This window comes from Ferrigenium sp. UT5 (assembly GCF_045866295.1).
In the GTDB taxonomy this organism is placed as follows: Bacteria; Pseudomonadota; Gammaproteobacteria; order Burkholderiales; family Gallionellaceae; genus Sideroxyarcus.
This window is the reverse complement of record NZ_BAAFRY010000017.1, coordinates 1-57671: the sequence shown is the minus strand read 5'-3', so window position 1 is coordinate 57671 and position 57671 is coordinate 1. Positions and strand designations below refer to the sequence as shown.

The following is a 57671-nucleotide window of genomic DNA, read 5'->3' as shown; positions in this document are numbered from 1 at the left end:
TCGAGATAAAACAGGTCGTTGTCGAGTCCGGCATATCCGGTTGCCATCGAGCGCTTGACCACCAGCACCGTGCGCGCCTTGTGCACTTCGAGGATAGGCATGCCGTAAATCGGGCTGGATTTGTCATTCTTCGCCGCCGGATTCACCACGTCGTTGGCGCCGATCACCAGCACTACGTCGGTGTCGGCGAACTCGTTGTTGATCTCGTCCATTTCCACCACCTGGTCATAGGGCACTTCCGCCTCGGCCAGCAGCACGTTCATGTGTCCCGGCATGCGCCCCGCCACCGGGTGGATGGCGTAACGCACCTTCACGCCCTTGGCCGTGAGCGCGTTGGACATCTCCTTGATCGCGTGCTGCGCCCGCGCCACGGCAAGACCATAGCCCGGCACGATGATGACGGAGTCGGCATTGCCCATCAGGAACGCGGCATCGTCGGCGCTGCCGCTGCGATAAGTTTTCTGTACCCCGTCGCTGCCGCTTGCGGCGGCCGCGCTGTCGCCGCCCCCAAAACCGCCGAGAATCACGTTGAGGAAGGCGCGGTTCATCGCCTTGCACATGATGTAGGACAGGATCGCGCCGGAACTGCCGACCAGGCTGCCCGCGATAATCAGCATATTGTTGTTGAGGGTGAAGCCGATGCCGGCGGCCGCCCAGCCGGAATAGGAGTTCAGCATCGAGATGACCACCGGCATATCCGCGCCGCCGATCGGCACGATCAGCAGTACGCCCAGCAGCAAGGCAATCGCGGTCATGATCAGGAACGGCGTCCAGGACGGTGCGAGAAAGAATGCGACGCCGAAGCCGACCATCACGATGCCCAGCCCCAGATTGACCCAATGCTGGCCCGCAAAGCGGATCGGCTTGCCCGACATGCGGCCGGACAATTTCAGGAAGGCGATGATGGAGCCGGTGAAGGTGATCGCGCCGACAAAGGTGCCGATGAACAACTCGATGCGATTACTGGAATGCAGCATCTCGCCCGGCAGCGCAATGCCGTAGGCGACCGGATTGTTGAAGGCCGACATCGCCACCAGCACCGCGGCCAAACCGACCAGCGAGTGCATCGCCGCCACCAGCTCCGGCATCGCCGTCATCTGGATGCGCTGGGCGACGACCGCGCCGATGCTGCCGCCGACCGCGATGGCGATCAGGATATACGCCCAATTATGGGTCAGGGTCAGCGTGGTCAGCACGGCGATGGCCATGCCGATCATGCCGAATTGATTGCCACGCCGCGAAGTGGCGGGGGAACTCAAGCCCTTCAGCGTCAGGATGAACAGGACGGCGGCGGCGAGATAAGCGAGTGCAACAGAATTGGCTGACATTTTGATTCCTTATTTGCTCTTCTTCTTGAACATGTCCAGCATGCGCTTGGTCACCAGAAATCCGCCGAACACGTTGATCGCGGCCAGCGTTACTGCCACGAGGCCCAGCACCGTGCCGACATCCAGCGCTTGCGGGCCCGCCGCCAGCATGGCGCCGACGATGATGATGCCGGACACCGCGTTGGTCACCGCCATCAGCGGCGTGTGCAGCGCCGGGGTAACGTTCCACACCACGTGATAGCCGACAAAAATCGCCAGCACGAACACGGTGAGATTCAGAATGACAGGATCGACTCCGCTCATGATGCAGCTCCTTATTGGGTGACGACCGCGCCGTCGATCGCGATCAGCGAACCGGCGATGATGTCGTCTTCACGGTTGATGTTCAGCGCCCCGCCGTTCTTGGGATCGCACAACAGATTGAGGAAATTGAGCAGATTGCGCGCATACAGCGCCGACGCATCCGCCGCCACCGTGCCGGGCAGATTGGATTCGCCGACGAGGGTGATGCCGTGCTTGACCACGGTCCGGTTCAGCTCGGTCAGCGGACAATTGCCGCCCGCCTCCGCTGCCAGATCGACGATTACAGAACCGGGCTTCATGGACTTGACCATCTCTTCGGTGACCAGCACCGGCGCGGGGCGGCCCGGAATCAGCGCGGTGGTGATCACCACGTCGGCCTGCGCCACGCGCTTGGCGACCTCGATCTTCTGCCGGTCCATCCAGCTCTTCGGCATCGGCTTGGCGTAACCGCCCACCCCTGCCGCCGCTTCTTTTTCTTCATCGGTCTCGTAAGGCACATCGATAAACTTTGCCCCCAACGATTCGACTTGTTCCTTCACCGCCGGGCGCACATCGGACGCTTCGATCACCGCCCCCAGACGCTTGGCCGTGGCAATGGCCTGCAAACCCGCGACCCCCACACCCAGCACCACCACACGCGCGGCCTTCACTGTACCGGCGGCCGTCATCAGCATGGGGAAGAAGCGCTTGTACAGATTGGCCGCCACGATCACCGCCTTGTAGCCGGCGATGTTGGCTTGCGAGGACAGTACATCCATCGCCTGCGCGCGCGAGGTGCGCGGCAATCTTTCCATGGCGAAGGCGGCGATGCCCTGTTGTGCATAAGCGGCGACCTGCTCCGCATTGTGCGGATTCAGCAGACCGATCAGCACTGCGCCCTTGTTAAGTTTCGGGAGTTCATCTGCGTCCGGTGCCTTCACCTTGAGAACAATTTCGGCTTGCGCATACAAATTGGCGGCGGCAACCAATTTTGCCCCCGCCGCCTCGAACTCCGCATCCGGAATGCTGGCACCCGCGCCCGCACCTTGCTGCACCGCCACCTGATGCCCCGCCGCGACCATCTTTTTCACCGTTTCCGGTGTCGCCGCAACGCGGGTTTCACCTGCGAAAGTCTCCGCAGGAATGCCTATACGCATGTAAATTCTCCTCTAAACACTTGGCAAATCACCCGGCTGAAGCGGATGCCTGAATCTTGGTCTGGATTATATCTGAGCCAACAGCCAAGCTCCAACGGAGCCTGTGCCCGGATTATCCATCAAGTTGATAATGATTGTGCGAGCAGCGCTCAACTATTGCACCGTAGAGGTAATGCCTTGATTTTGGACAATCCGCTTTTGACAGGGGTGAGTCTAATCACCAGCGGACATTACTACTTGGGGCTAACAAATGTGATCATTTTCTATTTGCGCTTCCGCGCTGTTCGGTTACAATGCGCGGCCTTTTACAGGCGCGTAGCTCAGCTGGTTAGAGCACCACCTTGACATGGTGGGGGTCGTTGGTTCGAGTCCAATCGCGCCTACCAATTGGTAGTACGAAGCAATCCAAGAAATTCCATAAACCCGCACAGTTGATAGCTCTGCGGGTTTTTTGTTGTCCGGCGACGTCTAGTTCGTTCCATTGGCATCCGGTGGTAGACATACTTCCAATTAGCCATTGATGCGTGTAGTCGACGGCATCAAGAATTTTTCCGCGCGGAAAAGGTTGCACGCCGATACCCGCACCGGATCAATCGTCCGCCAGGTCCTGCTCCGGAAACAGCACGTCGGTAAAACCGAAATCGCGCATGTCGCGGATGCGCATCGGATACAGGATGCCGTCCAGATGGTCGCATTCGTGCTGTACCACGCGCGCATGGAAACCGCTCACGGTGCGGTCGATCAGTGCGCCGTACGGATCTCGCCCCTGATAGCGCAGGTGCGCATGGCGCGGCACCCGCCCGCGCAGGCCGGGCACGGAAAGACAGCCTTCCCAGCCTTCTTCCATTTCGTCCGACAGCGGTGTGAGGACAGGGTTGATGAGCACGGTATCGGGCACTGCCTCCGCCTCGGGATAGCGCGGATTGTGCTCCGCGCCGAAGATCACCACGCGCAGCAACACGCCGATCTGCGGCGCGGCGAGACCAACCCCCTTGTGTTCGCGCATGGTGTCGCGCATGTCGGCCAGCAATTCTTGCAGGGCGCGGCTGCCGAAATGGGTGACTGGCTCCGACCGCTGCCACAGGCGCGGATCGCCCATGCGCAATACTTCACGCAGCGCCATCGCATTCCACCACGCATTCCAGAATGTGGCGCACGCGCGCCATGGCGGTCTGCGCCACCGGCCCGATCTGGTCCAGCTCGATCGCGCGGGTGCTGCTGCCGATACCCGCCGCCGGGTTGACCACGACGGCGATTGCGGCATATTCCAGTCCCAGTTCGCGGGCCAGCGCGGCTTCCGGCATGCCGGTCATGCCAAGCATGTCGGCCCCGTCGCGCCGGTAGCGATTGACTTCCGCCGCCGTATCCAGGCGCGGTCCCTGGGTGGCGGCATACACCCCGCCATCCGCACAGGCTTCGCCGGCGTGCCGCGCTGCCGCCAGTAGTTCCTGGCGCACGCGCTCACTGTACGGCAGGGTGAAATCGATATGCGTGACCGCCTGTTCGTTGCCGTCGAAAAAAGTGAAGGCGCGGTCATGCGTGTAATCGATGATCTGGTCCGGCACCACCAGCGTGCCCGGCACCAGGTCGGCGCGGATGCCGCCCACGGCGGAAACCGCGATCACGCGCTGCGCCCCCTGGTCGCGCAGCGCCCACAGATTGGCACGGTAGTTGACGCTATGCGGCGGGATGGTGTGGCCGTAACCGTGGCGCGCCAGAAACATGACCTCGTGCTGTTTGATGGTGCCAAAGGTCATCGGCCCGGAGGGCTCGCCATATGGCGTGCGCATCACCTGGCGGTGGGTGATTTCGAGATTGGCCAGTTGGGTGAGTCCGGTGCCGCCGATGATTGCAAGCATTTCAGTTCTCCTTGACTGCGTAGATCGCGGGCAGATTGCGCCACGCGCCGTGTATGTCCATGCCGTAACCGAACACGAAACGGTTCGGCAATGTCAGACCGACGAAGTCTGCGCGGATGGGTTTTACCTTGCCGGTGTCCTTGTCCGCGAACACCGCGCTGTAAAACGCGGTCGCGCCGAGTTCCAGCACGCGCTGTTTTATCGCATGCAGGGTCTCGCCCTCGTCGAGGATGTCGTCCAGCACCAGCACGGTCTTGCCCTGCACATTCTCGCGCGGCGCGACTTTCCAGTGCAATTCCCCGCCGCGCTGGGCATTGCCGTAGCGCGAGACATGCAGATAGTCGAAGTCGAGCGGAAAGTCGAGCAAAGGCAGCAACTGTCCGCTGAACACCACCGCGCCCCCCATCACCGACAGCACCAGCGGATGCTGATCGGCGAGCGACGCGTTGATCTCGGCGGCGACGCGGTGCAGCGCGGTTTGCACCGTGTCCGCGGCGCACAAAAGATCGGCATTCGCCAGGATTTCTCGTGCCTGCTGCGTGTTCAACATCTCCCGCCACCTCCCTGTGGGTCGGGTTTTAACCCGACGCGTTTTTCCTGTTGCTCTCACTGTCATGCAACAATCCCAGCAGCGCCGCCTCGTCCCACACCGGCACGTTCAGTTCGCGCGCGCGGTCGAGCTTGCTGCCCGCCTCGGCACCCGCCACCACGCACGAGGTCTTCTTCGACACCGAACCCGCCACCTTGGCGCCGAGCGCTTCCAGTTTCGCTTTCGCCTCGTCGCGGCTCATCGTCGGCAGCGTGCCGGTGAGCACGAAGGTCTTGCCGGTGAGCGGCAAGACCTGGTCGGCCGTGCCCTCATGTTCTTCCCAGCGCGCCCCCAGCTTGCGCAACTCGTTCACGACTTCCTTGTTGTGCGCCTCGGCAAAGAAATCGACGATGCTCTGCGCCACCACCGGACCGACGTCGGGCACCTGCAACAACTGCTCGATGCCTGCATCCATGATGGCCTCCAGCTTGCCGAAATGGCGCGCCAGGTCCTTGGCCGTGGTCTCGCCCACATGGCGTATGCCCAAGGCGAACAGGAAACGGTTGAGCGTGGTGTGTTTGCTTTTTTCCAGCGCGCCGACCAGATTCTGCGCGCTCTTCTCCGCCATGCGCTCCAGCGCGGCCAGCGTCGCCACATCGAGGCGGTACAGGTCGGGCAGCGAGTGGATGATGCCCTCGTCCACCAGCTGGTCCACCAGCTTGTCGCCCAGGCCTTCGATGTCCATCGCGCGGCGCGAAGCAAAGTGCAAGAGCGCCTGCTTGCGTTGCGCGGGGCAATACAATCCGCCGGTGCAGCGCGCGTCGGCCTCGCCTTCTTCGCGCACCACATGGCTGCCGCACACCGGGCAGGCCGTCGGCATCACGAAGGGGCGCGCATCTGCGGGGCGGCGCGCCAGCACCACGCCGACCACTTCCGGAATCACGTCGCCGGCGCGGCGCACGATCACGGTGTCGCCGATGTGCACGTCCTTGCGCCGGATCTCGTCCTCGTTGTGCAGGGTGGCGTTGCTGACCGTGGTGCCGCCGACGAACACCGGCACCAGCTTGGCGACCGGGGTCAGTTTTCCGGTGCGCCCGACCTGGATTTCGATGTCGCGCAGCACGGTCAATTGTTCTTCCGCCGGATATTTGTGCGCCACGGCCCAGCGCGGCTCGCGCGAGACGAAGCCGAGCTGTTTTTGCAGGGCGCGGCTGTTGACCTTGTACACCACGCCGTCGATGTCGAACGGCAGCGCATCGCGTTTGGCTGCGACGCGCTGATGGAAATCGGCCAGCGCCTGCGCACCCCGCACCACCGCGCGCTCGTCGCACACCGGCAGTCCGAAGGATTGCAAGGCATCGAGGATGGCGCTGTGGGTGGCGGGCGGCTCCCAGCCCCGCACTTCACCCAGACCATAGGCGAAGAACGAGAGCGGACGCTGCGCCGACAGCTTGGGATCGAGCTGTCGGATCGTACCCGCCGCACCGTTGCGCGGATTGACCAGCGTGGGCAAGCCTTGCGCGCGCTGCTTTTCGTTGTAGCGGTTAAAATCGCGGCGGCTCATGTACACCTCGCCGCGAACTTCGAGAATCTCCGCCTTGCAGTCTTTCAGATGCAGCGGGATGCAGCGGATGGTGCGGATGTTCTGCGTCACGTCCTCGCCGGTCTCGCCGTCGCCGCGCGTGGCCGCCTGCACCAGCACGCCGCGCTCGTAGCGCAGGTTGATGGCAAGCCCGTCGAACTTGAGTTCGCAGTTGTATTCGATCTCGTCCACCGTTTCCAGCGTGTTCTTCACCCGCGCATCGAAGCTGAAGGCGCCGCTGGCTGCGGTGTCGGTCTCGGTGCGGATGGAGAGCATGGGCACGGCATGGCGCACCGGCGCAAAGCCGTCCAGCACACGGCCAGCTACGCGTTGCGTGGGCGAATCCGGCGTCCGCAGTTCAGGGTAATTTGCTTCAAGGTCTTGCAGTTCGCGGAACAGCTTGTCGTATTCCGCGTCGGGAATGCGCGGCGCATCCTTTACGTAATACCAGTCGTCGTATTCCGCGATCTCCCGGCGCAACCGGGCAGCGCGGCGCATTGCTTCCTGATTTGCCATCAGGCGAACAGGCGCATCGCCTGGGCGCTGCCGGGTGCGATGCCGCCTTGCACCATGCGCTGTTCGACCGAGGCGACTCGAATGCGGATTTGCTCCAGCGCACCCTTGCCGAGCAGCACCTGCTGATCGTCCACCAGGGTGGCGCGCAAGGCGGTGGCCAGCTCCATCGCGAACAGGGTCATCTCGTCGAAACGCCTGGCCGCATCGCTCACGCGCGGAATGTCCAGCACCAGGGTCAGGCTGGTCACGCGCATCTGGTCAAGGGTGTGATGCTGGAACGGGGTGCCGTCGGAAACGCCCAGGGTGAACAGCGTGGCGCCATCGGGGGCGAACAGGTGGAACGTCCCGTCGGCCTGCAGGCTCATGCCCATCGGCTGCACCACGCCCGCCACATCGCTGGCAAACAGGGGGCGGTCGGCACCGCACACCAGGTTGAGCCCGATCATCTGATCGACTTCGGCGCAGAAGGCATCCAGTTCGCGCGCGCGCTCCATGGCGTCATCCGCCAGCGGCAGCACCATGTCGGCATCTTCCTTGCGCCCGATCTCGCCCATCAGTTCGCGGAATTCGGCCAGCCGTGTCGCGCTGATCGCCCCGTCGCGATCGACCAGTTGCAGTCCGATCCGCAATTCCGAATAGGCGGGAGCGCTCTCCGGGATGATGCGCTCCCAGGTGCCGTTTGCCGCATTGCAACCGCAGGCGCGCAGGGTTTTGCCGAAATCGAAACGGCGCTCCCAGACGCGTGCCAGCGCCTGCGCATTCAGCGGGAATTTCGGGGTCATGCTGACGATGTAATCGGTCTGCTCGTCCAGCAGGGTACAGGGCGCGGGCGCGCCGGCGCCGATGAAATGCTCGCGTTCCGGCGCCGGCGCCGCACCGTGTTCCTGCGCCGCAGCCCCGGCCGCGACCGGTGGGGGTTCGATGCGATTCAGGGTGCGCCGGTAGCGCCATTGTTGCCACCAGCCGTAGGCCCAGACTGCGGCGACAACGACGAGGGCAATAATCAGCAGGCTTGATTGGAATTCACTCATGGTTCGATGGTGAAGCGGGAAATGGCAGCGCGGATTATCGCAAGCACCCCGGCAAATAGCCAGTCCGACAACGCGTTACCCCAGCGGCAACTCGCCTGCGCTCATGCCCACTTTGGCGATGTCGTGCAGGGCCTTGAGGAACTCCGCATCCTCATGCAGCTCCGCGCGGGGGCGGGGATGGGCATGGCCGCGCATCTGCGCCAGGCGGGCGCGGCTGGCGGCATTCATCTCCCACTTCAGGCCGGCCAACAACGCGTCTGCCGAATCCGGCCGGTTGCACACCAGCACCATGTCACAACCGGCCTGCAGGGCCGCCTCGGCGCGCTCGACGATGCCGCCCACCACGGTCGCCCCTTCCATGGAAAGGTCGTCGCTGAAGATGCAGCCGTCGAATCCCAACTCGCCGCGCAGGATGTCCTGCAGCCAGACTTTGGAAAAACCCGCCGGACGCGGATCGACTTTGGGATAGATGACATGCGCCGGCATCACCGCAGTCAGGCCAAATCCGATCATCTGGCGGAACGGAACGAGGTCGCACAGTTCGATGTCGGTGTAGCTGCGCTCATCGACCGGAATATCGAGGTGGGAGTCGGCGCACACGAAGCCGTGTCCCGGAAAATGTTTGCCCACGGCCGGCATCCCGGCCTGCTTCAGTCCCAGCAACAGGCCGTGCGCCAGTTCGGCGATGGCCTGCGGTTCGGCGTGAAACGCGCGGTCGCCAATCACGCTGCTCGCGCCGTAATCCACGTCCAGCACCGGCGTGAAACTGAAATCCACGCCGCAGGCGCGCAATTCCGCGCCGAGCACGAAACCGACTTCCTGCGCCAAGGCCTTGGCGCGTTTCGGCTGGTCATCCCACAGCTTGCCCAGTTCGCGCATCGGCGGGATGCGGGTGAACCCCTCGCGGAAACGCTGCACCCGGCCGCCTTCGTGGTCCACCGCGATCAGCAACGGCGGCGTGCGCAGCGCATGGATGCGCGCGGTCAGCTCGGCGAGTTGCGCCGGGGATTCATAGTTGCGCGCGAACAGGATCACCCCGCCCGCCAGCGGATGCGTAAGCCGCGCCTCGTCCTCCGGCGTCAACGTCGTTCCCGCCACATCCAGCATCACCGGACCGATCCCCATAGGCACTCCTGATAATCAGATTGAAATTGTTGCAACTACCGATCCGGCGGACTCACCACACCCTTGCCACCCTTGTTCAGGACATGCGTGTAAATCATCGTGGTGGAAACATCGGAATGACCGAGCAGTTCCCGCACGGTGCGGATATGGTAGCCGTTTTGCAGCAGGTGCGTAGCAAAGGAATGGCGTACCCCTTTCTTTGGAAAGGAAACAGGAGGAGGCTAGGCTTGTTCCGTCTTGCTTTGCCACGGTCCGCCAGCGGGCCATTGGGCATCGAAGGTCAATCCCTTGGCAGATGCCAGCGTCGGCGGCATCAGGAAATCATGCAATGCGGTGATGATGTCAGGGAACGTCAGGTTATCCACCGGCAATGCGTTCTTGCGCAGAAACGCTTTCCACTGGGTTTGCTTTGCCACATCGTTGGCAAACACTTGGGTCAGTGCTAAGGGTGCTTCGCTCGGCAAGGCAGTCTGGCGTCGCGTAAAGGTCGCCTCGATTGCAGTGCGCAGAACTTGCCCCTCAAACGGAAACTTCCGCATGATGACCCAGAGATCGTAGAAGTCCTTCATGCGGCTATTGGCTATGCCAAGCCACACCATGGCTTGGAATTTCTCCGCAACCACGGAATAGATTGGATAAGCGCGCAGCTTGGGGGCTGCAAAATCCAGTACGGTCGGGTAAGTAATATCTTCCGGTGCGGGTGTCACCGCATCGCCGTAGCCGATGTCTATCTGGATTGGGATAACGGCATTTCCCAAGCGCGCTTCAAATGACACGCGCACACCTTGGTACTCCTGATCCTCGCGGATTTCTATCGCGCGCATGGTGTCTGGAAGAAACGCCAGTCCATCCGGCTCCACCGACACTTGGCAGATGTCCTGAAAAATCTGCACCACCTGCGGAAGCTCGCTGGATCCGAATCCCAACAGGTCAACATCTCGGGTAGGACGGTGCGCCTCTCCGCCCCACACAGCAAACAGCATGGCTCCCTTGAGCAGGAACTGGCTGTGGTATTGGGATTGCCCCAAGCGATACAAGAGGCGTTCCAAGGCATAACGCGTCAGAACCAGATCGAATGCCTCGCCATCGCGTTTGGCGATATTGAGCAGCCGTTGGCGCACAGAGGCGGGGAGGTTACTCGGTTGACCTACGCTCATGTCAGTGTTTCCAGATAGGGACGCATTACATTGGATACCCGGCAGATTGCCGCGTAACGCCAAAGTTCGTCCATTGTGCATTTACGGGCACGCCAACTCTCCCTCAGCGCTTCCACAGCTACGTCCAGGCCGATCTTGTTCCGGTACTTGAAACAATCGGCGATGGTTTTTGCGAGTGAATAGATTCGGGTTGGCACACCGTCTATCACGTGCGTTTCTATGCCGGACTCTAGCGCCTGCCCAGAGAATCGGACGACGCGCATCGGCGTTTCCTTGGCGGCTGGCGCGCGCGCTTTGTTTTCAATCGCTATCCAGACTTCGAATGGAGCTTGTGTGGTGACACTATGAAACCGCAGTGCCGAGAGCAGGCAGATCACACCATGGGGCACACGTTTAGCAGCCTCACCCAGACTATGATTGGTAGTGATGGCGCTATCGGCCAGCATATAAAGGCCGCGCCCAAGACGCTGGAGCCTGCCCGCATTGCACAGGCGGGCAAGATAGGTGCGGGGTATGCTGTGCGGCTCAAGGTCTCGGGCGCGAATAACGCCTGCCTGCTTGGCGAGTCTCAGAACCTGCATGACTTTGGAGGTTTCCATGTCTGATACATATCGTCGGTAGTTGCTTATATTTACCGACATTCAGTATCATGTCAATATGGGAGGTGAAGCGGAGGGACGCTGCCTATATATTCTTGATAGTTGACACATAGTTGCAACTCAACGATTCTCGCAAGCTTAAAGATAACCAATGACAATGCGCAAGCCCATGAGCTACAGCCCCCATCAACTCGCCTATTTCGCGCATCAGTTAACCCTGCGCGCGGCTTCGGACTCGATGGAGAGCATGGCTAGCGCCCTGATGGATGCGCAAGTTGATCTGAACCCGCATCAGATCGACGCTGCACTATTTGCCTCAAGCAATCCGCTGTCCAAGGGCGTCATCCTGGCCGACGAGGTGGGGCTGGGCAAAACCATCGAAGCTGGCCTGCTGATCGCCCAGCGCTGGGCTGAGCGCAAGCGGCGCATTCTGGTTATCGCACCGGCCAACCTGCGCAAGCAGTGGCATCAAGAACTGGCCGACAAGTTCGGCATCACCGCTGGCATTCTCGAAGCCAAGTCCTACAAGCAGGCCATCAAGGATGGGGCACACAATCCTTTCGAGTCCAAGAGCGTGGTTATCTGTTCTTACCAGTTTGCCGCAGGCAAGGCCAAGGAAGTGCAGAGCATTCCTTGGGATTTGGTGGTGATCGACGAAGCGCACCGCCTACGCAACGTTTACAAGCCGGACAACAAGACCGCCAACATCCTGCGGGAAGCCTTGGCAAACGCCCCCAAGGTGTTGCTCACCGCCACACCTCTGCAAAACTCCCTCCTGGAGCTATATGGGCTGGTCAGTATCGTGGACGATCGCGTGTTTGGCGACCTGGATAGCTTCAAAACCCAGTTCGGCCAGCTCAAGGATGCCGCCAGCTTCGATGCCCTCAAGAACCGCATCCAGCCGATCTGCAAGCGCACCCTGCGCCGCCAGGTGGAAGCCTATGTGAAATACACCCGGCGCATCCCGATGCTGGAAGAGTTCATGCCGGGTGCCGATGAAACCAAGCTATACAACCTCGTTTCGGAATACCTGCAACGCGATTCGCTATTCGCATTGCCTAACAGCCAACGGCAACTCATCACACTCGTACTGCGCAAACTTCTTGCCTCATCAACGTTCGCCATTGCTGGTGCCTTGGAAACGCTCATTAAGCGCCTCAAGCAGGCACTGGATGAAAAAGCAGCCAGCGTCGATCTGGCCGAAGAGTTGGATCAGGACTTCGAGGCGCTGGATGAGTTGGCCGATGAAATGGATGTTTCCGCGCAGAGCAATGGCAAGGCCAAAACCGCGAATGAGATTACCGCCATCAAGGCGGAAATCGCCGAGCTTGAATCTTTCCGTTCTTTGGCGGTATCCATCACCGAAAACGCCAAGGGCATGGCCTTGCTGCAAGCCCTGAAAGTCGCTTTCAAGAAGCTGGAAGAGTTGGGGGCCGCCAAGAAAGCCATAATCTTTACCGAATCGAGACGCACTCAGGACTACCTGCTCAACCTGCTGGCAGGCACGCCAGAGTTTGGCGAGGGCACGCCCGGCGTGGTTCTTTTCAACGGCACCAACAGCGACGAAAGATCGCGCCGCATCTACACAGAATGGATCAAACGCCATGCAGGCACCGACCGCGTAACGGGTTCACGCACGGCTGATACCCGCGCCGCGCTGGTCGATTACTTCCGCGAACAGGGTTCCCTCATGATCGCCACCGAAGCAGGTGCAGAGGGCATCAACCTGCAGTTCTGTTCCATGGTCATCAACTACGACTTACCGTGGAACCCGCAGCGCATCGAACAGCGCATCGGTCGCTGCCATCGCTATGGGCAGAAGCACGATGTTGTCGTCGTCAACTTCCTGAACCGGGAGAACGAGGCTGACAAACGGGTTTACGAACTGCTCGCGCAGAAATTCCAGTTGTTCGATGGCGTCTTCGGGGCCAGCGACGAAGTGCTGGGAGCGGTGGAATCTGGCGTCGATTTCGAGCGACGCATCGCAGAAATCTATCAAACCTGCCGCCACCCGGATGCAATTCATACCGCTTTCCAACAACTCCAGCTCGACCTGGCTGGTGAGATCAACGACGCGATGCTCAACGCCCGCAAGTCGCTGCTGGAAAACTTTGACGAGGATGTGCAAGAACGATTGCGCCTGCGCGATCAAAGTGCCCGCGACTCATTGAGCAGGCTGGAACGCCTGTTGATGCGTTTTACTCAAGCCTCTTTGACCGGCCACGCAGAGTTTGATGAAGATAGCACCGGCTTCAAATTGAATTCCTTGCCCGATTTTCTCCAGTCGCCCGCAAGCGGGAGAGGGGCGGGGAAAGAGGGTATTGCAATCCCGCTGGGGCGTTATGAATTACCCCGCCGCAGCGAAGAAGCACACATCTATCGCCTAGCCCATCCGCTGGCTCAATCCCTTATCGAGCAGGCTCAACGTCAACCCTTGCAGCCCAGCAAACTCGTTTTTTACTACGACGCTTACGGGGCCAAGGTTAGCGTCGTTGAGCAGTTGCGCGGGAAATCAGGAACCCTGCTAGTGCAGAAGCTCAAGGTTCAAGCACTCGGCGCAACGGAAGAGCATCTGTTGATGGCTGCCGTTGATCGTTCAGACAACATCTACGACCAAGGCATCGCTGAAAAACTGCTGAATATCCCGGCACACGCCATCGCATTGCCAAGGTTGCATAGTCTTCCTTCGCAAGCTGCCTTGCCAGATGTTCAGCCCATTACCGAACAGAACATGCTCGACTTCGCTGCGGCAAACGTCTGGGTTCCGTCGTTCCTCGAAGAAGAAATTGCGCGGCAAAAGGCACGCATCCTTAGTGACCTCGAAACTCGCAACCTGAGTTTCTTCGCCCAAGAGACTGAAAAGCTGGACTCATGGGCGGATGATCTGAAAGTAGGACTTGAGCGCGAAATTAAGGAGCTAGACCGTCAGATCAAGGAAGCGCGCTCAAAGAGCAAAGGCGCAGCAACCTTGGCCGAGAAGCTGGCAATGCAAAAGGAACAGCGCGACCTCGAAGGGCATCGGGACCGCAAACGCCGGGAACTTTTCCAGCGCCAAGATGAGATTCAAACCCGGCGTGACAATCTGATTGATGAGCTGGAGCTGCAACTGTCGCAACAAGTGGCAGTGCTGCCATTGTTTGCCTGTGAATGGGAGGTCGCATGACAGAACCAACAATTATCTGCCCGAACTGTACCACCGAGATCAAGCTCAATGAATCGCTTGCTGCCCCGCTGATTGCGGCTACACGCAAGCAGTATGAGCAACAGATGGCGCAGAAGGATGACGAGATTGCTCAACGCGAACAGGCTATGCGCGATAAGGAAAAACAGCTCCAAGAAGACAAACGAAAACTCGACGATCAAGTTGCCGACCAAGTCGCGGCACAGTTGAAGGCAGAACGCACCCGCGTGATTGCTGAGGAATCCAAGAAGGCCAAACTGGCCAGTGCCGCCGAACTGGAAAATAAGGCGCGTGAATTGGCTGACTTGCAAGAAGTACTCAATGCAAACAATCAAAAACTGGCTGAAGCGCAAAAAGCTCAAGCCGATCTCATCAAAAAACAGCGTGAACTCGATGATGCCAAGCGTGAATTGGAGCTCACCGTAGAAAAACGCGTTCAGGTCGGCTTGACCGAAGTCCGTACCCAAGCCAAAAAAGAAGCCGAGGATGAACAAAAGCTCAAGGTGATGGAGAAGGAGCAGACCATTGCGGCAATGCAGAAACAGATCGAAGACCTCAAGCGCCGGGCCGAGCAGGGTTCGCAACAATTGCAGGGAGAAGTGCAGGAGTTGGAGATTGAAAACCTGCTACGCACAAAATTTCCATTCGATTCCATCGAGCCGGTGCCTAAGGGTGAATTCGGCGGTGATGTGTTGCATCGCGTGCGCGCACCCAATGGGCAAGCCAGTGGCACCATCTTGTGGGAGTTCAAGCGCACCAAAAACTGGAGCGACAGTTGGCTGGCAAAACTACGCGATGATCAGCGTACGGCAAAGGCCGAAGTGGCGGTGATCGTCAGCCAGGTGCTACCCAAAGGTGTGGAAACATTCGAGTTGATCGAGGGCGTATGGGTAACGCATCCCCGCGCGGCATTGCCAGTGGCGGCAATCTTGCGCCAGACATTGCTAGAGCTTGCGATGTCACGACAATCCTCCGAAGGACAGCAAACCAAAACTGAGATGGTTTACCAATACCTCACTGGCCCGCGCTTCAAGCATCGCGTGGAAGCGATTGTTGAAGCCTTTTCCTCCATGCAGGAAGACCTCGACAAAGAGCGCAAAGCAATCATGAAACAATGGGCCAAGCGCGAGGAGCAGATCGAACGGGTGATGAATGCGACGGTTGGGATGTATGGCGACTTGCAGGGGATTGCTGGTAAGTCATTGCAGGAGATAGAGGGATTAAGTTTTCCCGCCATTGAAAATAAGGCGGTTGGTCAATAGGGAGCGTGAGATGCAAATATCTAAAATTACCATCGATAATTTCCGCTCAATTGAACATGCAGAATTAAGCCCGAGCGCATTCAATGTTCTTGTTGGCCAGAATAATCATGGGAAGACGAACTTCTTTGAAGCGATTGAATGGTTCTACAACGGTAGTGGTGATCTAGGGCAGATTGCATTCATGCACGATAGCCAACGCGATGTTTCTGTTGAACTGGAATATACAAACATACAAGCTGGAATCGAGACGGTTAAAAACGAAAAGACAAAGGAGTCGTTCAGGAAGTTTGCTGACGGGCGCGATACCATTCGTGTGGTACGCCGCAAATCAGATGGTGCCAAGCGCTCGCTTTGGGATGAGGAAAAAAACGAATGGTCGCCTAAGAATTTTGCAGGTTTTGATAAGGCATTCAACGACTGTCTGCCGCGACTTCAATATGTTTCCACATCAACACGACTTGCAGAGGTATCGAAGTATGGTAAAAAAACGCCGATTGGCGAAATGCTGTCTGGTGTTCTGACTGCGATTATGGAGACAAGCCCGACGTACAGGCAGTTCCGAGAAAAATTTGAGGAAATGTTTGGCGGCGAGGGCTCTGAAGTACGTGCAGAATTAAATTCTTTGGCAAATAGTGTCAAGGAGCATTTGGAGCAACAGTTTCCAGAATGTTCTCAAGTCACTTTTAGCGTGGCGGAGCCTGCATTCGATGACCTGCTCAAGAATTTTGAAACGTCAATAAATGACGGGATTGAAACCAAGGCAGAGGAAAAGGGTGATGGCATGCAGAGAGCCTTGATGCTCGCCATTATTAAAACCTATTCGGATTATCGGAGGGAAAAAGACGAGCTTGGGAAACGATTCCTATTCCTTATTGATGAAGCCGAGCTGCATTTACACCCAACAGCCCAACGTCAACTAAAAGAGGCGCTCTTGTTGTTGGCGGGAAACGGTGACCAGGTTTTTATTAATACGCATTCGTCAGTGCTAGTTGCCGATAATCATGCTAGCCAACAATTGCTCAAGGTACAAAAGCTAAGCTCGGCGACACATATCACTCCCATTACGGATGTTGATAAACCGCATGTTGTTTATGAGCTGCTTGGTGGTAGTCCTGCGGATTTGCTTTTCCCAAACAATTTTATGATTGTCGAAGGTAGAAGCGAATACGAGTTATTAATTCGCCTGATCAAAAGGTTCTACCAAGACAAGCCAAATTTGCAAATCATATTTGCCGAAGGGGATATTGAGCGGCAAAGAAAATCAATGGATGCAATCAACACAGCGTTTACTCCCCTCAATCAAACAGCGATATATCGCAATCATTTGATTATTCTTTGCGATAAGCCCAATGCTCAACAAGCGGCCGAGTATGAAAAATTTGTTGCCGCCTACCCGCAGCTCTCGGCGAATAATCAGCTTTTCCAATTGGGTGAGAATTCGTTAGAAGAATGTTATCCAGCCACATGGAGAAAGACCGCAGAGGAAGTCGCACAGATGAAATTTCGGCAAAAAACAGACCTTGCCGCCCAAGTGGGCGAAAATATAACAAAGGCGGATTTTGAAACAGGTATGCCAACTATATTCAATGCGCTCAGTGCCGCTTGGGAGAAAGCCCACCAATGAGCAGCCTTCGAAAACAAAAACTCGAACTTACCTGGATCGGTAAGGAAAATCGGCCCAAGCTGGAGCCGCGCATTTTGCTGGAAGACCCGGCGAAGAGTTATCACGCGAAGCACCGGGTGACGGAGAATGACCTCTTCGACAATCGACTGATCTTCGGCGACAACCTGCTGGCGCTGAAGGCGCTGGAGGCTGAGTTTGTTGGGAAGGTGAAGTGCGTCTTCATCGATCCGCCGTACAACACCGGCAGCGCGTTCGAGCATTACGATGATGCACTAGAACACTCAACGTGGCTAGGCCTCATGCGTGATCGACTAGAGGTTATTAGGCGATTGCTTTCACCTACTGGATTCATTTGTTGCCACATCGATGACTCGGAGGGGCACTACTTAAAGGTTTTGATGGATGAGGTTTTTGGTCGGTCAAATTATCTTGTGACGATGTATGTTCAAGTCAGATATGCGGAGAAAACGCTGAAACAAGATATGGCGTTCCACAAGCAGATAGAGCAAATTCATGTTTACCGTAAAGACTATGGAGCGCAACCGAACCAAAATTCCAAGGACTTGTCGTTCGATAAATTTTGTTACTACATCACGGAAAAAGGGGTAGGTAAAACAATTACCTTAGGAGGTAAGACCGTCCAAGTTTTTCAGTCAGGTGAGTGGAAGGTTGAGCGCAAAGAAGGTTCGGCGACCGGGCTAAAGGAAATTTGGGCTACCGGTTCCATTCTGGATGGAAATTCTTCAGGACGATTCTTCCGAGACTATCTCACTGGTCGTGCTTCAGAAGACGGGCTTGGTGTCTTGTACAAAGTTAATGGGATCGGCGATGACGGTTTGGGATATAGATATTTGACTGGGCCAGCGCGTGCGACGGCAACAAAAGGAAAATACTACCAAGGCGTTCCGCTGGCAAAACTGGAGCCCGATGCAGAAGCTCAAACATCACCGATTGAAAATTTCTATGATCTTGCGGGGAGTTTCGGCAACTGTCGGCACGAAGGCGGTGCGGACTTTCGTTCAGGGAAAAAGCCAGAGGCGCTCTTGGAAATCGTGCTGAAACACTTTTCTTCCCCCGGCGACCTCGTCCTCGATTCCTTCGCTGGTTCCGGCACCACCGGTGCAGTCGCCCACAAGATGGGCCGCCGCTGGATCATGGTGGAGCTGGGCGAGCATTGCCACACGCACATCATCCCGCGCCTGCAAAAGGTGATTGACGGCGAGGATACGGGTGGCATTTCCGAAGCTGTGAACTGGCAAGGGGGCGGCGGTTTCCGCTATTACTCGCTCGCGCCTAGCCTGTTGCAGCAGGATTCCTATGGGCAGTGGGTCATCAATAAAGAATATAACGCGGAGATGCTGGCGCAAGCCTTGTGCAAGCTGGAGGGCTTCACCTATGCACCCAGCGATGAACATTACTGGATGCACGGCAATAGTACGGAAAGCGATTTCATCTACGTGACGACGCAAACACTGAATGCGGACCAGTTGCAGGCATTGAGCGACGAGGTGGGAGAAGGCAGGAGCCTGCTGGTGTGTTGCGGTGCATTCCGTGGCGCGGCGGAGCGCTTTCCCAATCTGACTTTGAAGAAAATTCCCAAGATGGTTTTGCAGAAGTGCGAGTGGGGGCATGACGATTACAGCCTGAAGGTCGAGAACTTGCCGCAGGCTGTCCCTCATTCCAGCCCTCTCCCAGTGGAAGAGGGAGTAGAAAAATCAAAGAGCGATAAAAATGCCAATCCTGCCCAAGCTGGACTATTCGCGGGGGATGAGCAATGAGCACTGAAGCCATCGTTCGTTCCGTTTCAGGTCGTCTGAGCTTGCGCGCCCCGCAGGCCGAGAGCTTGGCGCATTTGCATAGCGCGCTGGAGTCTGTGCCTGCATTGCGCGATTCCAAGGCGCGCTCGCCGGAAGAATTGGCGGCGATGATCGCCGCGCTGGCCGCGCAATTCCCAACGCTTTCGGATTTTGAGCGCGAGTTTCCTTCGATGTGTTTTGCACTGGCTACCGGTGTGGGCAAGACGCGGCTGATGGGAGCATTCATCAGTTACCTGCATGCCGCCTATGGCTACAGGCACTTTTTCGTACTGGCACCCAACCTGACCATCTACGACAAGCTGATCCGCGATTTCACGCCCAACACGCCGAAGTACGTGTTCAAGGGCATTGCGGAGTTTGCGACGACCGTGCCGGAGGTGATCACCGGCGACAACTACGAGCAGCGCGGCAGCAAGAGCCTGCTCGGCGGCATCGAGATCAATATTTTCAATATCTCGAAGATCAATTCGGAAGTGCGGGGAGGCAAGTCGCCGCGCATCAAGCGGCTGTCCGAATATTTGGGGCAGAGCTATTTCGAGTATCTGGCTGGTCTGCCCGACCTGGTGTTGATCATGGATGAGTCGCACCGCTACCGCGCCAGCGCGGGTATCAAAGCGCTGAACGATTTGAAGCCGTTGTTGGGCCTTGAGCTGACCGCCACGCCCTTTACCGAAGGCAACAAAGGGCCCGTACCGTTCAAGAACGTGGTGATGGACTATCCGCTGGGTCTGGCAATCGAGGATGGCTTTGTTAAAGAACCTGCGGTGGTTACGCAGCAGAACTTCGACCCTTCCGCGCACAGCGCAGAGGCTCTGGAGCGCATCAAGCTCATGGATGGCGTGCGCGTGCATGAGGAAACCAAGGTTCATTTGCTGACCTATGCACAGCAGAGCGGCGAACCACTGGTGAAGCCCTTCATGCTGGTGATCGCCCGCGATACGACCCATGCCGCTGCGTTGATGGCGTTGGTCCAGTCTGGCGACTTTTTCCATGGCCGCTATCAGGGCAAGGTCATCCAGGTGGATAGCAGCCGATCCGGCGCAGAGGAAGAGGAGATGATCCGGCGCTTGCTGGCGGTGGAAAGCTATGACGAGCCGACCGAGATCGTGATTCACGTCAACATGCTGAAAGAGGGCTGGGACGTAACCAACCTTTACACCATCGTGCCGCTGCGCGCCGCGAATGCCAGGACGTTAATCGAGCAATCCATCGGGCGCGGGCTGCGTTTGCCATATGGCCGCAAGACCGGCGTGGACGAGGTGGATCGCCTGAACATCATTGCGCACGACAAGTTTCAGGAAGTGATCGACGAGGCGGGCAAGGGTGATTCGCCCATCCGCATGCGGGTGCTGAAGCTAGCGCCGGATGGAGATACCGGCACCGGGCTGAAGAGCATCTCTGTGCAGCCGACGGCGAACGTGGTGACGGGAACGATGACGGCAGGCACGCCGCAATTGGCAGCGGGGGCGGCGCAGCACGATTCGACGCAATACGGCACAGCGGCTCCAAGCCTTGTCTTGCACACCAGCGAGGAGCGTCAAATAGCGCAAGTGGCAATGGATGTGATCGCCGAGATCAGCCGGGAAAAGCGGGATGGTCAATCGGTAGTTCCCAGCAGCGCTTCCTTGTCGCAAGAGGACATACAGCAGCAGATCGCCCGGCGCGTGCAAGAGCGCATGATACCCAAGCAAGGCGACCTGCTGGCGACCGAACCGCAGCCGGTGGATGAGATCGTCAAGAAGACCGTGGCGGTATTCGTAGAGCACGCCATCGACATTCCGCGCATATCCGTTGTGCCCAAAGGGCCGGTGAAGTGCGGTTACAAGGCGTTCAAGCTGGATGTGTCGAAGATGAACTTTCAGCCGCAGGATATGGCGTTGATTGGACAGGGGCTGAAAACCGGCAAGCAGGTACTGTATGGTCAATCGTCATCGGTGCTTGAAGAGCGGCTGGAGAATTACATTGTTCGCGAGTTGATCAACTACGATGACATTGACTACGATGAGCACGCGGACTTGATCTACGAACTGTCTGGGCAGGCCGTTGCGCACTTTATGAGCTATCTGAAAACCGAAGATGAGCTGCACAATATTCTCGGTAACCATGGCAAGACGATTTCCGAAAATATCTATCAGCAAATGTCACAGCATTACTTCGAGGACATTTCAGAATCTGATGTCGTGGTAAGCCAAGGCTTCACGCCTCTCAAACCCTGCGCATTCACGGCAGAAGGCGATGTGCTGCCGTTGCATCAGGCACCCGCCGAGAAGAGCAAGATTGCGCAGTATGTGTATGGTGGCTTTGCCAAATGCGCCTACCCGGTGCAGAAGTTCCATTCCGATACCGAGCGCGTTTTGGCGGCGATCCTGGAGCGCGATGCCCGGCGCTGGTTCCGGCCTGTTGCGGGGCAGTTCAACATTTACTATCGCGCGGGAGTGAATCAGCCCGAGTACATTCCAGACTTCGTCGCGGCAACGGCTGAACATAACCTGCTGATCGAAACCAAGGCCGCAAAGGATATGGAAGTCACAGACGTAAAAGCCAAGGCCGATGCGGCGGTGATATGGTGCAAGAATGCCAGCATCTATTCCACTCAGCACGGCGGCAAGCCTTGGAAATATCTACTGATCCCCCACGATGTCGTGGCGAGTAACGTAACCCTTGCTGCTTTGATTGATCGCTTTGCACTGAAATAAGCTAGCGGCGTATCTCGTAGGACAAAAATGCGCGGCATAGACCGCGCATTTTTCATCTTGTTCTGAATTGCGCGTCATCGACTCGCAAATAATTGCCTGAAAATCATATTCCCATTCGGCTTGGCTGGTTGATAGCCGTTCGTGCGCCATCTCTTCGCGTCGGATTGCTGCATGCAGAAGCCGTGTTGAAACAAACTCCCTAAAGCGGTCGTCACTTCAAGCCAACCATTCTGGCTACGGCTAAAAACCGTGGCTGTGCTCGGCTTCGCCTTCCGCGCAGGCCGCACCACTTTTTCGCCTTCGGGCTTTCCGTTCCTCTCTTGCTTTCGACGTTTGCGCTGCCGCGACACGGCTCCAAAACGCATGCAGCAAACCGACAAACGAACGAAGGAGAAAGACCATGGACGCAGCGAACACAACCAGCCAAGCCGAACAAATCAAAACCGACACTCACCAAACCGCATGCGTGAAGAACGAAATCTCTCCAGCCTACGAGGTGCAAATTCGGAGCGAGGAAGAAAACATCATTGCCAAGGCGCTTGAAATTCTTTCGCGCAGGATGCGACAGGCGGAGGCGTTTTTCAGCTCTCCTGCGGCAGTGCGTGACTTTTTGCGGCTGAAGATGGCAGAACTTGAATTTGAGGTTTTTAGCGTGATTTTCCTTGATGCGCAGCATGGCGTGATTGCCACAGAGGAGATGTTTCGTGGAACGCTTACGCAGACCAGCGTTTATCCACGTGAAGTCGTGAAGCGTGCGCTGCATCATAACGCTGCCGCCGTGATTTTCGCGCATAACCACCCGTCTGGATTGTGCGAGCCTAGCAAGGCAGACCAGATGCTGACCGATGCACTCAAGCAAGCCTTGTCACTTGTTGACGTGCGCGCCCTTGACCACTTCATTGTTGCCGGTGCGGACTGCATGAGCTTTGCAGAACGAGGCCTGATTTAAGGGGGCGCCATCATGACAATGACCAACCACAAGACAATAGAGGAGGCGCAGGATGCGTTGCGCTTCCTGCAAGGTTTCATGTCTCATGCACAGCTTGCCACCATCGCTGCCGGAATGCGTGCTGAAGAGCCGCAGCATTTTTTCGATAAGGTGGTGGAAATGGAAAGGCACATTCGCGCGATGCCGAAGACCTACGAGCAGGACGGCGCAGGTGATGAGGCCATCGCGCACCTGCATTACTTCCTGAATGGCTTTGATTGGTACATCACGGAACGAGACATGGAGCGCGAGCAGTTGCAGGCTTTTGGACTGGCCTGCATGGGCGAGGAAGAAATGGGGTATATCAATACCGTGGAGCTTATCCGCAACGGCGCGGAACTGGACCTGTATTTCGAGCCGCGCAGTTTGCGGAAAATATTCGCGGAGCGCGGGTAGATCATGACCGGGCCGGGGGATGAAGTCTCCGGCCTGTGAGCGCGTCGGCCCCCTTGGCAAGGAGGTTGTCTCTGGTTGCCGCTATTTCAATGCTTGGTATTTTTGCCACAAATTTGCCACACTGAAGTGTGGCAACGTGGTTATTTCGAGTTGCTTGCGCTAGTTTGCACTTATCGCAAGTTGTTGATTTGGCGGAGAGGGCGGGATTCGAACCCGCGGTGGGGTATTACCCCACACACGCTTTCCAGGCGTGCGACTTAAACCGCTCATCCACCTCTCCGAAAGGGCGCGCAGGATAAACCAGAACCGGGTTTCAGGCAATCAGAAATGGTCGCGCCACTTGCGCAGGGCGGTGAATGCGCCGAGTTCGCTGCGGCACGGCCAGCCTTGCGCGCGCAGGGTTTTTAACAGGGCAGGTTGTTTGAGACGCAGGAAGGGGTTGGTGGCCTTTTCCAGGCCGAGGGTGAAGGGCACGGTGGGGCGGTTGGCGGCACGCAGTTGCCGCGTCTGCTCGATGCGCTGCAGGATGTCCGGGTTGTCGGGTTCGCACGCGAGTGCGAACGGCAGATCGAGCGCGGTGTATTCGTGCGCGCAATAGACCTGCGTGGCATCGGGCAGGGTCGCCAGGCGTTGCAATGAGTGATGCAGTTGTTCGAGGGGGCCTTCAAAATTTCGGCCGCAGCCCGCGCCAAACATCACGTCGCCACAAAACACGGCTCCGTTCGTGACGTAGGCGAGATGATCGCTGATATGTCCGGGCACTTCCCAGATGCGGAATTCGATGGCGGGCGATTGCAGCAGGAGTTGATCCTTCTCGCGCAGGGGGTGGGTGATGTGCGGGTTCTGCGGATGGCTGTGTCCGTACACCGGCACGTTATATACTTCGCGCAGTTCGGCGATGCCGCCGATGTGGTCGCGATGGCGGTGGGTGCAGAGGATGGCGGCGAGTTCGAGCCCGCTGTCGCGCAGGAAAGCCCGCACGGGCGCAGCCTCGCCGGGATCGACGAGGGCGACATGGGTGTGGTCGTGGATCGCCCAGATGTAGTTGTCTTGCAGGGCAGGGATGGCGGTGATGGTCAACATGATGGGTCAGCGGGTTCGATGCCGAATTCTAAAGTAATCTCGAACAGTTTGAGCGAATGGTTCGCCACCGAGCAGGGCGGCTATGTGCTGCGGCGCGAGCGGGAATATTTCGATCGGACGGTGGCAGATATTTTTGGCTACAACGCGCTGCAACTGGGGCTGCCGGAGCAAAATTTCCTGGCCAATAGCCGGATGCCGCTGCGTTTTACCGCGGGCAACCAGCCGGGAAATGCGGTGCGCCTGGTCTGTGGCGAGTTACCGTTTGCCAGTGCCAGTCTCGATCTGGTGCTGATGCCGCACGTGCTCGAATTTGCGCAGAACCCGCATCAGATCATCCGCGAGGCGGAACGGGTGCTGATGCCGGAGGGTAGTCTGATCTTGAGCGGGTTCAATCCGTTCAGCCTATGGGGTATGCATCGTGCCCTGGGCAGGAAGCAGGGGATTCCGTGGAGCGGCCGCTTCATTGCGCTGCCCCGTTTGAAGGATTGGCTGGCATTGCTGGGCTTTGAGGTGGCGGGCGGGCGTTTTGCCGCCTATGCGCCGCCCTTTCGCCAGCAGAAGTGGCTGGAGCGCGCGTCTTTTATGGAACGTGCCGGAGATCGCTGGTGGGCGGTCAGCGGCGGCCTCTATTTTTTGCACGCGATAAAGCGGGTGCCCGGCATGCGTCTGATCAAGCCGAAATGGAATGAAGGATTGGTGCGCAAGCTGTTGCCGGCGACGCCAAAGTTGAACAATGGGGTGCAAAAAGTGGAACGCGATGAGTGATGTGGTTGAAATTTTCAGTGATGGTGCCTGCAAGGGGAATCCGGGTGTCGGCGGTTGGGGCGCGCTGTTGCGCACCAAGGGCAAGGAGCGCGAATTGTGCGGCGGCGAGGCGCACACCACCAACAATCGCATGGAGCTGATGGCCGCCATCATGGCGCTGGAAACGCTGACGCGCCCGTGCCGGGTGCGTTTGCATACCGATTCAAAATACGTGCTGCAGGGCATTACCGAATGGCTGGCCGGCTGGAAACAGCGCGGCTGGAAAACGGCCGGCAAACAGGCGGTGAAGAACGAGGATCTGTGGCGCAGACTCGACGCGGCAACAGGCCGGCATCAAATCGAGTGGGTGTGGGTCAAGGGGCATTCCGGCCATGACGGCAACGAACGTGCCGACGCGTTGGCGAATCGCGGTATCGAAGAATTGAGGGAGCGCGCATGAGAAAGATCGTGCTGGACACGGAAACGACGGGACTTGATCCCAGGCTGGGACACCGCATCATCGAGGTCGCCGCAATCGAACTGGACGGGCGCAAAGTTTCGGGACGCACCTTTCACCGTTATCTCAATCCGGAACGCGAGATCGACGAGGGCGCGGCGGCGGTGCACGGGCTGACCCTGGAGCGTTTGCAGGATGAGGCGAAGTTCAGCGAGATCGCGCCCGCATTGCTCGAGTTCCTGGAGGGGGCCGAGCTGATCATCCATAACGCGCCCTTCGATCTCGGATTTCTCAATACCGAGCTGGAGCGCATCGGCTTGCCCGCCCTGCAGAATCCCGTGATCGACACCCTGAAGGTGGCGAAGGATTTGCACCCGGGCAAGAAGAACAATCTGAATGCCCTGTGCGACCGCTATCAGATCGACAATTCGCATCGCACCCTGCATGGCGCGCTGCTGGATACGGAATTGCTGGCCGAGGTCTATCTGGGCATGACGCGCGGGCAGGAAAGTCTGCTGGCAGAAATCGACGATGAGCGCGCAACCGAGCTGGGCACAGAAGGCGGCCGGGTTGCGCTGGCCGTGCGCGTGCTGGCCGCCAGTGCCGACGAACTGGCGTTGCATGAAGCGCAGTTGAACGATATTGATAAGGCAAGCAAGGGCAATTGTCTGTGGCGCCAGCCCGATGCGCTGACATGAAAACCAAACTCCCCGCGCCGGAACGATTCGATGCCATGATTATCGGCGCCGGCGCGGCAGGCATGATGTGTGCCCTGATCGCCGCGCAAGGCGGACGCTCGGTCCTGCTGCTCGACCAGGCGCGCCAGCTGGCGGAAAAGATTCGCATCTCCGGCGGCGGGCGCTGCAACTTCACCCATCTGCATGCGTCCCCGCAAAACTATCTTTCGCACAACCCGGATTTCTGCCGTTCCGCGCTGGCGCGCTACACCCCGCAGCACTTCATCGCCCTGCTGGAACGGCATGGCCTGCATTACCACGAGAAAACGGCGGGGCAACTGTTCTGCGACGAGGGCTCGGAGGCCATTATCGCTTTGCTCAAGGCCGAATGTGATGCGGCGGGGGTGCGCTGGTGCATGCCGTGCACGGTTACCCGGATTACGCGGGACGAAATGTTCAGGGTGGTGACGACGCGCGGCGAATATCATGCCGCCGCGCTGGTCATCGCCAGCGGCGGCTTGTCCATCCCCAAGATTGGCGCAACGCCGTTTGGTTACCAGGTCGCCAACCAGTTCGAGGTCCCCGTGACCCCCCTTAAACCGGGGCTGGTTCCGCTCACGTTCGCGCCGCAGGAATGGGAGCGCTATGCGGCGCTGGCGGGCGTGTCGCTGGAGGCCGTGGTGAGCTGTGGCCGGCAGCGCTTTCGCGGCGATTTGCTGTTCACGCATCGCGGCTTGAGCGGCCCCGCCATCCTGCAGATATCGTCGTACTGGGAACAGGGGCACCCCCTTTCCATCGATCTGTTGCCCGACACGGACTTGTCCGGTTTGTTCGTCGCACAGCGCGGCAGCAGGATGTTGCTGGGCAATTTCCTCGCGCAGTACCTGCCGAAACGTCTGGCCGAGATCGTCGCCACGCAATGGCTGGAGAACAAACCGCTCGATCAGCTTGCGGGGAAAGCGCTGCGCGCACTGGCGGACAGGCTGAAGGATTGGCGCATCACCCCGAGCGGAACACTGGGTTACAGCAAGGCGGAAGTGACCTGCGGCGGAGTGGATACGCGCGCACTGTCGTCAAAGACGATGGCGTGCAACGATGTTCCGGGGCTGTATTTCATTGGCGAGGTCGTTGATGTAACGGGGCAACTCGGTGGTTATAACTTCCAGTGGGCATGGGCGTCCGGTCACGCTGCGGGTATTGCCATTCGCGGGAAATAATGATGATTGAAACCGAACTCAAGCTGCATATCGCTGCCGGGCACCTCGCTGTGTTGCGGCGCCATCCTTTTTTGCGCGCGCTTTCCGTGGCGCCCGCCCGCACGGTCAAGTTGTACAGCGTGTATTACGACACGGCCGAACTGAAATTGCGCCGGCATGGAATGGCCTTGCGCTTGCGCCGCATCGGGACACGATGGGTGCAGACGCTGAAGGGGGGCGGGCAGGTGAGCGCGGGGTTGCACCAGCGCAACGAGTGGGAAATGCCCGTTGCCGCCGAACAGCTTGATTTCGATGCTTTGGCACGGAGTGGCGGGGTGTTGCCGCGCGGCGTTCGCCGGCATTTGCAACCGGTGTTCGTCACGGATTTTTCCCGCAGCATCCGGCTGCTGGATTTTGAGGGCGCGCGGATCGAACTGGGCCTGGACAGCGGCGAGATTCGTGCCGGGCGTTCGCTTTTTCCCATTTCCGAAGTGGAGCTGGAACTCAAGTCCGGCGAGCCTATGCAATTGTTCAGGCTGGCCTTGGCTCTGCTCGATCTTGTTCCGCTGCGCGTCGAGCACACGAGCAAGGCGGAATACGGCTATCGCCTGTTCGCGGCCGGCAATCCCGCGCCGGTCAAGGGCAGTTTTCCGGTGCTGCACAGAGGGCAACATCCCGCTGCCGCCTTGCAGGCCATGATGGTTGCCTGTCTGGCACAGGTACAGGCCAACGTGCCCGGTGCGCTGCTTGAACTGGACGAGGAATACCTGCATCAGGTGCGGGTCGGATTGCGCCGCCTGCGCGTCGTGCTGGCCATCGCGCGACGCGTGCACGATGATGCGGAAGCGACCGCTTTGCGCGAGCAGGTGGCGCGCCTGTGCACGGACCTGGGGCGCGCGCGCGAATGGGATGTGTTCGTTTCCCAGACCCTGCGTACCGTGGCTGCCCGGTTGCCCGATGATTCCGGAATACGCGCCCTGTTGCAGGCGAGCGAACGCAAGCGCAAGCAATTGCATGCGGCAACAGTGGACAGCCTCGACTCGCCAGATTTTCAGCGCATGCTGCTGCGCTTTGGCGCCTGGCTGCAATCCGCACAGTGGCAGGAGCCGGGTATTCCGCTGCAGCGGTTTGCCCGCCGGATTTTGCAGAAACAGCAACGCAAAGTTCTCGCGCAAGGCGCGGCGTTGCAGGCGAATCCCGCGCAGTTGCATGCGCTGCGGGTGGCCTGCAAGAAATTGCGCTACAGCGTGGAGATGTTTGCTTCCCTGTTTGCGGCGGCCGGAGGCAAAGCCTACCTGGCGAAATTGTCCGCAGTCCAGGACGACCTGGGGGCGCTGCATGACATTGCCATTGCCGACCAGTTGCTGGCCGAGTTGGACGGCAGGCAGCGGCGCGATACACTTGAATTCGTCCGTGGCTGGATCGGACATGAATACGCCGGGCGTGTTGCCAAATTTGCCAGGGGATGGCGACGCCTGGCACGCGCGGATGCATTCTGGGATTGAGATGAACTGTAAAGGGCAGTGCCGATGACGAAAAAAATGACCCCCTTGCGCGTTCCGGTGACGCAGGGCCTGAAAGACATCTATGCGATGGATATGCACCTGCCTTATCAGGCCGCGTGCGACGGGCGCTTCAGCGTGACGGCGTTCGGGCGTCTGGCGGCGGCCATTTCGGTCGTGCGCACGGCGCTGGTGCAAAAGAACGCGCAAATTCCGGATGCGGTGGCGACGCTGGATACGGCGATCGGCGTTTTGCTGGCAGTCCGTTCGCGCGGCGATGCGACCGGGCAGTGGGAGATCAATGCGGACGAGCGTCCCGTCGTACTGGCGGGAATCGAAGCGGCCGAGGCCTGCATCGGTGTGCTCGATGTTGCATTGCTGGCGCAGACGGCGGCGCTGCTGCAGGAGCAACTGGCGCAGGAATGATTTCGGGATGATTCCGCGACAAGACTGGAGGCGGACCCAGAGTCGAACTGGGCTCTACGGATTTGCAATCCGTTCTTGACCATATGAGAAGGAACCTCATTTCAATCTCCCAAAGGATTGGGACACCAAAATGTGACACCTTGGTATAGCGGAAAAAGAAAAGCCGTTGATTTCTCAACGGCTTAACTAATGCTGGCGGAGTGGACGGGACTCGAACCCGCGACCCCCGGCGTGACAGGCCGGTATTCTAACCAACTGAACTACCACTCCATAAACTTTTACTGCCATTCTGGTGGGTGCTGACGGGATCGAACCGCCGACAATCGCCTTGTAAGGGCGGTGCTCTACCAGCTGAGCTAAGCACCCTTGGAAAGCGGCGCATTATACAGAAACTTTAATTTTTGCCAACCGAAGAATCACAAAAGAGTGCAAACCGGCTTGCCGGAAAGTGAATGGGCGCGGCGCAAAGCCGCTCGCCGCGCCATTCACCTCGCAGATCAATGCTTGAGAGCGATTGCCGGATTGGATTCGGCAATCGCAGCCGGAGGCACCACGGGCGCTTCGGGTTCGGGCAGGGGTTCCGGCTTGCGCTCCAGCGCCAGTTCCAGCACCTGTTCGATCCATTTGACCGGATGGATGTCGAGCTTGTTCTTCACGTTATCCGGAATCTCGACCAGGTCCTTGACGTTCTCTTCCGGGACCAGCACCACCTTGATGCCCCCGCGCTGCGCGGCCAGCAGTTTTTCCTTGAGCCCGCCGATCGGCAATATCTCGCCGCGCAGCGTGATCTCGCCGGTCATCGCCACATCGGCGCGCACCGGAATCCCAGTCAGCGCCGACACGATGGCGGTGCAGATTCCCGCGCCGGCACTTGGGCCGTCCTTCGGCGTCGCGCCTTCCGGCAGGTGGATATGCAGATCGTTCTTCTCGTAGAAGTTCTCCGGGATGCCGAGGGAACGGGCGCGGCGGCGCACCACGCTGAGCGCGGCCTGAATCGATTCCTGCATCACCTCGCCCAAAGTGCCGGTTGTTGTCGTTTTGCCTTTGCCGGGAAGGACCGCCGTTTCGATGGTCAACAATTCGCCGCCCACCTCCGTCCAGGCCAGACCGGTGACCTGACCGACCTGATTGTTCTTTTCGGCAATGCCATAGCTGTAGCGTCGAACGCCCAGATATTTGTCCAGATTGCGCGCGCTGACCGTGACCTTGCGCACCTGGTCCTTCGTCAGCAATGCTTTCACGATCTTGCGGCAGATTTTTGAAAGCTCGCGTTCCAGGCCGCGCACCCCCGCCTCGCGCGTGTAGTAGCGCAGGATGTCGCGAATGGCGCTTTCCGAAACATTGACCTCTTCCGGCTTGAGGCCGCTGTTCTTGATTGCCTTCGGCAACAAATAGCGGATCGCGATATTGACCTTCTCGTCTTCCGTGTAGCTCGACACGTGGATCACCTCCATGCGGTCGAGCAACGGCGCGGGTATGTTCATGCTGTTGGAGGTGGCAACGAACATCACGTCCGACAGGTCGTACTCGACCTCCACATAGTGATCGACGAACGTATGGTTCTGCTCCGGATCGAGCACTTCGAGCAACGCCGACGAGGGGTCGCCGCGGAAGTCCATCCCCATCTTGTCCACTTCATCCAGCAGGAACAGCGGGTTCTTTACCCCGGCCTTGCTCATGTTTTGCAGAATCTTGCCGGACATCGAGCCGATGTAGGTGCGGCGGTGGCCGCGAATCTCCGATTCGTCGCGCACGCCGCCCAGCGACATGCGCACGAACTTGCGATTGGTGGCGCGCGCGATGGATTGCCCCAGCGAGGTCTTGCCCACCCCCGGCGGACCGACCAGGCAGAGGATGGGCGCTTTCATCTTTTCCACGCGCTGTTGCACCGCGAGATATTCGACGATGCGTTCCTTGACCTTTTCGAGTCCGTAGTGATCCGCCTCCAGAATTTCTTCCGCGTGCTTGAGGTCCGTGTCGATCTTGGTCTTTTTCTTCCACGGCAAGCCGATCAGCACATCGATGTAATTGCGCACCACGGTCGCCTCGGCCGACATCGGCGACATCAGGCGCAGCTTCTTCAGTTCGGATTCTGCCTTGGCGCGCGCCTCCTTCGGCATGTGCGCCGCCTTGATCTTTTTCTCGATCTCCTCGATATCGGCGCCGTCCTCGCCCTCGCCCAGTTCCTTCTGGATCGCCTTGACCTGCTCGTTCAGGTAATACTCGCGCTGGCTCTTTTCCATCTGCCGTTTGACGCGGCCACGGATGCGCTTCTCCACCTGCATGATGTCCAGCTCGGCCTCGAGCAATCCAAGCAGATGTTCCAGACGTTTGCGCACGTCGAAAATCTCCAGCACTTCCTGCTTCTGTTCCAGCTTGAGCGGCAGATGGGCGGCAATGGTATCGGCCAGGCGACCGGCATCGTCAATGCCCGCGAGGGAAGTCAGGATTTCCGGGGGGATTTTCTTGTTCAGCTTCACGTACTGGTCGAACTGGCTGATCAGCGCGCGACGCATCGCCTCGGCTTCGCTGTCCGGGTGTTCATCCAGCGGGACGGTTTCAATTTCCGCATCCAGATGGGACTGGTCATCTACCACGCGGACGACCTTGGCGCGCTGAATGCCCTCCACCAGCACCTTGACCGTGCCGTCCGGCAATTTGAGCATCTGCAAAATATTCGCAATGCTGCCGATGCGATAGATGTCTTCGGTCGCCGGTTCGTCCTTGGCGGCCGATTTTTGCGCGACCAGGATGATGCTTTTCCCGGCCTCCATCGCGGTCTCCAGTGCCTTGATCGATTTGGCGCGTCCGACGAACAAGGGGATGACCATGTGGGGAAAAACCACGACGTCGCGCAGGGGCAAGAGCGGAAACAGGTTCGCGAGTTCTGGATTGGTATTGGATTCGGTCATGGCAGTCGGATTGAGTTAGCGTGGCGTTCGAGGTGGGGGCGCGAAAACGCAATTCAAGCCCGCACCCCGTTCAAGCCACTTTGGGCGTATCGGCGTACATGATTATTGGAGCGATTTCGCCGGTCCCGGTTTCATCCAGCACGACTTTTTCCACCTTGTCGGTAGAAGGGAGATCGAACATGGTGTCCAGCAAAGCCTGCTCAAGAATGGAACGCAACCCGCGCGCGCCCGTCTTGCGCGCCAGCGCTTTTTTGGCAACGACGTCCAGCACGTGATCGGTGAATTCGAGTTCCACCCCTTCCATGGCCAGCAATTTCTGATACTGCTTGGTCAGGGCATTGGTCGGTTCGGTCAAAATCCTCACCAGTGCGGCCTCATCCAGCCCTTCCAGCGTCGCCACCACGGGCAGACGTCCGACAAACTCGGGAATCAAGCCGAACTTGATCAGGTCTTCGGGTTCCACTTCGCGCAGCACCTTGCCCACATCCTGGCTATCTTCACGTTTGGCCAGATTCGCGGAAAAACCGATCCCGGCCTTCTCCGAACGGTTGCGGATGACTTTTTCCAGACCGTCGAAGGCGCCGCCGCAAATGAACAGGATATTGGTGGTATCGACCTGCAGGAAATCGGTATTGGGATGCTTGCGCCCGCCCTGCGGGGGAATGGAGGCCTTGGTGCCCTCGATCAATTTCAGCAGCGCCTGCTGCACCCCTTCGCCGGATACATCGCGTGTGATCGACGGGTTGTCCGACTTGCGCGAGATCTTGTCGATCTCGTCCACATAGACGATCCCGCGTTGCGCCCGCTCGACATCGTAGTCGCAGGCCTGCAGCAGTTTCTGGATGATGTTCTCGACGTCCTCACCCACATAGCCCGCCTCGGTCAGGGTTGTCGCGTCCGCCATCACGAAGGGCACATTGAGCAACCTGGCCAGTGTCTGTGCCAGCAGCGTCTTGCCCGAACCGGTGGGGCCGATCAGCAGGATGTTGCTTTTCGCCAGCTCGACCCCGTCGTCGTTCTTGTGTTTCAGGCGCTTGTAGTGGTTGTACACCGCGACCGAAAGGATCTTCTTGGCCTGGCGCTGCCCGATCACATATTCGTCCAGGCGCTCGCAAATCTCGTGCGGCGTCGGCAAATCGTGTTTGTCGGACTTGCCCCCCTCGACCGTCGCCTGGGTTTCTTCGCGGATAATATCGTTGCAGAGCGCCACACATTCATCGCAGACGAAGACCGATGGCCCGGCGATCAGTTTCCTCACCTCGTGCTGGCTCTTGCCGCAGAACGAACAATACAGCAGCTTGTCGCCCTTGTTGATTTCAGTGGTCATCTCGCTCCTCCTTCCCGTTGCGGCCGCTTGCGCGGGTCAAACTCGCTTGTCCAGAACCTGGTCGATCAGACCATAGTTCACCGATTCGGTTGCAGTCAGGAAATTGTCGCGCTCGCTGTCGCGCGCGATTTCTTCCACACCGCGCCCGGTGTGCAGCGCCATCAGCGCGTACAGCCGCTCGCGCAGGCTCAATATGTACTTGGCATGAATCTCGATATCGGTCGCCTGCCCCTGGAACCCGCCCAGCGGCTGGTGAATCATGACCGTCGAGTTGGGCAAGGCAAAACGTTTGCCCTTCGCGCCCGCCTGCAACAGGAACGCCCCCATCGAGGCCGCCATGCCGATGCAGAGGGTCGAGACCTGCGGCTTGATGAACTGCATGGTGTCATAGATCGCCATGCCGGCCGAAATCGAGCCGCCCGGAGAGTTGATGTACAGATGAATATCCTTGTCCGGATTCTCCGATTCAAGGAACAGCAACTGCGCCACCACCAGGTTCGCCACGTGATCGTCGATCGGGCCGACAAGAAAGATCACCCGCTCTTTCAGCAGGCGCGAGTAGATGTCGTAGGCACGCTCGCCGCGGCCGCTGGTCTCCACCACCATCGGGATCAGGCCGGAGTCTTGCGGTTCCATCGAATTTTTCATCGCGCCAAGCCTCATCTCAATTCTCCATCAACTCGTTCAGTTTCGCCGCCTGCTCGGTGACCTTCGCGCCCGCCATCACCCAGGCCACCACGTTGTCTTCCAGCACCAGATTTTCGATTTCCTGGATGCGTGACTTGTCGGCACGATACCACTGCCTCACCTCTTCCGGGCGTTCGAAGCTTTGCGCATATTCATTCACCAGCGCCTCGACCTGCTCCGGCTTGGCCTGCAAGTCGTGCTGCTTGACCAGTTCGGCGAGGATCAGCCCCAGTTTGATTCTTTTTTCGGCGCGCTCAAGGAACATATCGGCTGGCAACTTCAGGCCTTGAGGAATCTTCATGCCTCGCCCTTCCATGTCGCGCACCGTCTGCTCCATGAGGCGCTGCGCCTCACCCTGTACCAGGGATTGCGGTGCATCCAGTTGGGAGACCTTGAGCAGCAATTCCATCACGCTGTCCTTGTTCCGGACTTTGACGCGACGCTGCGCTTCGCGTCCGACATTTTCACGAATCTCCTGCCTGAATTTCTCCACATCGCCATCGGCCACCCCCATCGATTTCACGAATTCCGCGTCGAGTTCGGGCAAATTCGGCGCTTCCACCGCGTGCACGGTAATGGTGAAGGTCACCTGCTTTCCGGCCACATCCTTGCCGTGGTAGTCGGCGGGGAACGTCATGTCGAAGGACTTGGTCTCCCCCGCCTTGCTGCCCAGCAGTGCATTCTCGAAATCCGGCAACATCCGTCCGGCGCCCAGCACCACGGCAAAGTCCTTGGCCGAACCGCCCTCGAACAGGTTGCCGTCGAGCATGCCCGAGAAATCGATGCGCACCTGATCGTCATTCTGCGCGGCACGATCCGCCGTTTTGTATTCGACGCGCTGCTTGCGCAGCGTCTGGATGGTTGCTTCCACGTCCGCCTCTTCCAGGTTGAACACCGTGCGGGTCACGCCTTCCCCGGAAATATCGCCGATGACGACTTCCGGAAAGACTTCAAAAGTTGCGCTGTATTCGATCTCGGGCGCGTTCAGGTCAGCCGTCTTGATCTCGAACTGCGGATAGCCGGCCACCTGCAGTTTATTCGCGCTTGCCGCCTCGGCAAACGAGCGTTGCAAACTTTCCCCCAGAACTTCCTGTTGCACCGAATCACCATATTGCTGCTCCAGCACCTTCAAGGGCGCCTTGCCCTGACGGAAGCCGTGGATTTTGGCGGTACGTCCCAGTCGCTTTAGCCGGTTTTCCACTTCGAGACGAATCTGCGGCTGCGCAACGGAGGCGTTCAGGCGACGCTGCAGGCCGCCCAGGGTTTCGATATTAGACATACTTCAATTCCTCAATGAATAAATGATTGCAGAACAAAAAACGCGCCGGATGATACAGCAAAGCGGGCGCTTGGACCCGCCCGGCCGATCATTCTTCGTGTGGCTTCACTGCCGCCAGCCCCCACACCTCGCGGTTGTAGTCCATGATGGTGCGGTCGCTGGAAAATTTCCCGCTGGTGGCCGTATTGATGATGCTCATGCGGGTCCAGTTCTCCTGATCGCGATAGGCCGCCGCAACCTGGTTCTGCGCCTCCACATAAGCGCGGAAATCGGCCAGGGTGAGCCACGGGTCATGCGGGTTCAGCAGCGACTGGACAATCGGATCGAACAAGCCGGGCTCGAACAGGTTGAAATGATGGCTTTGCAGGAGGCCGATGACCCGGCGCAAATCCTCGTCAGCCGCCATGATCGCGGCCGGATCGTAATGCCCGCGTGTCGCTTCGACCTGGTCGGCAGTCAGGCCAAACAGGAAGAAGTTCTTTTCTCCTGCCTCTTCCCGGATTTCGATGTTCGCGCCATCCAGCGTGCCGATGGTCAGCGCGCCGTTCATCATGAACTTCATGTTGCCGGTGCCCGAGGCTTCCTTGCCCGCGGTCGAAATCTGCTCGGACAACTCGGCCGCCGGGCAAATCACCTCCATCGCCGACACGCGGTAATCGGGCAGAAACACCAGTTGCAGCAGGCCTTTCGTGTCCGCGTCCTGATTGATCACTTCCGCGACCGCATTGACCAGGCGGATGATGCGCTTCGCCATGTCGTAACCGGGTGCCGCCTTGCCGCCGATCAGGACGCAACGCGGTGTCCAGTCTGCGGTGTCGCCACGTTTGATGCGGTCGTACAGATGGATCACATGCAGCACATTGAGCAGCTGCCGCTTGTATTCGTGGATGCGCTTGACCTGCACATCGAACATCGCCTGCGGGTCGAAGGCTACGCCGCAATCGCGCTGCACCATCGCGGCCAGACGCTGCTTGTTGTCCTGCTTGATCTTGCGCCATTGGGCACGGAACGCCTTGTCATCCGCAAATTTGCGCAAGTTCTGCAATTCCGCCAGGTTGGTGCGCCACGCCTCGCCGATGGAGGCGTCGATCAGCGCGCTCAATTCCGGATTGCTCCAGGCCAGCCAGCGGCGCGGCGTCACGCCGTTGGTCTTGTTATTGAATTTGCGAGGCCACATTTCGTAAAAATCGCGGAACAAGTATTGCTGCAGCAGCTGCGAATGCAGGGCGGCCACGCCATTGACGGAATGGCTGGCAACAACTGCCAGATAGGCCATGCGCACTTGCGGCTGCCCCCCCTCCTCGATGATGGACATGCGCCGCACCCGCTCCACGTCTCCGGGCCAGCGCAATGAGACCTGCTCGAGGAAACGGGCATTGATCTCGTAAATGATTTCGAGCAAGCGCGGCAACAGGCGACCGAACATGGCCACCGACCACTTCTCCAGAGCTTCCGGCAACAGGGTGTGATTGGTATAGGCCATGGTCTCCTGCGTGATGTGCCAGGCCTCATCCCACTCCAGGTGGTAATCGTCCAGCAGCAGGCGCATCAGGCAGGCAACGGCGCAGGTGGGATGGGTGTCATTCAACTGAAAGGCGTTCTTGGCGGCGAATTGCGAAAAATCTTCGCCATGCTTGGCCACCCAGCGGTTGATCACGTCCTGCAGGCTGGCCGAAGCGAGAAAATACTGCTGGCGCAGGCGCAGTTCCTTGCCGTTCTCGCTGGCATCATTCGGATAGAGCACCATGGTGATGTGCTCGGCCGCATTCTTCGCGGCTACCGCCTCGGTATAGCTGCCGGCGTTGAATTCTTCCAGGTTGAATTCCTCGGTGGCGGTGGATTTCCACAGGCGCAGGGTGTTCACCGTGCCGTTGCGGTAGCCGGGGATGGGCATGTCGTAGGGCACTGCCATCACATCCTGGCTGTCCACCCAGCGTGTGTGTGTCCGCCCCGACTTGCCGGTGTAGTGTTCGGTCCGTCCGCCGAACTTGACGCGAACGGCAAGCTCCGGCCGTTCCACCTCCCACGGATTGCCGTTGCGCAGCCAGTGATCGGGGTCCTCGACTTGCCGCCCCCCTTCGATGCGCTGGCGGAACATGCCGTATTCGTAGCGCAGTCCGTAACCGGTTACCGGCAACTGCAGGGTGGCGCAACTATCCAGAAAACAGGCGGCCAGACGGCCCAAGCCGCCATTGCCCAGACCGGCATCGCTTTCCTGTTCCTGCACGTCCTCCAGACGCACGCCGAAGCCGCGCATCGCCTCGGCCGTTTCCTGCTGCATGTCAAGGTTGAGCATGGCGTTGCCCATGGCGCGCCCCATCAGGAATTCGAGCGAGAGATAGTATGCCTGCTTGCCGTCCGCCTCGTCGTAGGCGCGCTGCGTGTGCCGCCAGCGTTCGATCAGGCGGTCGCGCAAGGTGTGCGCAAGGCAGGAATAGACGGGGTAGCCGGACAAGGCAAACTTGTCCCAGCCCAGCGTGTGCCCGAAGTAGCGGCGGAAGTCTTCCATCACGCTGATGGCATCGGTCCCCATCGGCGGCATACGCATGATGCTGTGTTGTTTCGGAATAAAGGGATTCGCGGGGGTATTCACAATAATTTCCTGAAAGGGAGATGAAACAGGGATGTGATTCTAACAAATAACCCCGCATCAGGCTTGGCTAGCCAAGCCTGAATGGGGTAAAACAGGCAAAAATACGACTAATCGGAACGGCGCATCGTTCCTCCGGCGGCCGGATCACCGCCACCGATGCTGATGACGTGTTGCAGATCGACCGGGGGAGGCAATTTGAGCAGGCGATAAAGGTTGGTCAGATTTTTCCTGAACAACCGGTCAAACGAGGACACGCTTTGCGCCGTGTTGTAATCGCCGAACCACCAGAACCAGTCCGATCCTTCGCAATCGGCCAGTTGCTCGGTTGCCATGCGCAGCGCTTCCGCATCAAGGCGGCCGCTGTTGGTCACAATATCGTAACTGCGCTTGGCCTCGCACAGCAGATCCCAGCCACGGTTCTTGTCGGGCGAGCCGATCCAGGTGCTGAACGTGCCATAGACCCAGCTTCCCGCAACCAGCTGCTTCAGGCGCCCGACCGTCGAACGCCGATTGGAATCCTCGGTCGTTTCGACCTGTTCGCCAAAGGTGGTGGTGACGATATGGGGATGTTGCTCCAGCCGGGCATACAGCTCGGACAGGAAGTAATAGCCGTTGTAGGGATAGTATTCCCAGGCATTCTCGCCATCCAGAATGATGGACACCACCGGATCCTGCTCGCCCTGATGCTGGCGATAGATTTCCTCCAGCTGGTGGATGAAATCCTTGGCGGCATCATCCCCGCGCCATTTTGCATACTCGAAGCCAATGCGGTCGGACAGGCTGTCATCACGGAAGAAGCAATAAACGGGCTTGTTTTCCCCTTCCAGCAGATAAGGTTTGTACAGATAGGCCAGCTTGTCCGGCAACGCATTGCCATTGGTCTCGCGTTGCAGGCTGTGCGCGAGGACCGCCTGCCCGGTAGCTGTCCATTTGAAGCCCTGCTCCCCCAGCAATTTCAGGGTCGCGCGCGACAGGCTGCCTTCGGAGGGCCACACCCCTTTTGCCCCCATCCCGAAGTTGCGCTGATGGCTTTCCACCGCCTTTGCCAGGTGCGCCTGCGCGCGGCGCAATCCGCCGGGGTAGTACCCGGCCTGCGGCAACGGCGCACCCGGCTCGCTCTCGCGGGCCGAATTGAAATCCAGCAGCAGCGGCAGGATCGGGTGATTGTAGGGTGTGGTCGATAGTTCGATTTGTCCGCGCTCGGCCAGGGCCCGATAGCGTGGCAGGATGCCCTCGATCAGTTCGCCAATCAGATTGAACAGCTCCATCCGCTCGGCAAAACTGAACTGGCTGCCCTTGGTCATCAGGCGCGCAACCACTTCGCTGCCCCGCCGCACCGACTCGCCCATCCACACCAGGTGATACCACACCAGCAAATCCGCCAGATACTGGCCGGACAGGTAGGTCACGCTCTCCCGTCCGCGGCCTTCCATCATCTTCTGCAAATCGAACAGATGCTGGTAGGCGCGATAGGGCTGCAGCATCTTGGCATGGTTGCTTTTGAAGCAGCTATCCAGAATGTGCAAGCGCTCCGGCTCGCCCAGATCATCCAATTGCTCCCGGCACAGCATCGTGAGCAGGCCGTCCCGTATCTGCCCCGACTTGAACTGTTGCGCATAATCGAGCAACTGCTCCGCCAGAATGGGCACGAAATTCACCACCGCCCTGGCTTGGGGATGTTGTTCCAGGTGATACGCCATGTCGGTGTAGTCTTTCATGGCATGCAGGTAAGTCCAGGGCAGGACATACTCGCCGGTAAGGTAATCGCGGTAGTCCGGCTGGTGCATATGCCAGCAGAAAATCAGCTTCAGTTTCTTTTCAGTGTTCTTCTTGCTATGCGACATGGGCGATTGCGAAATTAAGTTGATTTATCGGACGTTATGGATGGAGTGGCCGAGCATATCCGGGGTCACCAGGGTGACGCCGCCTTTGGAGACATAGAACCGCTTGGTGTCTTCCTCGCGATTGAAGCCGATCTGCATGCCATCCGGGATGTCGCATTTATTGTCCAGCACGACACGGTGCAATTTGACATTCTGCCCGATGCGGCAGCCGGACAGAATGACCGAATCCTTCACGTTGCTGCGTTCGCCGACGCGCACATCGGAAAACAGCAGAGAGTGCTGCACCCGGGCACCGCTGATGATGACGCCGCCGGAAACCATGGAATCGATCGCCTCGCCGCGCCGCCCCTCGTCATTGAACACGAACTTGGCCGGCGGCAACTGCTCCTGATAAGTCCAGATCGGCCAGTTCTTGTCGTAAAGGTCCAGGTCGGGCACGACACTGACCATTTCCATGTTGGCTTCCCAATAGGCATCGATCGTTCCCACGTCGCGCCAGTAGGCCTGCCCGCCCTCCTTCACGCCGACACAGCTACGTTCGTAGCGATGGGCATATACTCGATAGCGCTCGATCAGGTAAGGGATGATGTCGTGCCCGAAATCGTGGGTCGAACTCTTGGTATCGGCATCGCGTACCAGTTGCTCGTAGAGGAATTTGGCATTGAACACATAAATTCCCATGCTCGCCAGCGACCGGCCGGGTTGGCCCGGCAATTCCGTCGGGTGTGCCGGTTTCTCGGAAAACTTGACGATACGGTCTTCCTCGTCCACCGTCATCACGCCGAACCCCGTCGCCTCTTCCACCGACACCTCGATGCAGCCGATGGTCATGTCGGCTTCGCTGCGCACATGCGCCGCCAGCATCTCGCCGTAGTCCATCTTGTAGATGTGGTCGCCCGCGAGGATCACGATGTATTCCGGGTTGTAGCCGCGCAGGATGTCGATGTTCTGGAACACCGCATCCGCCGTGCCGCGATACCACTCTTCCTGGATGCGCTGCTGCGCCGGCAACAGGGCGACGAACTCGTTGAACTCGCCGCGCAGGAAACCCCAGCCCTTCTGGATATGCTCGATCAGGCTGTGCGCCTTGTACTGCGTCACCACCCCGATGCGGCGGATGCCGGAATTGATGCAGTTGGACATCGGAAAGTCAATGATGCGGAACTTGCCGCCGAACTGCACCGCCGGCTTGGCGTTCCAGTCGGTCAGATTGTGCAGGCGGCTGCCCCGTCCTCCCGCCAATACCAAAGCCACGGTATTTTTGGTCAGTGCGCTGATGAAGCGTGGTGATTGCATGTCTTGTGCCATGTTGCTCTCCCTGTTTAGCGTTCAAGTGTCTTGTTGTAAAGGTCCAGATACCGTTGCGCGCTGTGGCGCCAACCGACATCGCGCCGCATTCCGTTGAGCTGGATACGGCGGAAGGTGTTCGGGTCGCGGTAGCATTCGATCGCCCATTTGATGGTCTGTTGCAGCGCCTGCGCGCCCGGGTCGTCGAACACGAAACCGGTTCCGCCCTCCAGGCTGGCATTCACCACCGAATCGGCCAGCCCGCCGGTGCGACGCACCACGGGCGGCGTGCCGTAATGCATGCCGTACATCTGATTCAGGCCGCAGGGCTCGAACCGCGACGGCATCAGGAAAATATCCGCTCCCGCCATGATCTGGTGCGACAGCGGCTCGTCAAAGCCGATGGTGACGGAAACACGTCCGCCATGGCGCTGTGCCAGTTTCTGGTAGCGCCGCTCGAACTCCGGATCGCCGTTCCCCAGCACGGCCAGTTGCGCCCCGCTTTCCAGCAGCGGCGGCAGGCATTCCAGCAACAGATCCAGCCCCTTCTGGTAAGTCAGGCGGCTCACTACCCCGAGCAAAGGCGTCTGTTCGTTCACCTCCAGCCCCAGACGTTTTTGCAGCGCCAGCTTGCCTTGCGTCTTTTGCGCCAACACATTTTCGTCGTAGTGCACGGCCAGATGTTTGTCGCTGGCCGGATTCCACTCATCCTCGTCGATACCGTTGAGAATGCCGGACAAATGCGACTTGCGCGCCGTAAGCAAGCCCTGCATGCCGTAGCCCATCTCGGTCGCCTGAATCTCGTGCGCGTAGGTCGGACTGACCGTCACGATGTGATCCGCGTACTGCAAGCCGGATTTCAGGAAGGATAGATTGCCGTGGAATTCGACACCATGCATGTGAAACATCTGTTGCGGAATCTCCAGTGCCTTGATCCAGTCACGGTCGAAGTTACCCTGAAAAGCGATGTTGTGCACCGCCATGACGCTCTTGGCATGGGTGCCGCCAGCGGCATGCAGATAAGCCGGGACCAACCCTGTCTGCCAGTCGTTGCAATGCGCCAGTTCTGCCTGCCAGTCGATCGGCGACGCCGCGCTGCCCAGCAGGGCCGCCACTTTGGACAGCATGCCGAAACGCATCGGATTGTCCGGCCAGTCACCCCCCAGATGGTATTGATAGGGACCGGCCACACGGCAGAAATATTCCGGCGCATCCAGCACATAGACCGGCACCCCGGTATCCGGCATCTTCGCGGTCAGCAAACGAACCTTGGGTTGCCCCGCAAACACCGAAAAGGCGGCGGCCACCTTCTTGGCCTTCAAACTGTCCAGCACCTGGCTGTAGCCGGGCAGCAGCAGACGCACATCCTGTCCCAGCGCCTGCAGCGCGGCCGGCAGCGAGGCGCTGACATCGGCCAGACCGCCGGTCTTGATCAGCGGATGAACCTCGGAGGTGGCAAACAGAATGCGGGTCATGATTTTTGTCTCAATGATTTGTAGTGATTGACGAGGCCGTTGGTCGAGGCATCATGCGAGCTCACCGCTTGCGCATCCCGCAATTCAGGCAGGAGGTTGGAAGCCAGTTGCTTGCCCAGCTCCACGCCCCATTGGTCGAAGGAATTCACGTTCCAGATCACGCCCTGCACGAAGATCTTGTGCTCGTACAGCGCAGTCAGCCTGCCCAGAGTGCGCGGCGTCAGGCGCTCGAACAGAATCGAATTGGTCGGCTTGTTGCCGGAAAATACCTTGTGCGGCAGCAGCATGGCAATGCCCGCCTCATCCATGCCGGCCGCTTGCAGTTCGGCCCGCGCCTCGTCCGCGTCCTTGCCCTTCATCAGCGCCTCGGTCTGCGCGAAATAGTTGGAAAGCAGGGTCGCGTGATGCTCGCCCAGCGGATAGTGACTGTTCGCCGGCGCAATGAAATCGGCCGGGATCATTTGCGTGCCCTGATGGATCAGCTGGTAGTACGCATGCTGGCCGTTGGTGCCGGTGCCGCCCCACAACACCGGACCGGTCGCGTAATCCACGGGTTGCCCCTGGCGGTCCACATATTTGCCGTTGCTCTCCATGTCGGCCTGCTGGAAATAGGCAGTAAAGTATTCCAGCGACTGGTCATAAGGCAGGATGGCATACGTCGGCGCATCGTGAAAATTGCGGTACCACACCCCGAGCAGCGCCAGAATGACCGGCATGTTTTGCTCCAGCGGCGCGCTGCAGAAATGCTGGTCCATGTCATACGCGCCGCGCAACAATTCCTCAAAATTCTCCATGCCGACATACAGCGCAATGGATAGCCCGATGGCAGACCACAGCGAATATCGCCCGCCCACCCAGTCGGAAAACTCGAACATGTTGTTCGGGTCGATGCCGAACGCGTCCACCGCGCGCGCATGGGTGGACAGCGCGACGAAGTGCTTGGCCACCTGGCTCGCGTCGCCCGCATGACGCAACAGCCAGTCGCGGGCGGAGTCCGCATTGAGCAGGGTTTCCTGGGTGGTGAAGGTCTTGGAAGCGACGATGAACAGCGTGGTTTCGGGGTCCAGTCCGGCAAGACACGTCGCGATGTCCGTCCCGTCCACATTGGAGACGAAATGCGCGCGCAATTCGGCTGATGCATAGGGTTGCAGCGCCCGGCACACCATCAGCGGCCCGAGATACGAACCACCGATGCCGATGTTCACCACATCCGTGATGGGCTTGCCGCTGTAGCCGCGCCAGACGCCGTTGCGCACGCTGTTGACGAACAGGCGCATCTTTTCCAGCGTATGCCGAATGCCGGTCAGGACATCCACGTTTTCCACCCGGATCGGTGCGTGCGCCCGATCGGTTGCCGCGCGCAGGGCGGTATGCAGCACCGCCCGATTCTCGGTGAAGTTTATTTTTTCGCCGGCGAACATCCGGTCGCGCCAGTCCGCCACCTGGGCCTGCCGCGCCAGTTGCAGCAGCAGGCGCAAGGCTTCGTCGTCGATCAGGTTTTTCGAATAGTCGAGCAACAGATCGTCGAATTTGAGCGAATAGCGGGAAAAGCGCTGCGCATCTTTTACAAAGGCCTCGCGCAACGAAAAATCACGCAGTGTTTCCCGATGTTGCCCTAACGCCTGCCAGACTGGAGACTGAGTCAATTGAGACATATAAAAACCTATCTGATCCTGCTCTGAATTTAACGCATCCGCTCCAGTACGATACCGGCCAATGGCGGCAGCAGCACCTCGATCGACTGGTCCATGCCGTTGCATTTCTCGTCGCTGGTGTACAGGCCAAAACCGTTGCCGCTATTGGAGCCGCCGTAATAATGCGAGTCGCTGTTGAAAATCTCGCGGTAGCCCCCCTTGCGCGGCACGCCGATGCGGTATCCCGGGCGCGGCACCGGGGTGAAGTTCAGGGCGACGATCACCTCTGAACCATCCCGCGCGATGCGCCGATAGACCAGCACCGACTGGTCTGCATTGTTGCAATCGATCCAGGCAAAACCCTCGTGGGAAAAGTCCAGCTCGTGCAAAGCCGGCACATCCATGTACAAATGATTGAGATCGCGCGACAGGGTCTTCATGCCGCTGTGCTCTTGCCGCCCCAGCAGATACCAGTCAAGCTCGGCGCCGACGCCCCATTCGCGTCCCTGGGCGAATTCATTGCCCATGAAATTCAGTTTCTTGCCTGAAATCGTCATCTGGTAAGTGAACAGCAGACGCAAGTTTGCAAACTTTTGCCAGGCGTCCCCCGGCATCTTGTCGAGCAGGGATTTTTTGCCGTGCACGACTTCGTCATGTGAGAACGGCAGCACGAAGTTCTCGGTATAGGCATACAGCTGACCGAAGGTGAGCATGTTCTGGTGATAGCGCCGATGCACCGGATCGAGCTCAATGTAGGACAAGGTGTCGTTCATCCAGCCCATGTTCCATTTCATGGAAAAACCCAGTCCACCAAGATAGGTCGGGCGCGACACCATCGGCCAGGAAGTGGATTCCTCGGCCAGGGTCAGGGTGCCGGGAAACTTCTCGTGCGTCATCACGTTCAATTCGCGCAGGAAATCCACCGCCTCGATATTCTCGCGTCCGCCGAATTTGTTCGGCAGCCACTGTCCGGCCTTGCGCGAGTAGTCCAGGTACAGCATGGACGCGACCGCATCCACGCGCAGACCGTCGATATGGAATTCCTGCAACCAGAAATAGGCGTTGGCCAGCAGGAAGTTGCGCACCTCGTTGCGACCATAATTGAAGATCAGCGTGCCCCAGTCCTGATGCTCGCCCAGACGGGGATCCTCATGCTCATACAGCGCGGTGCCGTCGAAACGCGCCAGCGCAAACGCATCCTTGGGAAAGTGCGCCGGCACCCAGTCGAGGATCACCCCGATGCCCGCGATGTGACAGCTATCCACAAAATAACGGAAGTCGTCCGGCGTACCGAAACGGCTGGTCACCGCAAAATAACCGGTCGTCTGATAGCCCCACGACTCGTCGAGCGGGTGTTCGCTGACCGGCATCAGTTCGATGTGGGTATAACCCATCTCCTGCACGTAGGGGATCAGCGTGTCGGCCAACTCGCGGAAATTGTAGAAGCGCCCATCCCAATGCTTGCGCCAGGAACCGGCGTGCATCTCGTACACATTCAACGGCAGATGCTGCCAGTCGCGCACCGCGCGCTGCTCCATCCAGGCCGTATCGCGCCAGGTGTAGGCGCCCAGCGTGGTCACCCGGGTTGCCGTGCCCGGGCGCATCTCGAAACTGAAGCCATAAGGATCGGACTTGGTCAGCAACTCGCCGCTACCGCGATTGCGAATCTCGAACTTGTAGAACTCGCCCAGGCCGATATCCGGCACGAACAGTTCCCACACACCGCTGCTGCCCAGCGAACGCATCGGGTAAACGCGCCCGTCCCAGCCGTTGAAATCGCCGACCACGCTCACGCGCTCCGCATTCGGCGCCCACACTGCAAAACGCACGCCCCACACGCCCTGCACTTCCATGTGATGGGCACCCAGCATGCGGTAGGATTCCTGCAACTTGCCCTGTGCAAACAGATGCAGATCGTAGTCGCTGATGCTGACGCCAAAAGTGTAGGGATCGTGCACTTCCAGCAGGTGATTGAAATAATTCAGTTGCAACAGACAGGGGACCGGCAATGCCTGCTTACCGCGCCAGGTGAACAACCCCGCCGCATCAACGCGTTCCAGCGGCAGCCACGTCTTGCCATCATGCACTGATACCGCACTGGCATAGGGCTGGAAGACGCGCAATACATATTCGGATTTGATTCGGTGCAATCCCAGATAAGCAAAGGGATCATGGTGACGAGCTTCTAAAACCGCAAGCTTATTCTGACTTTCTGTTGGCATATATCGCTCCCTCCCCCGAAATATAGCCTTTTAAACTGGAACTAACAATGACATCGACACCAAAACCCCGGTTAAGCCATGGGAGCATGACGCGTATCGCGGGGTACACCGATTTCAGGCAACCTTGAAATTCTGCCCATGGGCATCGCAACCTCTCGGCTAATTTGGATAGAGATGACAATGCACGAAATGGCTGTTTCCATTCACCCGGCGGGCATCCGGATAAGCGGAACAGGCCGCCAGCCGCTGCGGGCAACGCGGCGCAAAATAGCAACCGGAAGGCGGGTCGGCGGGAGAAGGAAGGTCGCCTTCCAGCCTGACGTATTCCCTGCCCGCACCGTCGATTCGCGGCACCGCAGACAACAATGCCCGGGTGTACGGATGCTGCGGGTCATGCATCACTTCACCGGTTGTGCCGCGCTCGACGATGCGTCCCAGATACATCACGCACACCTCGTGCGCCAAGTACTCCACCACCGCCAGATTGTGCGTAATGAACAGGTAACTCAAGCCCAGCTCTTCCTGCAGCAGTTTCAACAGATTCAATATCTGCGCCTGCACCGACACATCCAGCGCCGAAGTGGGTTCGTCGCAAATCAGCAGCCGGGGCGATACCGCCAGCGCGCGCGCGATGGCGATGCGCTGGCGCTGACCTCCTGAGAACTCGTGCGGATAGCGCCACTTGCTGTCGCGCGCCAGCCCGCATTTGTCGAGCAGGCCATCGATATGCCTTTGCCGCGCGGAACTGTCCCCGTCAATCCGCAGCGCACGCATGCCCTCTTCCAGGATTTCCGCCACGCGCATCTTGGGATTGAGCGAGGCACAAGGGTCCTGGAATACCATCTGCATGCCTGCGCGATGATCGATTCCGCGTAATTCGCGCCCGTCGAAACGGACCCTGCCTGCCGTGGGCCGATGCAAATTCAGCAAGGCCTTGCCCAGCGTGGTCTTGCCGCAACCAGACTCGCCCACCAGCGCCAGGGTGCGGCCGCGTGGAATCTCGAAAGAGACACCATCGACCGCCTTCACCTGACCGACCACGCGCTGCAGCAAGCCCTTGCGGATGGGGAAGTGAACTTTCAGGTCTTCAACCTCCAAGAGTGCCGAGTGCCGAGCATTGAGAGCCGAGTATTGAGTGCTGAGTATCGAATGCTGAATGGCAGACTCGGAAATCTGCTCTCGGTACTCGGCACTGGCATATAGATGACACCTCACCTCGCGCCCGTCTTCAACTGCACACAGTTCCGGCATCTGATCTCGGCACAGCTCCAACGCCCGGTCGCAGCGCGGGGCGAAGCGGCAGCCCTGCACGATACTGCCCAGCGGCGGCACACTGCCGGGAATCGCCTCCAGCACCTGTCCGCTGCGGCGAGCATCCGGCAATGCCGCAAACAACTTTTGCGTGTAGGGATGCAGCGGCCGCGCAAACAATTGTTCGCGCGACGCCTGTTCCACGATCTGCCCCGCATACATCACGGCGACCTGATGCGCGTTCTCCGCCACCACCCCGAGGTCGTGCGTGATCAGCAGCATTGCCATGCCGGTCTTGTTCTGGGTCTCGCGCAGCAGTTGCAGCACCTGCGCCTGGATCGTCACATCCAGCGCGGTGGTGGGCTCGTCGGCGATCAGCAGTTGCGGATTCCCCGCCAGTGCCATCGCGATCATCACGCGCTGTTTCATGCCGCCCGACATTTGAAAGGGATATTCATCCACGCGACGCGATGCGTCAGAAATGCCAACCTGATCGAGCAATCCGATGCATTGTTGGCGTGCCACATCACCACGCAGAGCACCATGGAACTCCAGCACCTCGGCGATTTGTTCGCCCACGCTCATCACCGGATTCAGGCTCAATCCCGGTTCCTGAAAAATCATCGCCATCTGCCCGCCGCGCACCCGGCGCATCTCGCGCTCGCTCAAACCGGACAGTTCCACGCCATCCAGCCGTGCCGAGCCGCTGCCCGGCAGTACACCATCCGGCAACAGCCGCATCAGCGCCAGCGCGGTCATCGACTTGCCGCAACCCGATTCGCCCAGCAGGGCAAAGGTCTCTCCCGCCCGGAGGTCGAACGAAATGCCATCGACGATCGCCGTCCCCGCCCGCAAACGCACGACGAGCCGATCGACCTGCAACAGCGGCGCTGCGGATTCGAGTCCTGACCGGTCTGTCACTGCACCACACTCCCTGCTTCGAGCCGCAATTGCCGACCGCACCGTCCCGCCAGCGCCACATCATGCGTCACCAGAATCAGCGTCGTACCCTGCGCGCGGTTGAGTTCCAGCATCAGCTCGATGACCTGCGCCCCGGTCGCGTGATCCAGATTGCCGGTCGGCTCGTCGGCAAAAAGTATCCTGGGACGGGTGACAAACGCGCGCGCCAACGCGACGCGCTGCTGTTCGCCACCGGAAAGGTGTTGCGGCCGATGCAGGCTGCGCGCGCTCAAACCCACCTGGGCCAGCGAATGCTCGGCACGCTGGCGCGCATCCTTTGCACCCGCCAGTTCCAGCGGCAGCATCACGTTCTCCAGCGCATTCAGCGCCGGCAGCAACTGGAATGACTGGAACACGAATCCGGCCAGCTCGCCGCGCAGGCGCGCCCGCCCGTCCTCATCCAGCGCAAAAATGTCGATGCCGTTCAAGGACACGCTGCCGCGGGTCGGCACATCCAGTCCGGCCAGCAATCCGAGCAGCGTGGATTTGCCGGAACCGGAAGACCCGACGATGGCAAGGCTTTCCCCCGGCGCCACCGCGAAACTGACATCGCGCAAAATCATAAGCGGGCGATCGCCACTTAACACTTGCTTGGTAAGCCCTGCTGCTTGCACAATCGAAACCATGAAGACTTTCCTTAAACTCGTTTTTCTGCTCGCCGCACTGGCAACGGGCGGTTCTGCCCAGGCGGCCAGGACCCTATTGGTATTTGGCGACAGTTTATCAGCCGGCTACGGCATTGCGCGTACAGACTCATGGGTAAATCTGTTGCGGCTGGAACTGAAAAAATCGCACCCACAATTCGATGTGGTGAATGCCAGCATCAGCGGAGAAACCACGGCAGGCGGCCTGCGGCGCATCGGGGCCGCTTTGCAGCAACACCAACCGACCATCGTGATCCTGGCATTGGGCGCCAACGACGGATTGCGCGGCACACCGCTCGCCCTCACCGAACAGAATCTCGACCGCATCATCGAACAGAGTCGCGCCGCGCAGGCAGGGGTGCTCTTGCTCGGCATGCGGCTGCCTCCCAACTATGGCGCGGATTACACGGCGCGCTTTCAGGCGCTCTACCCGAAACTGGCACGCAAGCACAAACTGCCCATTTTGCCCTTCATGCTGGAAGGCATCGCGGCTGAACAGTTCCTGCCGGACAATCTGCACCCGAATGCCGCAGCGCAGCCGATCATCATGCAGAATGTGATGCAACACTTGAAGCCACTCCTGAACAGATGAGCAACCACCTTATCCACGAGACCAGCCCCTACCTGCTGCAGCACGCCGAGAACCCGGTGGACTGGCACCCGTGGCGAGCCGAAACCCTGCAACTCGCCCGTGCGCTAGACAAACCCATCCTGCTTTCCATCGGCTACTCCGCCTGCCACTGGTGCCACGTCATGGCGCACGAGTCGTTCGAGGATGAAGCCGTCGCGGCGGTGATGAACGCGCACTTCGTCAACATCAAGGTGGACCGGGAAGAGCGCCCCGACCTCGACCAGATCTATCAGAATGCGCATTATCTGCTCGCCCGCCGCAGCGGCGGCTGGCCGCTCACGATGTTCCTCGCGCCGGATGGAACGCCGTTCTACAGCGGCACCTATTTCCCCCGGCAGGCGCGTTATGGATTGCCCGGTTTTGCCGAACTGTTGTTGCGCGTGTCTGCCGCCTTTCACGAAAAACGCAGCGAACTAACCGCACAGGGACAACAGGTCATCGCGGCCCTAGCCGCATGGCAGCCGGCGAAAAACACGGACGAGGCCATGCTCGACAGCACGCCGATCACAGCGGCTATACAGCAACTCAAGACGGATTTCGATCCGGTCCATGGCGGATTCGGCGGCGCGCCGAAATTTTTGCATCCGGCAGAACTGGACTTGCTGTTGCACCAGGGACACCCCAAGCAGGACGAACAAAGCCGCCATACCGCCCTGTTCACCCTGCAACAGATGGCCCTGGGTGGACTGTATGACCAGTTGGGCGGCGGCTTCTGCCGTTACAGTGTGGACGACGTCTGGGACATCCCGCACTTCGAGAAGATGCTGTACGACAACGGGCTGTTGCTCGGTGTCTATTGCGATGCCTGGTTGAACAGCCGCGATCCCCTGTTCGCGCGCGTGGTCGAACAGACGGCCGACTGGGTGATGCGCGAGATGCAATCTCCATCCGGCGGCTATTACGCCTCGCTGGATGCCGACTCGGAACACGAGGAAGGCAAGTTCTATGTGTGGCAACGCAACGACATCCGCGACCTGTTGACGGAAGAAGAGTACGCCGTCGTCGAACCCTATTACGGCCTAGACCGCTCCCCCAACTTCGAGCAGCACGCCTGGAACCTGCGCGTGAGCCGCCCGTTGAGCGAGATCGTGCAGTCGCTGCAACTTGACCAACAGCAGGCAACCGCACTGCTTGCGTCCGCGCAAGCCAAGCTGTTCGCGGCCCGCGAACAGCGCGTCCGCCCTGGCCGCGATGAAAAGATACTCGGCAGCTGGAACGGGCTGATGATCGCCGGTATGGCGAAAGCAGCGCGCGTGTTCAGACGTGATGATTGGAAAGTTTCCGCGCAGCGTGCCCTGGATTTCGTGCGCAGCACCCTGTGGCAGGACGGCAAGTTGTACGCCACGCACAAGGACGGCAAGACGCATCTGAACGCCTATCTTGACGATCACGCCTTCCTGCTGGATGCCGCGCTGGAATCGATACAGACCGAATATCGCGGGATGGATATGCAGTTCGCGGTGCAACTCGCGGACGCACTATTGGCACGCTTCGAGGATGCGGAGCGCGGCGGCTTCTACTTCACCAGCCACGACCACGAAGCGTTGATCCAGCGCAACAAGACCGGCCAAGATAACGCCACCCCGAGCGGCAACGGCATCGCTGCACAAGGCTTGCTGCGGCTTGCCGAACTGACGGGCGACACGCGCTATCGCGATGCCGCCGAACGCTGTCTGCGGCTGTTCTACCCCTTGATGCAACGAGCGGCGAGCCAGTGTTGCAGCCTGAACACCGCACTGGGCGAACTGTTGCAGCCGCCTTCCTTGCTGGTGTTATGCGGCGATGAAAAAGAGACAGCCGCCTGGCGGGCGGCTGTCTCTGAAAATTACGAACCCGAGTTGATGGTGATCACACTGCGCGGCGATGAACAGGGCTTGCCTAAAATTTTGGCAAAACCCAAATCGTCATCGACCACGGCCTGGCTGTGTCGCGGCACGCAGTGCCTGCCGCCCATCGACGACCTGGCCACACTGCAGGCCGAACTAGTGTAGTGTCGCGCGCTATCTGGAACTTATGCCAAGGTGCGGGAAGCCCTTGTGGGTCGGGTTTTAACCCGACATGTCGGACTGAAGTCCGACCCACAAAGGTTCGCAATAAGTATCGTTAAGAGTGCAGCACGACACTAGCGTAGCGTCACGCCCCCGCCCTGCGCGCCGAACCCGGGGAACATGCTCGCCACCCCGGCGCCCAGCTTCTTCGCCAGACGGTCCGCGATGTTCTCGCGTGCGGTGAAATCGACGATGTTCTCGACTTTGATGATGTCGCGCGCCACCGAATCCACACTGCCGATGCCATCCGCCAATCCCATCTCGATCGCCTTGTCGCCAGTCCAGAATAAGCCGCTGAACATCTCCGGCGTCTCATGCAGACGCTTGCCGCGCCCCGCACGCACCACGGCGATGAACTGCTGGTGGATGTCGTCGAGCAAGCCCTTGGTGAAGGCTTCGTGTTTCGGGTTGCGCGGCGAGAAGGGATCCATGAAACCCTTGTTTTCGCCCGCCGTCATCAGGCGCCGCTCCACGCCTAGTTTCTGCATGGTGCCGGTGAACCCGAAACCGTCCATCAGCACGCCGATCGAACCGACGATGCTCGCCTTGTTGACGTAGATGTTGTCCGCTGCCGCCGCGATGAAATAGCCGCCCGAAGCGCACATATCTTCCACCACCACATGCAAGGGAATCTCCGGGTGCAGGGCGCGCAGGCGTTTGATCTCGTCGTTCACCAACCCGGCCTGCACCGGGCTGCCGCCGGGGCTGTTGATGCGCAGGATGACTCCTGCCGTGCGCGTGTCGTCGAACGCATCCTGCAAGCTGGAAATCAGGTTGTCGGCATTGGCCGGGCTATCGGCTGCGATGACCCCGTTGATGTCGATCAGCGCCGTGTGCTTGCCCCCGGCCAGGCCGTCCCCTTTGTCACCGGCGATATCCATCACCATCACAAATAAAAAGGACAGGTAAGCAAAGGTCAGCAACTTAAAGAAAATCCCCCAGCGCCGTGCGCGCCGCTGTTCCTGGATGGCCGACATCGCCAGCTTCTCCAGTACGTTACGTTCCCAGTTGTCACCCAGTTCAGACATATCGTTCTCCTTAACCACTCTCAAGCACCGCGTCATTCCGGCGAAAGCCGGAATCCAGCGGGTTTATCCAAATGCATTTGCATTGTCCGCGCTCCGCGCGGCGTGTTTTGATTGACTGGATTCCGGCTTTCGCCGGAATGATCGTTACGCGTTGGCCTTCAGCCAGGCGCGCAATTGATGAAAATCGTCCACCAGCGCGAGCGGATTCAACGCGCGCAACTGGTCTTCCGGGTGCGCGCCGTGGGTTACCCCCACCGCATCCACGCCGGCATTGATCGCCATCTGCAGATCGTGCGTGGTGTCGCCCACCATCAGCACGCGCTCCGGCGGCATGCCCAGTTCGTCCATGATCTCCAGCAACATGGCCGGATGCGGTTTGGAAAAGGTCTGGTCGGCGGTTCGTGTGGCCTGAAAATACGGGCGCAAACCGCTGCTGTCCAGCACCCGATCCAGCCCCTTGCGGCTCTTGCCGGTGGCCACCGCCAGCCGATATCCCGCTTCGTGCAATTCGGTAACGGTTTCCGCCGCCCCGGCATACAGGGGAATGGACGCATCCTGTGCCATGAAATAGTAGCGATAGCGTTCGGCCAGCGGCTCGTACAGGGCTGCGGGCGCCTGCGGCACGGCATGCCGCAAGGCTTCCACCAACCCCATGCCGATCACATGACGCGCCGCCTCGTCGCTCGGCACCGGCAGCCCGAGGTCGCGGCAAGCCGACTGGATCGAAGTGGCGATCACCGCAGTGGAATCCATCACGGTGCCATCCCAATCGAACACGATCAGGTCATAACGTTTGTTCATCTTGCCGTTCATCAAAAATCGAGGCGCGGATTCTATCACCGTCGGCGGGCGATCCTCGTATAATGCGCGCCCTCCCGATTGATGCTGACATGAGCCTGATCTATATCCTTGACCTGTGTGCGGTCGCGGTGTGCGCCATCACCGCCACGCTGGAAGCGCAGCGGCGCGAACTCGACCTGTTCGGGGTCGCCGTCATTTCGGTGATCGCCGGGATCGGCGGCGGCACGGTGCGCGATCTCCTGCTGGGACGCCTGCCGGTGTACTGGATCCATGATTCCATCTATGTGGTGGTCGGCATCACCGCCGCCATGCTCACCTTCTTCATTCAACGCAACATCAGAATTCCAAGGAATTTTTTCCTGCTACCGGATGCAATCGGCCTGGCGCTGTTCACCGTCATCGGCACCAGCATCGCCATGAGCTTGCACGTGAACTGGCTCATCGCAGCCCTGATGGGGGTCATCACCGGCGTGTTTGGCGGCGTCATCCGCGACATTCTGTGCAACGAAGTGCCGCTGATCTTTCGCACCGACATCTACGCCACCGCCGCACTGGTGGGGGCGCTGCTGCTGATCGCGCTCGACAGCTTGGGCATGGCACACAATATCGCGCTGGTTTTGTCGATGTTCGTCACCGTCGCCATCCGGCTGATCGCGATCCGCTGGCACATCCACTTGCCGCGCTTCCGCGCCTACGAATGATGAACAAGCCGCTCCCTTCCTGGCTGGTTTATTGCCGTCCCGGCTTCGAGCGCGACTGTGTGGAAGAGACCCAGGCCAAACCGCTCGAAGCGGTCGGGAACAGCGGCTACCTCGTGTTGCAGGGCAAGGCGCGTCTGGCATACAACCAACTGGCATTCGCGCGCCAATTGTTGACGCTGCTTGGGGAAGTACGCGACCTGCCCGAGCGCGACCGCCTCGCCCCGTTGCTCGCCGCCCTTCCCGCCGCGCCGGAACGCTTCGGCGCCTTGTATCTCGAAGTGCCCGACACCAACGAAGGCAAGACACTCTCCGGCTTCACCAAACGCTTCCAGCCCCTGCTGGAACAAGCACTGCGCGACAGCGAGCGTCTGACTGATGATGCCTGCCTGCCGCGACTGCACCTCTTCTTCCCGTCCGAAGACAGGGCACTGATCGCCACGAGCGACCCGCACAACAGCAGCGATGCGCTCAACGGCATTCATCGCGTCAGCATGTCTGCCGACGCACCCAGCCGTTCCTACCTGAAACTGGCCGAAGCCTTCGCCGTGTTTATGGATGAACAGGAACAGGCGCAATGGCTGAAACCACGCATGACCGCGGTGGACCTGGGCGCCGCGCCCGGCGGCTGGACCTGGCAACTGGTGCAGCGCGGCCTGCACGTGACTGCCGTGGACAATGGCCCGCTCAAAGGAGCCGCCGCCGGCCACCCGGCCGTCAAGCATCTGCGCCAGGACGGATTCAAGTTCCGCCCGCAACGTCCGGTGGACTGGGTGGTGTGCGACATGGTGGAACAACCGCAGCGTGTCGCGGCGTTGATGACGGAATGGATCGTCGGCGGCTACTGCATGAATGCAATCTTCAACCTGAAACTGCCGATGAAGAAACGGGTGGAAGCGTTAAGGATCGCGCTCGACTCCATCCGCAGCGCACTCAACAAAAAAGGTCTGCGCTACCGTCTGGAAGCCAAACAGCTCTATCACGACCGCGAGGAAGTGACGGTATTCCTGCACCGCGAGAAACGTTAGGGACACTCCCGAATTACGTCATCCCCGCGAACGCGGGGATCCGGCGTTTCACTTCCCGCCGTGCGCCGACCTGTGAGCCCAGCGTCAGGCTTCTTCGTCGATGTGATCGCTTGTGCCACCTTCCATCAGGTTGCGGAGACGGCGATCCAGCCCCGAACGCAACTCGATCAGCACCTTCTGGTTATGGATACGGCGACAAGCCTTGCGCCTATCCTCCTGCGGCAGAGGCTGCTCCGCCCCCTGTTGCTCCCGCGCGTTGGCACTCAGCGTCACCACAGTCGGCTCCACTTCCTCATGGAGGGGTTTCACCGCATGAACAGAAGTGAGCCCCCTCACCGCACGTGAAGTCGGCGTCGCGGCAGGCGGGTTGATGCTAGGCGCGAATCGCATGATGGCTCCTTTCGCAGCACAGTCACTTGATATATCGGCAGGTTTCGGCTCAGGTTAACACCAGGCCTTCAATTTTACGTCACCCTTGGAAGACTATTTTTCAGGGGAAGGTCAAGCGCGCCTACCCTATTTTTATATATTAGCGCGTCCCGCTTGAATGACGGGTTAGGCTGGACAAACCCCACGCAAGTAGCCATGCGATCAGTAGCCAAAAAGTGCATAGAAAAACCCAACCGAAGATGGTGGGTGCGCACCATCCCCAGCCGCACGCGCCATTATGCTCAAGCAAACCAGGGATGCCGATTTTATGAAACAAATAAATCGAAAGATACGGTACTGCCACGATTAAACCTGCCGGTGAATCTAGGTAACCTGGCCACACTAGCGCAGGCAAAGATAGCAAAAGAAGAGTTGCAATGATTGCGGTAAAAAATTTGAGGGTTCGTGGCTGGAACATTGTCTTGGCCTAACGTAGAAGTCACCGGCGCTGCGCGGCTTCATCGCGCAGCGTCCGTGTGGACTGCCGGGTTGGGCGGCGATGGTTAGATTCGGTTCTTTTCAACAAGCCTCCGATAATGCTCACCCAGAGCTGTAAGTCTGCAAGACTTGCTCTCCATCGCAGCGTTCCACATGTGCGGCGCGTCCACTGGTACAAGTAAATTAAGCCGGTTGTACCTTTGCAGAATTGCGAACGTTCTTGTATTTTCAGGATTCGGAGCAGGCATGCCTGAATCTCGCCCCTTCATTTCCGGCTCGTAAGTCGGGTCTAGGGGGAACTCAAATCCCGGAGCAGGGAAAAACTCTGTGATCCTTTGCAACTCCGTAGTGGGAATCGGAGGAGCCACCTTCCTTAAGGAAACAAACCGCTTTACGTTCGTTTTAAAGACCGGCCTCTGCTCCCAGGCACCGAGCGATTGGTCTATGTGGGCGTAAACACTACCGGGTGTTATGTCGCCGGTGAGATTCGCTGCGCCTCCATTGAGAGCATCGACGAAGAGGGTGGTAAAGACGCCTCTTCCATTCTCTTCCGTTGCATACTGGTCTTTCGTTGAGGCGGTGAGAACGGTTAGCCCCTCTGCTAATGAGGCTAGCTGATCAGCAGAAGGTGCGCTCCCTGCAATTCCTGAGTGGCAACTATCCAGCACGATCACTTTGTTCTTGGCTGGTGAACCGTTCGCCAATATCAATATTTCAGACAGCGAAACACCTTCGTCACCGCGTCGTGAGTCAGTGGCAAGAAGGTATCCGCCGGTCGCCTCAATATGTCCGTGGCCTGCGAAATATAACAAAGCAATTTCAGCTTCGGTTTTGAACAGTTTCTCAATTTGATCTTTCAGGTCGCCACGATCTACGCGATCACTCGGTCCCGTGCCCGCAAGTAGGAGACAATCGAAATTCACTGCGCCACCATCGTGGCGAGCCAATACAGCTTTGACCGCATGTGCGTCATCAACGCAACCGAATAGTGGACCGCCATGTTGGTAGTAGTTAATTCCGACAATTAGTGCAATTCGCATAGTGTTTGCCTTGTATCGGTTAGAGGCTATCGATGAATTTCTCGATTGCCGGCCATGTCCACACTACCGTATTGACACCAATAAGATTTGGGGTCTTCGTGAAAGAGTGTGGGTAGAATTTAGCATGAAATCCTCTGCAAGCCTTGTGGCATCTGGCAAAATCCGGTCTGCACCTGTCGCGGGAAACGGGAGGATTTCTCA

The 57671-nt window shown here is 59.0% G+C and carries 46 protein-coding genes, 4 tRNA genes and 1 pseudogene (1 of these 51 running past the window's edge); 19 read left to right on the top strand and 32 right to left on the bottom strand.

All coding sequences use genetic code 11. The annotated features are described in order from the left end of the window. The 3 genes in view from ACKTSJ_RS07950 to ACKTSJ_RS07940 are tightly spaced (at most 11 nt apart) and all read right to left on the bottom strand, a layout consistent with a single transcriptional unit that may run on beyond the window. Positions 1 to 1328, bottom strand: the 5' portion of a protein-coding gene (locus ACKTSJ_RS07950; protein ID WP_407899078.1) for an NAD(P)(+) transhydrogenase (Re/Si-specific) subunit beta. It extends 67 nt beyond the left edge of the window; only the first 1328 of its 1395 coding nucleotides appear in the window; the start codon lies at positions 1326 to 1328; the stop codon falls past the left edge of the window. A 9-nt stretch (positions 1329 to 1337) separates the two neighbouring features. Further along, positions 1338 to 1631 carry an NAD(P) transhydrogenase subunit alpha gene (locus tag ACKTSJ_RS07945; protein WP_407899076.1) on the bottom strand — a complete coding sequence of 98 codons (294 nt, stop codon included), beginning with the start codon at positions 1629 to 1631 and terminating at the stop codon, positions 1338 to 1340. 11 nt (positions 1632 to 1642) lie between these two features. After that, positions 1643 to 2767, bottom strand: a complete 1125-nt coding sequence (locus ACKTSJ_RS07940) for a Re/Si-specific NAD(P)(+) transhydrogenase subunit alpha (protein WP_407899074.1) — start codon at positions 2765 to 2767, stop codon at positions 1643 to 1645. 309 nt (positions 2768 to 3076) lie between these two features. Here ACKTSJ_RS07940 and ACKTSJ_RS07935 point away from each other — a divergent pair. Then, a tRNA-Val gene (locus ACKTSJ_RS07935) sits at positions 3077 to 3153 on the top strand. A gap of 203 nt (positions 3154 to 3356) precedes the next feature. Here ACKTSJ_RS07935 and def read toward each other — a convergent pair. From def to ACKTSJ_RS07890, 9 genes and pseudogenes are all read right to left on the bottom strand, one after another. After that, a complete protein-coding gene (gene def / locus ACKTSJ_RS07930; RefSeq protein WP_407899072.1) occupies positions 3357 to 3890 on the bottom strand; it encodes a peptide deformylase in 534 nt (177 codons plus the stop codon). Beyond that, positions 3877 to 4626 carry an S-methyl-5'-thioinosine phosphorylase gene (locus tag ACKTSJ_RS07925; RefSeq protein WP_407899070.1) on the bottom strand — a complete coding sequence of 250 codons (750 nt, stop codon included), beginning with the start codon at positions 4624 to 4626 and terminating at the stop codon, positions 3877 to 3879. The genes def and ACKTSJ_RS07925 overlap by 14 nt, the downstream gene beginning before the upstream one ends. A gap of 1 nt (position 4627) precedes the next feature. Beyond that, on the bottom strand, positions 4628 to 5176 hold the full coding sequence (locus ACKTSJ_RS07920; protein ID WP_407899068.1) for a hypoxanthine-guanine phosphoribosyltransferase: 549 nt from the start codon (positions 5174 to 5176) through the stop codon (positions 4628 to 4630). A gap of 28 nt (positions 5177 to 5204) precedes the next feature. Continuing rightward, complete coding sequence (gene ligA, locus ACKTSJ_RS07915) at positions 5205 to 7253, bottom strand: NAD-dependent DNA ligase LigA (RefSeq protein ID WP_407899067.1); 2049 nt, start codon at positions 7251 to 7253, stop codon at positions 5205 to 5207. Continuing rightward, on the bottom strand, positions 7253 to 8284 hold the full coding sequence (locus tag ACKTSJ_RS07910) for a cell division protein ZipA C-terminal FtsZ-binding domain-containing protein (protein ID WP_407899066.1): 1032 nt from the start codon (positions 8282 to 8284) through the stop codon (positions 7253 to 7255). Before ACKTSJ_RS07910 ends, ligA begins: the two co-directional genes overlap by 1 nt. 75 nt (positions 8285 to 8359) lie before the next feature. After that, positions 8360 to 9409, bottom strand: a complete 1050-nt coding sequence (gene nagZ / locus ACKTSJ_RS07905) for a beta-N-acetylhexosaminidase (protein WP_407899065.1) — start codon at positions 9407 to 9409, stop codon at positions 8360 to 8362. 35 nt (positions 9410 to 9444) lie between these two features. Beyond that, positions 9445 to 9600, bottom strand: a pseudogene (locus ACKTSJ_RS07900) (tyrosine-type recombinase/integrase); the annotation flags it as partial. A gap of 30 nt (positions 9601 to 9630) precedes the next feature. After that, positions 9631 to 10566, bottom strand: coding sequence for a nucleotidyl transferase AbiEii/AbiGii toxin family protein (locus ACKTSJ_RS07895; protein WP_407899063.1), 936 nt, complete (start codon positions 10564 to 10566; stop codon positions 9631 to 9633). After that, positions 10563 to 11165, bottom strand: coding sequence for a type IV toxin-antitoxin system AbiEi family antitoxin domain-containing protein (locus ACKTSJ_RS07890; RefSeq protein WP_407899061.1), 603 nt, complete (start codon positions 11163 to 11165; stop codon positions 10563 to 10565). Before ACKTSJ_RS07890 ends, ACKTSJ_RS07895 begins: the two co-directional genes overlap by 4 nt. A 151-nt stretch (positions 11166 to 11316) precedes the next feature. Here ACKTSJ_RS07890 and ACKTSJ_RS07885 point away from each other — a divergent pair, with 151 nt between their 5' ends. From ACKTSJ_RS07885 to ACKTSJ_RS07855, 7 genes are all read left to right on the top strand, one after another. Continuing rightward, positions 11317 to 14328, top strand: a complete 3012-nt coding sequence (locus tag ACKTSJ_RS07885) for an SNF2-related protein (protein WP_407899059.1) — start codon at positions 11317 to 11319, stop codon at positions 14326 to 14328. Continuing rightward, positions 14325 to 15608 (top strand): DUF2130 domain-containing protein, encoded by a 1284-nt coding sequence (locus ACKTSJ_RS07880; RefSeq protein WP_407899057.1) that lies wholly within the window; start codon positions 14325 to 14327, stop codon positions 15606 to 15608. The genes ACKTSJ_RS07885 and ACKTSJ_RS07880 overlap by 4 nt, the downstream gene beginning before the upstream one ends. A 10-nt stretch (positions 15609 to 15618) precedes the next feature. Beyond that, positions 15619 to 17232: an ATP-dependent nuclease gene (locus ACKTSJ_RS07875; protein ID WP_407899056.1), complete on the top strand. Its 1614-nt coding sequence runs from the start codon at positions 15619 to 15621 to the stop codon at positions 17230 to 17232. Continuing rightward, positions 17229 to 19010 carry a site-specific DNA-methyltransferase gene (locus ACKTSJ_RS07870; protein WP_407899054.1) on the top strand — a complete coding sequence of 594 codons (1782 nt, stop codon included), beginning with the start codon at positions 17229 to 17231 and terminating at the stop codon, positions 19008 to 19010. Before ACKTSJ_RS07875 ends, ACKTSJ_RS07870 begins: the two co-directional genes overlap by 4 nt. After that, positions 19007 to 21745 carry a DEAD/DEAH box helicase gene (locus tag ACKTSJ_RS07865; protein ID WP_407899052.1) on the top strand — a complete coding sequence of 913 codons (2739 nt, stop codon included), beginning with the start codon at positions 19007 to 19009 and terminating at the stop codon, positions 21743 to 21745. Before ACKTSJ_RS07870 ends, ACKTSJ_RS07865 begins: the two co-directional genes overlap by 4 nt. A 400-nt stretch (positions 21746 to 22145) precedes the next feature. Next, positions 22146 to 22694, top strand: coding sequence for a DNA repair protein RadC (radC, locus tag ACKTSJ_RS07860; protein ID WP_407899050.1), 549 nt, complete (start codon positions 22146 to 22148; stop codon positions 22692 to 22694). A 12-nt stretch (positions 22695 to 22706) separates the two neighbouring features. Continuing rightward, a complete protein-coding gene (locus ACKTSJ_RS07855) occupies positions 22707 to 23129 on the top strand; it encodes a hypothetical protein (protein ID WP_407899048.1) in 423 nt (140 codons plus the stop codon). 189 nt (positions 23130 to 23318) lie between these two features. Here ACKTSJ_RS07855 and ACKTSJ_RS07850 read toward each other — a convergent pair. Together ACKTSJ_RS07850 and gloB are read right to left on the bottom strand one after the other, a co-directional pair. Beyond that, positions 23319 to 23409, bottom strand: a tRNA-Ser gene (locus tag ACKTSJ_RS07850). A 41-nt stretch (positions 23410 to 23450) separates the two neighbouring features. Beyond that, positions 23451 to 24212, bottom strand: a complete 762-nt coding sequence (gene gloB, locus ACKTSJ_RS07845) for a hydroxyacylglutathione hydrolase (RefSeq protein WP_407899046.1) — start codon at positions 24210 to 24212, stop codon at positions 23451 to 23453. An 18-nt stretch (positions 24213 to 24230) separates the two neighbouring features. Here gloB and ACKTSJ_RS07840 point away from each other — a divergent pair, with 18 nt between their 5' ends. From ACKTSJ_RS07840 to ACKTSJ_RS07815, 6 genes are read left to right on the top strand one after another with little or no spacing between them, the layout of a single operon-like run. Beyond that, the gene (locus ACKTSJ_RS07840; protein WP_407899044.1) at positions 24231 to 24977 is read left to right on the top strand and encodes a class I SAM-dependent methyltransferase; all 747 of its coding nucleotides are present in this window, start codon (positions 24231 to 24233) and stop codon (positions 24975 to 24977) included. Next, positions 24970 to 25416 (top strand): ribonuclease HI, encoded by a 447-nt coding sequence (gene rnhA / locus ACKTSJ_RS07835; RefSeq protein ID WP_407899042.1) that lies wholly within the window; start codon positions 24970 to 24972, stop codon positions 25414 to 25416. The genes ACKTSJ_RS07840 and rnhA overlap by 8 nt, the downstream gene beginning before the upstream one ends. After that, on the top strand, positions 25413 to 26111 hold the full coding sequence (gene dnaQ, locus ACKTSJ_RS07830) for a DNA polymerase III subunit epsilon (RefSeq protein WP_407899040.1): 699 nt from the start codon (positions 25413 to 25415) through the stop codon (positions 26109 to 26111). Before rnhA ends, dnaQ begins: the two co-directional genes overlap by 4 nt. Beyond that, entirely contained in the window at positions 26108 to 27307 is a 1200-nt protein-coding gene (locus ACKTSJ_RS07825) for an NAD(P)/FAD-dependent oxidoreductase (RefSeq protein ID WP_407899038.1), read from the top strand. The genes dnaQ and ACKTSJ_RS07825 overlap by 4 nt, the downstream gene beginning before the upstream one ends. 2 nt (positions 27308 to 27309) lie before the next feature. After that, complete coding sequence (locus ACKTSJ_RS07820) at positions 27310 to 28791, top strand: CHAD domain-containing protein (RefSeq protein WP_407899036.1); 1482 nt, start codon at positions 27310 to 27312, stop codon at positions 28789 to 28791. A gap of 24 nt (positions 28792 to 28815) precedes the next feature. Further along, a complete protein-coding gene (locus ACKTSJ_RS07815) occupies positions 28816 to 29214 on the top strand; it encodes a hypothetical protein (protein WP_407899034.1) in 399 nt (132 codons plus the stop codon). A gap of 193 nt (positions 29215 to 29407) precedes the next feature. Here the strand turns inward: ACKTSJ_RS07815 and ACKTSJ_RS07810 are convergent. The 14 genes from ACKTSJ_RS07810 to ACKTSJ_RS07745 all read right to left on the bottom strand — a co-directional run bounded on the left by ACKTSJ_RS07810 (position 29408) and on the right by ACKTSJ_RS07745 (position 49248). Beyond that, a tRNA-Asp gene (locus ACKTSJ_RS07810) sits at positions 29408 to 29484 on the bottom strand. Positions 29485 to 29504: 20 nt separating this feature from the next. Continuing rightward, positions 29505 to 29580, bottom strand: a tRNA-Val gene (locus tag ACKTSJ_RS07805). A 131-nt stretch (positions 29581 to 29711) separates the two neighbouring features. Next, positions 29712 to 32126, bottom strand: coding sequence for an endopeptidase La (gene lon / locus ACKTSJ_RS07800; protein ID WP_407899033.1), 2415 nt, complete (start codon positions 32124 to 32126; stop codon positions 29712 to 29714). A gap of 70 nt (positions 32127 to 32196) precedes the next feature. Continuing rightward, a complete protein-coding gene (gene clpX, locus ACKTSJ_RS07795) occupies positions 32197 to 33453 on the bottom strand; it encodes an ATP-dependent Clp protease ATP-binding subunit ClpX (protein ID WP_407899031.1) in 1257 nt (418 codons plus the stop codon). 36 nt (positions 33454 to 33489) lie between these two features. Next, a complete protein-coding gene (gene clpP / locus ACKTSJ_RS07790; protein WP_407899029.1) occupies positions 33490 to 34116 on the bottom strand; it encodes an ATP-dependent Clp endopeptidase proteolytic subunit ClpP in 627 nt (208 codons plus the stop codon). Position 34117: 1 nt separating this feature from the next. After that, the gene (gene tig, locus ACKTSJ_RS07785; protein WP_407899027.1) at positions 34118 to 35419 is read right to left on the bottom strand and encodes a trigger factor; all 1302 of its coding nucleotides are present in this window, start codon (positions 35417 to 35419) and stop codon (positions 34118 to 34120) included. Between the two features lie 88 nt (positions 35420 to 35507). Then, the gene (locus ACKTSJ_RS07780) at positions 35508 to 37967 is read right to left on the bottom strand and encodes a glycogen/starch/alpha-glucan phosphorylase (RefSeq protein WP_407899091.1); all 2460 of its coding nucleotides are present in this window, start codon (positions 37965 to 37967) and stop codon (positions 35508 to 35510) included. A 152-nt stretch (positions 37968 to 38119) separates the two neighbouring features. Continuing rightward, a complete protein-coding gene (locus tag ACKTSJ_RS07775) occupies positions 38120 to 39856 on the bottom strand; it encodes a glycoside hydrolase (protein ID WP_407899025.1) in 1737 nt (578 codons plus the stop codon). A gap of 24 nt (positions 39857 to 39880) precedes the next feature. Then, positions 39881 to 41164 carry a glucose-1-phosphate adenylyltransferase gene (gene glgC, locus ACKTSJ_RS07770; RefSeq protein WP_407899024.1) on the bottom strand — a complete coding sequence of 428 codons (1284 nt, stop codon included), beginning with the start codon at positions 41162 to 41164 and terminating at the stop codon, positions 39881 to 39883. 14 nt (positions 41165 to 41178) lie between these two features. Then, entirely contained in the window at positions 41179 to 42618 is a 1440-nt protein-coding gene (glgA, locus tag ACKTSJ_RS07765; RefSeq protein WP_407899022.1) for a glycogen synthase GlgA, read from the bottom strand. Continuing rightward, positions 42615 to 44273, bottom strand: coding sequence for a glucose-6-phosphate isomerase (pgi, locus tag ACKTSJ_RS07760; protein WP_407899020.1), 1659 nt, complete (start codon positions 44271 to 44273; stop codon positions 42615 to 42617). The genes glgA and pgi overlap by 4 nt, the downstream gene beginning before the upstream one ends. Positions 44274 to 44302: 29 nt before the next feature. Then, entirely contained in the window at positions 44303 to 46474 is a 2172-nt protein-coding gene (gene glgB / locus ACKTSJ_RS07755) for a 1,4-alpha-glucan branching protein GlgB (protein ID WP_407899018.1), read from the bottom strand. Between the two features lie 159 nt (positions 46475 to 46633). After that, the gene (locus ACKTSJ_RS07750) at positions 46634 to 48646 is read right to left on the bottom strand and encodes a dipeptide ABC transporter ATP-binding protein (RefSeq protein ID WP_407899016.1); all 2013 of its coding nucleotides are present in this window, start codon (positions 48644 to 48646) and stop codon (positions 46634 to 46636) included. Beyond that, the gene (locus tag ACKTSJ_RS07745) at positions 48643 to 49248 is read right to left on the bottom strand and encodes an ABC transporter ATP-binding protein (protein WP_407899014.1); all 606 of its coding nucleotides are present in this window, start codon (positions 49246 to 49248) and stop codon (positions 48643 to 48645) included. Before ACKTSJ_RS07745 ends, ACKTSJ_RS07750 begins: the two co-directional genes overlap by 4 nt. Before the next feature lie 61 nt (positions 49249 to 49309). Between ACKTSJ_RS07745 and ACKTSJ_RS07740 the strand changes: the two genes are divergently transcribed. Next, the gene (locus ACKTSJ_RS07740) at positions 49310 to 49921 is read left to right on the top strand and encodes an arylesterase (RefSeq protein ID WP_407899012.1); all 612 of its coding nucleotides are present in this window, start codon (positions 49310 to 49312) and stop codon (positions 49919 to 49921) included. Continuing rightward, on the top strand, positions 49918 to 51951 hold the full coding sequence (locus tag ACKTSJ_RS07735) for a thioredoxin domain-containing protein (protein ID WP_407899010.1): 2034 nt from the start codon (positions 49918 to 49920) through the stop codon (positions 51949 to 51951). The genes ACKTSJ_RS07740 and ACKTSJ_RS07735 overlap by 4 nt, the downstream gene beginning before the upstream one ends. A gap of 131 nt (positions 51952 to 52082) precedes the next feature. On the opposite strand, the gene ACKTSJ_RS07730 is transcribed toward ACKTSJ_RS07735, so the two are convergent. Both ACKTSJ_RS07730 and ACKTSJ_RS07725 read right to left on the bottom strand, forming a co-directional pair. Then, positions 52083 to 53036 (bottom strand): S49 family peptidase, encoded by a 954-nt coding sequence (locus tag ACKTSJ_RS07730; protein ID WP_407899008.1) that lies wholly within the window; start codon positions 53034 to 53036, stop codon positions 52083 to 52085. A 144-nt stretch (positions 53037 to 53180) separates the two neighbouring features. Continuing rightward, positions 53181 to 53837, bottom strand: coding sequence for an HAD family hydrolase (locus tag ACKTSJ_RS07725; RefSeq protein WP_407899006.1), 657 nt, complete (start codon positions 53835 to 53837; stop codon positions 53181 to 53183). An 89-nt stretch (positions 53838 to 53926) separates the two neighbouring features. Between ACKTSJ_RS07725 and ACKTSJ_RS07720 the strand changes: the two genes are divergently transcribed. Beyond that, positions 53927 to 54538 carry a trimeric intracellular cation channel family protein gene (locus tag ACKTSJ_RS07720; RefSeq protein ID WP_407899004.1) on the top strand — a complete coding sequence of 204 codons (612 nt, stop codon included), beginning with the start codon at positions 53927 to 53929 and terminating at the stop codon, positions 54536 to 54538. Next, entirely contained in the window at positions 54538 to 55563 is a 1026-nt protein-coding gene (gene rlmM, locus ACKTSJ_RS07715) for a 23S rRNA (cytidine(2498)-2'-O)-methyltransferase RlmM (protein WP_407899002.1), read from the top strand. The genes ACKTSJ_RS07720 and rlmM overlap by 1 nt, the downstream gene beginning before the upstream one ends. Before the next feature lie 84 nt (positions 55564 to 55647). Here the strand turns inward: rlmM and ACKTSJ_RS07710 are convergent, their stop codons facing one another. Then, complete coding sequence (locus ACKTSJ_RS07710) at positions 55648 to 55953, bottom strand: hypothetical protein (RefSeq protein WP_407899000.1); 306 nt, start codon at positions 55951 to 55953, stop codon at positions 55648 to 55650. A gap of 195 nt (positions 55954 to 56148) precedes the next feature. Here ACKTSJ_RS07710 and ACKTSJ_RS07705 point away from each other — a divergent pair, with 195 nt between their 5' ends. Then, on the top strand, positions 56149 to 56373 hold the full coding sequence (locus tag ACKTSJ_RS07705; RefSeq protein WP_407898998.1) for a hypothetical protein: 225 nt from the start codon (positions 56149 to 56151) through the stop codon (positions 56371 to 56373). A gap of 122 nt (positions 56374 to 56495) precedes the next feature. Here the strand turns inward: ACKTSJ_RS07705 and ACKTSJ_RS07700 are convergent, their stop codons facing one another. Next, entirely contained in the window at positions 56496 to 57470 is a 975-nt protein-coding gene (locus ACKTSJ_RS07700; RefSeq protein WP_407898996.1) for a caspase domain-containing protein, read from the bottom strand. Positions 57471 to 57671: the final 201 nt, after the last annotated feature.

What these genes read in the sequence shown, in the direction of transcription:
- ACKTSJ_RS07820 (WP_407899036.1), top strand. Translation starts at nt 27,310, where the DNA reads ATGATTGAAACCGAACTCAAGCTGCATATCGCTGCCGGGCACCTCGCT.
- dnaQ (WP_407899040.1), top strand. Translation starts at nt 25,413, where the DNA reads ATGAGAAAGATCGTGCTGGACACGGAAACGACGGGACTTGATCCCAGG.
- ACKTSJ_RS07825 (WP_407899038.1), top strand. Translation starts at nt 26,108, where the DNA reads ATGAAAACCAAACTCCCCGCGCCGGAACGATTCGATGCCATGATTATC.
- ligA (WP_407899067.1), bottom strand. Translation starts at nt 7,253, where the DNA reads ATGGCAAATCAGGAAGCAATGCGCCGCGCTGCCCGGTTGCGCCGGGAG.
- ACKTSJ_RS07895 (WP_407899063.1), bottom strand. Translation starts at nt 10,566, where the DNA reads ATGAGCGTAGGTCAACCGAGTAACCTCCCCGCCTCTGTGCGCCAACGG.
- ACKTSJ_RS07885 (WP_407899059.1), top strand. Translation starts at nt 11,317, where the DNA reads ATGACAATGCGCAAGCCCATGAGCTACAGCCCCCATCAACTCGCCTAT.
- glgC (WP_407899024.1), bottom strand. Translation starts at nt 41,164, where the DNA reads ATGGCACAAGACATGCAATCACCACGCTTCATCAGCGCACTGACCAAA.
- radC (WP_407899050.1), top strand. Translation starts at nt 22,146, where the DNA reads ATGGACGCAGCGAACACAACCAGCCAAGCCGAACAAATCAAAACCGAC.
- ACKTSJ_RS07725 (WP_407899006.1), bottom strand. Translation starts at nt 53,837, where the DNA reads ATGAACAAACGTTATGACCTGATCGTGTTCGATTGGGATGGCACCGTG.
- ACKTSJ_RS07910 (WP_407899066.1), bottom strand. Translation starts at nt 8,284, where the DNA reads ATGAGTGAATTCCAATCAAGCCTGCTGATTATTGCCCTCGTCGTTGTC.
- lon (WP_407899033.1), bottom strand. Translation starts at nt 32,126, where the DNA reads ATGACCGAATCCAATACCAATCCAGAACTCGCGAACCTGTTTCCGCTC.
- ACKTSJ_RS07745 (WP_407899014.1), bottom strand. Translation starts at nt 49,248, where the DNA reads ATGATTTTGCGCGATGTCAGTTTCGCGGTGGCGCCGGGGGAAAGCCTT.
- glgA (WP_407899022.1), bottom strand. Translation starts at nt 42,618, where the DNA reads ATGACCCGCATTCTGTTTGCCACCTCCGAGGTTCATCCGCTGATCAAG.
- ACKTSJ_RS07890 (WP_407899061.1), bottom strand. Translation starts at nt 11,165, where the DNA reads ATGGAAACCTCCAAAGTCATGCAGGTTCTGAGACTCGCCAAGCAGGCA.
- ACKTSJ_RS07705 (WP_407898998.1), top strand. Translation starts at nt 56,149, where the DNA reads ATGCGATCAGTAGCCAAAAAGTGCATAGAAAAACCCAACCGAAGATGG.
- ACKTSJ_RS07780 (WP_407899091.1), bottom strand. Translation starts at nt 37,967, where the DNA reads ATGCGTATGCCGCCGATGGGGACCGATGCCATCAGCGTGATGGAAGAC.
- ACKTSJ_RS07720 (WP_407899004.1), top strand. Translation starts at nt 53,927, where the DNA reads ATGAGCCTGATCTATATCCTTGACCTGTGTGCGGTCGCGGTGTGCGCC.
- def (WP_407899072.1), bottom strand. Translation starts at nt 3,890, where the DNA reads ATGGCGCTGCGTGAAGTATTGCGCATGGGCGATCCGCGCCTGTGGCAG.
- ACKTSJ_RS07730 (WP_407899008.1), bottom strand. Translation starts at nt 53,036, where the DNA reads ATGTCTGAACTGGGTGACAACTGGGAACGTAACGTACTGGAGAAGCTG.
- ACKTSJ_RS07920 (WP_407899068.1), bottom strand. Translation starts at nt 5,176, where the DNA reads ATGTTGAACACGCAGCAGGCACGAGAAATCCTGGCGAATGCCGATCTT.
- ACKTSJ_RS07865 (WP_407899052.1), top strand. Translation starts at nt 19,007, where the DNA reads ATGAGCACTGAAGCCATCGTTCGTTCCGTTTCAGGTCGTCTGAGCTTG.
- clpX (WP_407899031.1), bottom strand. Translation starts at nt 33,453, where the DNA reads ATGACCACTGAAATCAACAAGGGCGACAAGCTGCTGTATTGTTCGTTC.
- rnhA (WP_407899042.1), top strand. Translation starts at nt 24,970, where the DNA reads ATGAGTGATGTGGTTGAAATTTTCAGTGATGGTGCCTGCAAGGGGAAT.
- glgB (WP_407899018.1), bottom strand. Translation starts at nt 46,474, where the DNA reads ATGCCAACAGAAAGTCAGAATAAGCTTGCGGTTTTAGAAGCTCGTCAC.
- ACKTSJ_RS07710 (WP_407899000.1), bottom strand. Translation starts at nt 55,953, where the DNA reads ATGCGATTCGCGCCTAGCATCAACCCGCCTGCCGCGACGCCGACTTCA.
- ACKTSJ_RS07855 (WP_407899048.1), top strand. Translation starts at nt 22,707, where the DNA reads ATGACAATGACCAACCACAAGACAATAGAGGAGGCGCAGGATGCGTTG.
- clpP (WP_407899029.1), bottom strand. Translation starts at nt 34,116, where the DNA reads ATGAGGCTTGGCGCGATGAAAAATTCGATGGAACCGCAAGACTCCGGC.
- nagZ (WP_407899065.1), bottom strand. Translation starts at nt 9,409, where the DNA reads ATGGGGATCGGTCCGGTGATGCTGGATGTGGCGGGAACGACGTTGACG.
- tig (WP_407899027.1), bottom strand. Translation starts at nt 35,419, where the DNA reads ATGTCTAATATCGAAACCCTGGGCGGCCTGCAGCGTCGCCTGAACGCC.
- ACKTSJ_RS07815 (WP_407899034.1), top strand. Translation starts at nt 28,816, where the DNA reads ATGACGAAAAAAATGACCCCCTTGCGCGTTCCGGTGACGCAGGGCCTG.
- gloB (WP_407899046.1), bottom strand. Translation starts at nt 24,212, where the DNA reads ATGTTGACCATCACCGCCATCCCTGCCCTGCAAGACAACTACATCTGG.
- ACKTSJ_RS07700 (WP_407898996.1), bottom strand. Translation starts at nt 57,470, where the DNA reads ATGCGAATTGCACTAATTGTCGGAATTAACTACTACCAACATGGCGGT.
- ACKTSJ_RS07740 (WP_407899012.1), top strand. Translation starts at nt 49,310, where the DNA reads ATGAAGACTTTCCTTAAACTCGTTTTTCTGCTCGCCGCACTGGCAACG.
- ACKTSJ_RS07880 (WP_407899057.1), top strand. Translation starts at nt 14,325, where the DNA reads ATGACAGAACCAACAATTATCTGCCCGAACTGTACCACCGAGATCAAG.
- ACKTSJ_RS07775 (WP_407899025.1), bottom strand. Translation starts at nt 39,856, where the DNA reads ATGTCGCATAGCAAGAAGAACACTGAAAAGAAACTGAAGCTGATTTTC.
- ACKTSJ_RS07735 (WP_407899010.1), top strand. Translation starts at nt 49,918, where the DNA reads ATGAGCAACCACCTTATCCACGAGACCAGCCCCTACCTGCTGCAGCAC.
- ACKTSJ_RS07840 (WP_407899044.1), top strand. Translation starts at nt 24,231, where the DNA reads ATGCCGAATTCTAAAGTAATCTCGAACAGTTTGAGCGAATGGTTCGCC.
- ACKTSJ_RS07940 (WP_407899074.1), bottom strand. Translation starts at nt 2,767, where the DNA reads ATGCGTATAGGCATTCCTGCGGAGACTTTCGCAGGTGAAACCCGCGTT.
- ACKTSJ_RS07870 (WP_407899054.1), top strand. Translation starts at nt 17,229, where the DNA reads ATGAGCAGCCTTCGAAAACAAAAACTCGAACTTACCTGGATCGGTAAG.
- rlmM (WP_407899002.1), top strand. Translation starts at nt 54,538, where the DNA reads ATGAACAAGCCGCTCCCTTCCTGGCTGGTTTATTGCCGTCCCGGCTTC.
- ACKTSJ_RS07945 (WP_407899076.1), bottom strand. Translation starts at nt 1,631, where the DNA reads ATGAGCGGAGTCGATCCTGTCATTCTGAATCTCACCGTGTTCGTGCTG.
- ACKTSJ_RS07925 (WP_407899070.1), bottom strand. Translation starts at nt 4,626, where the DNA reads ATGCTTGCAATCATCGGCGGCACCGGACTCACCCAACTGGCCAATCTC.
- ACKTSJ_RS07875 (WP_407899056.1), top strand. Translation starts at nt 15,619, where the DNA reads ATGCAAATATCTAAAATTACCATCGATAATTTCCGCTCAATTGAACAT.
- pgi (WP_407899020.1), bottom strand. Translation starts at nt 44,273, where the DNA reads ATGTCTCAATTGACTCAGTCTCCAGTCTGGCAGGCGTTAGGGCAACAT.